51 protein-coding genes (2 of these 51 only partly in view) are annotated in these 55,949 nt (G+C 70.0%); 26 read left to right on the top strand and 25 right to left on the bottom strand.

What is annotated here, in order from left to right:
- From JUB13_RS08105 to JUB13_RS08065, 9 genes are all read left to right on the top strand, one after another.
- Positions 1-1,939, top strand: the 3' portion of a protein-coding gene (locus tag JUB13_RS08105) for a glycosyltransferase family 2 protein (protein WP_207478296.1). Its footprint begins 242 nt before the window's first position; the window shows 1,939 of its 2,181 coding nt (coding positions 243-2,181); its start codon lies beyond the left edge, outside the window; it ends in the stop codon at positions 1,937-1,939.
- Between the two features lie 8 nt (positions 1,940-1,947).
- Positions 1,948-3,270 carry a glycosyltransferase family 4 protein gene (locus JUB13_RS08100; RefSeq protein ID WP_207478295.1) on the top strand — a complete coding sequence of 441 codons (1,323 nt, stop codon included), beginning with the start codon at positions 1,948-1,950 and terminating at the stop codon, positions 3,268-3,270.
- Between the two features lie 182 nt (positions 3,271-3,452).
- A complete protein-coding gene (locus tag JUB13_RS08095; protein WP_207478294.1) occupies positions 3,453-4,640 on the top strand; it encodes a polysaccharide pyruvyl transferase family protein in 1,188 nt (395 codons plus the stop codon).
- A 58-nt stretch (positions 4,641-4,698) separates the two neighbouring features.
- Positions 4,699-5,433: a hypothetical protein gene (locus tag JUB13_RS08090; protein WP_207478293.1), complete on the top strand. Its 735-nt coding sequence runs from the start codon at positions 4,699-4,701 to the stop codon at positions 5,431-5,433.
- 110 nt (positions 5,434-5,543) lie between these two features.
- Positions 5,544-6,434 (top strand): DMT family transporter, encoded by an 891-nt coding sequence (locus JUB13_RS08085; protein WP_207478292.1) that lies wholly within the window; start codon positions 5,544-5,546, stop codon positions 6,432-6,434.
- Between the two features lie 75 nt (positions 6,435-6,509).
- Positions 6,510-7,265 (top strand): ligase-associated DNA damage response endonuclease PdeM, encoded by a 756-nt coding sequence (gene pdeM, locus JUB13_RS08080; protein WP_207478291.1) that lies wholly within the window; start codon positions 6,510-6,512, stop codon positions 7,263-7,265.
- Positions 7,266-7,319: 54 nt separating this feature from the next.
- A complete protein-coding gene (gene thiM / locus JUB13_RS08075; RefSeq protein ID WP_207478290.1) occupies positions 7,320-8,129 on the top strand; it encodes a hydroxyethylthiazole kinase in 810 nt (269 codons plus the stop codon).
- A 141-nt stretch (positions 8,130-8,270) separates the two neighbouring features.
- Entirely contained in the window at positions 8,271-10,280 is a 2,010-nt protein-coding gene (locus tag JUB13_RS08070) for a PhoX family protein (protein ID WP_236024819.1), read from the top strand.
- A 121-nt stretch (positions 10,281-10,401) separates the two neighbouring features.
- On the top strand, positions 10,402-11,556 hold the full coding sequence (locus tag JUB13_RS08065; RefSeq protein ID WP_207478289.1) for a CobW family GTP-binding protein: 1,155 nt from the start codon (positions 10,402-10,404) through the stop codon (positions 11,554-11,556).
- A 340-nt stretch (positions 11,557-11,896) separates the two neighbouring features.
- Here the strand turns inward: JUB13_RS08065 and JUB13_RS08060 are convergent, their stop codons facing one another.
- From JUB13_RS08060 to pdxH, 5 genes are all read right to left on the bottom strand, one after another.
- A complete protein-coding gene (locus JUB13_RS08060) occupies positions 11,897-12,724 on the bottom strand; it encodes an MBL fold metallo-hydrolase (protein WP_207478288.1) in 828 nt (275 codons plus the stop codon).
- Between the two features lie 151 nt (positions 12,725-12,875).
- Positions 12,876-14,258, bottom strand: coding sequence for a methyl-accepting chemotaxis protein (locus JUB13_RS08055; RefSeq protein ID WP_236024818.1), 1,383 nt, complete (start codon positions 14,256-14,258; stop codon positions 12,876-12,878).
- A 112-nt stretch (positions 14,259-14,370) separates the two neighbouring features.
- Positions 14,371-14,733: a hypothetical protein gene (locus tag JUB13_RS08050; RefSeq protein WP_207478286.1), complete on the bottom strand. Its 363-nt coding sequence runs from the start codon at positions 14,731-14,733 to the stop codon at positions 14,371-14,373.
- 34 nt (positions 14,734-14,767) lie between these two features.
- Positions 14,768-15,706 carry a cation diffusion facilitator family transporter gene (locus JUB13_RS08045; protein ID WP_207478285.1) on the bottom strand — a complete coding sequence of 313 codons (939 nt, stop codon included), beginning with the start codon at positions 15,704-15,706 and terminating at the stop codon, positions 14,768-14,770.
- Between the two features lie 60 nt (positions 15,707-15,766).
- The gene (gene pdxH / locus JUB13_RS08040) at positions 15,767-16,363 is read right to left on the bottom strand and encodes a pyridoxamine 5'-phosphate oxidase (protein ID WP_207478284.1); all 597 of its coding nucleotides are present in this window, start codon (positions 16,361-16,363) and stop codon (positions 15,767-15,769) included.
- 149 nt (positions 16,364-16,512) lie between these two features.
- Here pdxH and JUB13_RS08035 point away from each other — a divergent pair, with 149 nt between their 5' ends.
- Positions 16,513-17,004, top strand: coding sequence for an RT0821/Lpp0805 family surface protein (locus JUB13_RS08035; RefSeq protein ID WP_328702906.1), 492 nt, complete (start codon positions 16,513-16,515; stop codon positions 17,002-17,004).
- A 46-nt stretch (positions 17,005-17,050) separates the two neighbouring features.
- On the top strand, positions 17,051-17,959 hold the full coding sequence (locus JUB13_RS08030) for a DnaJ C-terminal domain-containing protein (protein WP_207478283.1): 909 nt from the start codon (positions 17,051-17,053) through the stop codon (positions 17,957-17,959).
- Between the two features lie 18 nt (positions 17,960-17,977).
- Here the strand turns inward: JUB13_RS08030 and JUB13_RS08025 are convergent, their stop codons facing one another.
- A complete protein-coding gene (locus tag JUB13_RS08025; RefSeq protein WP_207478282.1) occupies positions 17,978-19,306 on the bottom strand; it encodes a YihY family inner membrane protein in 1,329 nt (442 codons plus the stop codon).
- A gap of 101 nt (positions 19,307-19,407) precedes the next feature.
- Here JUB13_RS08025 and fabI point away from each other — a divergent pair, with 101 nt between their 5' ends.
- The 3 genes from fabI (at position 19,408) to JUB13_RS08010 (ending at position 22,931) form a co-directional block, all read left to right on the top strand.
- Positions 19,408-20,253 (top strand): enoyl-ACP reductase FabI, encoded by an 846-nt coding sequence (gene fabI, locus JUB13_RS08020; protein ID WP_207478281.1) that lies wholly within the window; start codon positions 19,408-19,410, stop codon positions 20,251-20,253.
- A 4-nt stretch (positions 20,254-20,257) separates the two neighbouring features.
- Entirely contained in the window at positions 20,258-21,331 is a 1,074-nt protein-coding gene (gene aroC, locus JUB13_RS08015) for a chorismate synthase (RefSeq protein ID WP_207478280.1), read from the top strand.
- Positions 21,332-21,416: 85 nt separating this feature from the next.
- Positions 21,417-22,931, top strand: coding sequence for a S10 family peptidase (locus JUB13_RS08010; protein WP_207478279.1), 1,515 nt, complete (start codon positions 21,417-21,419; stop codon positions 22,929-22,931).
- Positions 22,932-22,965: 34 nt separating this feature from the next.
- On the opposite strand, the gene JUB13_RS08005 is transcribed toward JUB13_RS08010, so the two are convergent.
- On the bottom strand, positions 22,966-23,625 hold the full coding sequence (locus JUB13_RS08005; protein ID WP_207478278.1) for an exopolysaccharide biosynthesis protein: 660 nt from the start codon (positions 23,623-23,625) through the stop codon (positions 22,966-22,968).
- A 224-nt stretch (positions 23,626-23,849) separates the two neighbouring features.
- Between JUB13_RS08005 and JUB13_RS08000 the strand changes: the two genes are divergently transcribed.
- The 3 genes from JUB13_RS08000 to sppA all read left to right on the top strand — a co-directional run bounded on the left by JUB13_RS08000 (position 23,850) and on the right by sppA (position 27,837).
- Positions 23,850-25,295: a PAS domain-containing sensor histidine kinase gene (locus JUB13_RS08000; protein WP_207478277.1), complete on the top strand. Its 1,446-nt coding sequence runs from the start codon at positions 23,850-23,852 to the stop codon at positions 25,293-25,295.
- A 39-nt stretch (positions 25,296-25,334) separates the two neighbouring features.
- On the top strand, positions 25,335-25,907 hold the full coding sequence (locus JUB13_RS07995; protein WP_207478276.1) for a peroxidase-related enzyme: 573 nt from the start codon (positions 25,335-25,337) through the stop codon (positions 25,905-25,907).
- A gap of 172 nt (positions 25,908-26,079) precedes the next feature.
- Positions 26,080-27,837, top strand: a complete 1,758-nt coding sequence (sppA, locus tag JUB13_RS07990; protein WP_207478275.1) for a signal peptide peptidase SppA — start codon at positions 26,080-26,082, stop codon at positions 27,835-27,837.
- Positions 27,838-27,867: 30 nt separating this feature from the next.
- Here the strand turns inward: sppA and JUB13_RS07985 are convergent, their stop codons facing one another.
- A complete protein-coding gene (locus JUB13_RS07985) occupies positions 27,868-28,584 on the bottom strand; it encodes a TlyA family RNA methyltransferase (RefSeq protein ID WP_207478274.1) in 717 nt (238 codons plus the stop codon).
- Positions 28,585-28,709: 125 nt separating this feature from the next.
- Between JUB13_RS07985 and JUB13_RS07980 the strand changes: the two genes are divergently transcribed.
- On the top strand, positions 28,710-29,231 hold the full coding sequence (locus tag JUB13_RS07980; RefSeq protein ID WP_207478273.1) for a metallophosphoesterase family protein: 522 nt from the start codon (positions 28,710-28,712) through the stop codon (positions 29,229-29,231).
- A gap of 33 nt (positions 29,232-29,264) precedes the next feature.
- On the opposite strand, the gene dxs is transcribed toward JUB13_RS07980, so the two are convergent.
- From dxs to JUB13_RS07950, 6 genes are all read right to left on the bottom strand, one after another.
- On the bottom strand, positions 29,265-31,193 hold the full coding sequence (gene dxs / locus JUB13_RS07975) for a 1-deoxy-D-xylulose-5-phosphate synthase (RefSeq protein WP_211115502.1): 1,929 nt from the start codon (positions 31,191-31,193) through the stop codon (positions 29,265-29,267).
- A 94-nt stretch (positions 31,194-31,287) separates the two neighbouring features.
- Complete coding sequence (locus JUB13_RS07970) at positions 31,288-32,175, bottom strand: polyprenyl synthetase family protein (RefSeq protein ID WP_207478272.1); 888 nt, start codon at positions 32,173-32,175, stop codon at positions 31,288-31,290.
- Positions 32,176-32,179: 4 nt separating this feature from the next.
- Positions 32,180-32,428 (bottom strand): exodeoxyribonuclease VII small subunit, encoded by a 249-nt coding sequence (locus tag JUB13_RS07965; protein ID WP_207478271.1) that lies wholly within the window; start codon positions 32,426-32,428, stop codon positions 32,180-32,182.
- Positions 32,429-32,611: 183 nt separating this feature from the next.
- Positions 32,612-33,541, bottom strand: a complete 930-nt coding sequence (locus JUB13_RS07960) for a histone deacetylase family protein (RefSeq protein ID WP_207478270.1) — start codon at positions 33,539-33,541, stop codon at positions 32,612-32,614.
- Positions 33,542-33,689: 148 nt separating this feature from the next.
- Positions 33,690-33,917 carry a sulfurtransferase TusA family protein gene (locus JUB13_RS07955; RefSeq protein WP_207478269.1) on the bottom strand — a complete coding sequence of 76 codons (228 nt, stop codon included), beginning with the start codon at positions 33,915-33,917 and terminating at the stop codon, positions 33,690-33,692.
- Between the two features lie 112 nt (positions 33,918-34,029).
- Positions 34,030-34,938, bottom strand: coding sequence for a PhzF family phenazine biosynthesis protein (locus JUB13_RS07950; protein WP_207478268.1), 909 nt, complete (start codon positions 34,936-34,938; stop codon positions 34,030-34,032).
- Between the two features lie 101 nt (positions 34,939-35,039).
- Here JUB13_RS07950 and gcvA point away from each other — a divergent pair, with 101 nt between their 5' ends.
- The gene (gene gcvA, locus JUB13_RS07945; RefSeq protein WP_328702889.1) at positions 35,040-35,942 is read left to right on the top strand and encodes a transcriptional regulator GcvA; all 903 of its coding nucleotides are present in this window, start codon (positions 35,040-35,042) and stop codon (positions 35,940-35,942) included.
- Between the two features lie 7 nt (positions 35,943-35,949).
- Here the strand turns inward: gcvA and JUB13_RS07940 are convergent, their stop codons facing one another.
- Genes JUB13_RS07940 through wrbA form a run of 3 tightly spaced genes read right to left on the bottom strand, consistent with a single transcriptional unit; the run spans position 35,950 to position 37,953 of the window.
- Positions 35,950-36,321 carry a DUF423 domain-containing protein gene (locus tag JUB13_RS07940; RefSeq protein WP_207478266.1) on the bottom strand — a complete coding sequence of 124 codons (372 nt, stop codon included), beginning with the start codon at positions 36,319-36,321 and terminating at the stop codon, positions 35,950-35,952.
- A 2-nt stretch (positions 36,322-36,323) separates the two neighbouring features.
- The gene (locus JUB13_RS07935) at positions 36,324-37,295 is read right to left on the bottom strand and encodes a glutathione S-transferase family protein (RefSeq protein WP_207478265.1); all 972 of its coding nucleotides are present in this window, start codon (positions 37,293-37,295) and stop codon (positions 36,324-36,326) included.
- 55 nt (positions 37,296-37,350) lie between these two features.
- Entirely contained in the window at positions 37,351-37,953 is a 603-nt protein-coding gene (gene wrbA / locus JUB13_RS07930; RefSeq protein ID WP_207478264.1) for an NAD(P)H:quinone oxidoreductase, read from the bottom strand.
- A 98-nt stretch (positions 37,954-38,051) separates the two neighbouring features.
- Here wrbA and JUB13_RS07925 point away from each other — a divergent pair, with 98 nt between their 5' ends.
- A complete protein-coding gene (locus tag JUB13_RS07925) occupies positions 38,052-38,975 on the top strand; it encodes a LysR family transcriptional regulator (protein ID WP_207478263.1) in 924 nt (307 codons plus the stop codon).
- Between the two features lie 39 nt (positions 38,976-39,014).
- Here the strand turns inward: JUB13_RS07925 and JUB13_RS07920 are convergent, their stop codons facing one another.
- The 8 genes from JUB13_RS07920 to tssK all read right to left on the bottom strand — a co-directional run bounded on the left by JUB13_RS07920 (position 39,015) and on the right by tssK (position 51,143).
- Entirely contained in the window at positions 39,015-40,391 is a 1,377-nt protein-coding gene (locus JUB13_RS07920; RefSeq protein ID WP_207478262.1) for a serine/threonine-protein kinase, read from the bottom strand.
- 66 nt (positions 40,392-40,457) lie between these two features.
- On the bottom strand, positions 40,458-41,330 hold the full coding sequence (locus tag JUB13_RS07915) for a c-type heme family protein (RefSeq protein WP_207478261.1): 873 nt from the start codon (positions 41,328-41,330) through the stop codon (positions 40,458-40,460).
- Between the two features lie 94 nt (positions 41,331-41,424).
- Positions 41,425-42,597: a PP2C family protein-serine/threonine phosphatase gene (locus tag JUB13_RS07910; protein WP_207478260.1), complete on the bottom strand. Its 1,173-nt coding sequence runs from the start codon at positions 42,595-42,597 to the stop codon at positions 41,425-41,427.
- Entirely contained in the window at positions 42,594-43,367 is a 774-nt protein-coding gene (tagF, locus tag JUB13_RS07905; protein WP_207478259.1) for a type VI secretion system-associated protein TagF, read from the bottom strand. Before tagF ends, JUB13_RS07910 begins: the two co-directional genes overlap by 4 nt.
- A gap of 16 nt (positions 43,368-43,383) precedes the next feature.
- Positions 43,384-46,998, bottom strand: a complete 3,615-nt coding sequence (gene tssM / locus JUB13_RS07900) for a type VI secretion system membrane subunit TssM (RefSeq protein ID WP_207478258.1) — start codon at positions 46,996-46,998, stop codon at positions 43,384-43,386.
- An 11-nt stretch (positions 46,999-47,009) separates the two neighbouring features.
- Positions 47,010-48,308 (bottom strand): type IVB secretion system protein IcmH/DotU, encoded by a 1,299-nt coding sequence (gene icmH / locus JUB13_RS07895; RefSeq protein ID WP_207478257.1) that lies wholly within the window; start codon positions 48,306-48,308, stop codon positions 47,010-47,012.
- A complete protein-coding gene (gene tagH / locus JUB13_RS07890; protein ID WP_207478256.1) occupies positions 48,298-49,761 on the bottom strand; it encodes a type VI secretion system-associated FHA domain protein TagH in 1,464 nt (487 codons plus the stop codon). Before tagH ends, icmH begins: the two co-directional genes overlap by 11 nt.
- Before the next feature lie 35 nt (positions 49,762-49,796).
- Positions 49,797-51,143, bottom strand: coding sequence for a type VI secretion system baseplate subunit TssK (tssK, locus tag JUB13_RS07885; protein ID WP_207478255.1), 1,347 nt, complete (start codon positions 51,141-51,143; stop codon positions 49,797-49,799).
- A 299-nt stretch (positions 51,144-51,442) separates the two neighbouring features.
- On the opposite strand from tssK, the gene tssA reads away from it, so the two are divergent.
- The 6 genes from tssA to tssF all read left to right on the top strand — a co-directional run.
- Positions 51,443-52,459: a type VI secretion system protein TssA gene (gene tssA / locus JUB13_RS07880; RefSeq protein ID WP_207478254.1), complete on the top strand. Its 1,017-nt coding sequence runs from the start codon at positions 51,443-51,445 to the stop codon at positions 52,457-52,459.
- A 68-nt stretch (positions 52,460-52,527) separates the two neighbouring features.
- A complete protein-coding gene (tssB, locus tag JUB13_RS07875) occupies positions 52,528-53,064 on the top strand; it encodes a type VI secretion system contractile sheath small subunit (protein WP_207478253.1) in 537 nt (178 codons plus the stop codon).
- Positions 53,061-54,560 (top strand): type VI secretion system contractile sheath large subunit, encoded by a 1,500-nt coding sequence (gene tssC, locus JUB13_RS07870; RefSeq protein WP_236024817.1) that lies wholly within the window; start codon positions 53,061-53,063, stop codon positions 54,558-54,560. The genes tssB and tssC overlap by 4 nt, the downstream gene beginning before the upstream one ends.
- Positions 54,561-54,594: 34 nt before the next feature.
- Positions 54,595-55,125: an Hcp family type VI secretion system effector gene (locus tag JUB13_RS07865; RefSeq protein WP_207478252.1), complete on the top strand. Its 531-nt coding sequence runs from the start codon at positions 54,595-54,597 to the stop codon at positions 55,123-55,125.
- Positions 55,126-55,276: 151 nt separating this feature from the next.
- A complete protein-coding gene (tssE, locus tag JUB13_RS07860) occupies positions 55,277-55,771 on the top strand; it encodes a type VI secretion system baseplate subunit TssE (protein WP_207478251.1) in 495 nt (164 codons plus the stop codon).
- Positions 55,772-55,949 carry the start of a type VI secretion system baseplate subunit TssF gene (gene tssF / locus JUB13_RS07855; protein WP_207478250.1) on the top strand. 1,697 nt of this gene lie beyond the right edge of the window, so the window shows 178 of its 1,875 coding nt (coding positions 1-178); it begins with the start codon at positions 55,772-55,774; its stop codon lies off the right edge, out of view.

The raw sequence follows: 55,949 nt of genomic DNA, 5'->3' as shown, positions 1-55,949 counted from the left end.
CCGGGTCGAGATCGCCGGCGATGACGGCAGCCGGATGGTGATACCGCGCCTGACCAACGTGCGCACCAACCCCGCTCCCCTGGTCGCGGCACTGTGCGAGGAGCAGGCCGGCGCCTCCGGGATCGTGCTCGACTTCCTGTGCGCGCTGCTGGCGCCGACGGCCGGCACCTCGGAGCGTGCATCGCGCCTCCTCCTCGGGCTGCTCCAGGATCTCGCGCGGCCTGACGGCTACGCCGAGATCTTCGGCCGGTTCCGCGGCGGCACGGGGCTGATGATCCAGGGCTGGTCGGTCTCCATGCGCAGCGGCATGCACGACCTGATGCTGGAGGGCGAGGACTGCCGGCTGCACGGCGCCGTGGCGGCGGACTTCCCGCGCGCGGACCTGCCGCCTACCGCGGACGGCTTCGTCGCGGTGCTGCCCGACGCCGACGTCGACCCCGCCACGATCCGTCGGGTCTTCTGCCGCACCGCCGACGGCTGGTGCCATCTGCAGGTCTTCGAGAACCGCACGCTGCTTCCGGATGGGATCGCCGTTGCCCATCTCCGCGACATGCTGTCGGGGCTGCGGGGCGATGCGAGAACGCTGCAGTCCCTGCGCGAGATCGCGGCCTCCCAGTACGAGGGCCACGAGACCGTCTCCCGGATCGAGGGGCCGCTGCGCGCCGCGCTCGACACGGCCGTGCGCGTGCCTGGCTCCGGCGTCTTCCTCGGCGGATGGCTGCTCGACCCCACGGGAATGGTCGAGGCGGTGACCCTCCGGGGACCCGGCCTCGCCGTCAGGCTCGACGCCGACTGGGCGCGCACGGCGCGCCGCGACGTCAGCGAGGCCTTCTCGGCCGATCCCGCCTTCGCCGGCCGGATCCTGCCCGGGCTCGACGATCACGGCTTCCTGGCCTTCGTGCCGGAGCCCGCGGATCTCGACCAGGCGCCCGAGTTCCACCTGCAGATCGACCTGAACACCGGCGGCCGCGCCTTCCTCCCGGTGGCTCCGCAGCCGCCCTCGCCGGACCAGCTCCGCCGGCTGCTCTCCGCGATCGACCTCAACGACCCCGCCGCCGAGTCAGTGGTTGCGCGCCATATCGGGCCGACCGTGCAGGCCATGGCGGCAGGACGCGGACCGGCGCCCGCCGCCGCGGTCTTCCCGCTCGGCCCCACGCTCGGCGCGCCACGGCTCTCCGTAGTGATCCCCGTGACGGACGCGCGCGAGGATCTGGACCTCACCCTCGCCCGGCTCGCCTGCGATCCCGACTTCCTCGGGGTCGAGATCCTGGTGGCGGCGGGCTGCGGGAGCCATCCGCGCCTGGCCGCCAACCTCCGGTGCGGCGCCGAGTTCTACCGCCTGCCTCTACGCCTGGTCTCGGCGCCGGGCGCCCGCGACGCCTTCGAGGCTGCCGATGCCGCCCTGGCCCATGCCCGGGCCGAGCAGGTCCTGCTGCTCTCCCCCTCGGTGCTGCCGACGGAGCGCGGCTGGCTCTCGGCCCTGGAGCGGGCGGCCCGCCGCGCCGGCCGTCCTGCCGTCCTCAGCCCGACGCTGGCCTACGAGGACCATTCCGTGCGCTATGCAGGCATCCTTGCCGACGAGACGGCCAGCGGGGGCTACGTGGCGCGCTACGCGGGCTATCCGCTGTCCTGGCTGAAGGAGACGGAGCCCATGGCGGTGGACGCCGCCACGCTGGACTGCGCGCTGCTGCCCCGCGCCGTCGTCCGGGCCGCCGGCGGCCTCGCCGGCAGCTATCTCGGCCCCGAGTACAAGGGCCTCGACTTCTGCCTGCGCCTGCGCGGCGCAGGGCATTCCTGCCTGTGGGTGCCGGCCGTGCGCCTGGTCGCCCTGGACGAAGCCGCCACGGGCGAGCCCGACTATTGGCAGCAGACCGGCGCCCTCGTCGACCGCTGGCGCTTCGAGAGCGCCTGGACCGCCCGCACCTCCGACGCCGCATGAGAGCGAAGATGACCCAGACCAAGCGAGCCCTGATCGTCAGCCACGGGCATCCCGCCTTCTCCCTCGGCGGGGCCGAGGTGGCCTCCTACAACCTTTTCCAGGGCCTGGACGAGCTGCCGGGCTGGGAGGCCCACTATCTTGCCCGGACGGCGCCCCCGGTGGCGCCACACCGCGGCTCGGCCCTGATGACCCTGCGCCAGAAGGAGCGCGAGGTCCTCTATTACGCCAACGACTATGACCATTTCCGCTGCTCGAACCGGAACCTGCCCGGGATCGAGCGCGACTTCGTACGCTACGTCCGCGACCTGCAGCCCGACGTCATCAACTTCCACCATTTCCTGGGCCTCGGGGTCGAGACGATCCACGCGCTCAAGCGCGAGCTTCCGCGCGTGCCTATCGTCGTGACCTTCCACGAATACCTGTCGATCTGCCATCACCACGGGCAGATGGTGAAGACCACCCGGAACACGCTGTGCTACCGGGCCACGCCGGCGGACTGCGCCGGCTGCTTCCCGCAGCTCGGACAGTCCCAGTTCTTCCGTCGCGAGCTGTTCCTGAAGACCTTCCTGGAGCAGGCGGACTTCTACCTGAGCCCGAGCCAGTTCCTGATCGACCGCTACGTCGACTGGGGCCTGCCACGGGAGAAGTTCCTCATGATCGAGAACGGCCTGACCGTCGAGGACATTGCCCCTCCCCGGCCGCTGCCGCGTGGTGGAAAGCGCAACCGCTTCGCCTTCTTCGGCCAACTCACCGAGTTCAAGGGCGCCCACCTGCTCGTGGAGGCGGTCTCCCGCGTCTCGGAAAAGGCCTGGGGCGAGGACGGCGCGCTGATGATCTTCGGCGGCAATCTCGAGCGCCAGCCGGAAGCCTATCAGAAGCGCTTCCTGGAGATCACCGAGAAGGCCGGCGATCGCGTTCGGTTCTACGGCAGCTATCGCTCGGCCGAGCTGCCGGGCCTCATGAAGGACGCGGACTGGGTGGTGATCCCCTCGATCTGGTGGGAGAATTCCCCCGTGGTGATCCAGGAGGCGTTCCTGCACGGGCGCCCGGTGATCTCCAGCAACATCGGGGGCATGGCCGAGAAGGTCACCCACGGTGTCGACGGGCTGAACTTCCGCAATGCCAGCGTCGAGGACCTGGTCGACCGCCTGACAGAGGCGCTGACCACCCCCGACCTGTGGGACCGTCTCCGCGCGCGCATCCGGCGCCCCATCGATCGCGCCGAATGCGCGCGCCGCCACGTCGCGGTCTTCGATCGCCTTCTGGCCGGCGAGGCCCGGCGCGAGGGCGCCGCGATCGCGCCGGCCCGCGCCGTCGCCCAGCGGTCGTAACAAAGGCGGTCGTAACAAAGGCGGCCGTGACAAAGGCGGCCGTGACAAAGGCGGGCGGACCGGTCCGGCGCCCCCGCGCCGGGCCGCAAAGCCCTACAACTGCGCAGCACCGCCGGCGTCGCCATACGAACGCCGGGGAAAACCCCACTCGGAACCGTACCGCCACAGCTCTGGAGGCACCCTTGGCTAACATCCTGGTCATGATCCCGTCGGGCGAGGTCTACGACCACGACTGCGTGCGCTGGTACCGGCATACCGACATCCAGCGCAGCATCGACCACTATCACAACATCGGCGACGCCTTCGTCTACGACTCCTCCCTCAAGCTGCTGGCCTTCGACCGCCTCGACGTCCTCGAGGTCCGGGAATTCCGGCAGGAGGTCGTCGACCGGGTGAACGCGGAGTTCGACTACGTCTTCCTGCGCGGCTCCAACTACATCCACGCGCACATGCCCTGGCCCGAGGCCATCGAGCAGGTGCTCGCCAAGCTGAAGATCCCCGTGATCGCCTTCGGCGTCGGCGCCCAGGCGCCCGCCACCGGCAAGATCCAGCTCTCGGACGAGAGCCGGCGCATCTGGCAGGTCATCGCCGACAAGTCGACGACCCTCGGCGTGCGCGGCACCTACACGGCCGAGGTGCTCTGGGACCTCGGCATCAAGAACACGCGGATCGTCGGCTGCCCGACGGCCTTCCGCGCGCGCGACCCCGAGCTGCGCATCGACCTGCCGGACATCAACTCCGTGCGCAAGGTCGGCATCACGATGCGGCGCGAGGTCTCCAAGGCCTATTCGCCCGACGTGCAGACCTATCTCAGCGTCCACCGCGACTTCGTGAAGGACATGTCGCGGCGCTTCGAGACCGTGCTGATGATGCAGGGCGAGGTCGAGGAGAAGAAGCTGCTCTGGGGCACCGAGGAGCAGAAGGCCGAGGCGTGGGAGGCCCTGAATGGCCATGACTGGCTGAAGCAGTGGTTCTTCGACGACGAGATGCGCGCGCTGTACCGCGAGCGGCTCTGGTACTCGGACGTCGTCGCCGAATGGGAGGCGCTGGTGCGCTCCAAGGACCTGGTCCTCGGCTACCGGCTGCACGGCAACCTGATGGCGCTCTCCAACGGCGTTCCGTCGGTCTACTTCAGCTACGACAGCCGCACCAAGGAGTTCGCGGAGACGTTCCAGATCCCCTGCTACGACGTCTACAGCGGGAGGCCCTTCTCCCTCGAGGAGTATTGGGACCAGTCCCTGTTCGAGCGGTTCAACCGCACCTACTACATGCGCTACCGCGACATGCGGGAGTTCCTGGACGAGAACTACATCCCGCACCGCATGCCGCATCCGTCCGCGCGGCGCCCGGCCGAACGGCAGGTGGCCTGATCGGCCGAAGGGGGCGCCGGCTTCGGCGCCCCCGCCCTTCCACAGCACCGGGACCGTCATGTCAGCTCTTGCGAAACCGCCCGAGGCTCAGCCCGAGATCGAGGGCCGCGTGGACGCCGTCGCCAACGGCCGTGTCTACGGTTGGGCCTGGGACCGCTCAGTTCCAGGGACGCGCCTCGAGATCCAGGTGCGCCTGCCCGGGCCGGACGGAGGCCGCCTGCTCGCCTCGGGCCTTGCCGACCTCGCGCGCGAGGATCTCGGCGCCAACGGCGTCGGCGACGGGCGCCATGCCTTCGAACTCGCCCTGCTCGCTGAGGCACCCGCGGATCCCGCGGCGCTGCTGGTGGTGGCGCGCGATGCCGGCACGGGCGCGGAGCTCGTCCTGCAGCACCCCAGCGAGCCCGAGCGGCTGCTGGAGCAGGCTGTATCGCCGCATCTGCTGCGCCTGACCGCGGCGCTGGAGGCCTCCCGCGCCGAGCAGCAGCGCCTGGCAGCTCGCCAGCAAGGCCTGGCCCGCGGCATCGCGGAGATCCAGGAGCGCATGCGCGCGGGTTCTGGCAGCGACGCGCGGCTGGATCGCATGGCCACTGACCTCGGCGAGCTGCGCGAGCGCGTCGCCGGGCTCGACATCGTTCTGGTGCGCATGGACCAGACGCTCCGCGAGCTCGCGGAGCTCGGCCGCAAGGAAGGGTCCGAGGGGCGCGCCATGCGCGGCGTCGCGCTGGCGGCCCTCGGCGTTGGCCTTGCCGTCGGGCTCGTAGGGCTGGTGATCCTGCGCGCCAGCCTCGGCTGAGCCCCTCCGACCGCCCGCCGACCCGCGGAAATGGCGGGGCTGCCCTTCCCGTGCTTGAGGGAGGAAGCGTCGCAGACGTATCTAGAGCTCCCGTCATTCCACGAGACCCGATGTCCCGGACCACTGCGAATCTCCTGCTGCTTCTGGCAGCGGCCATCTGGGGCACGGCCTTCGTCGCCCAGAAGCTCGGCGCCGAGCATCTCGGCCCCATGCTGTTCACGGGGCTGCGCTTTCTCGTGGGCGCCCTGGTCGTGCTGCCACTCGCCCTTCGCGAGGCGCGCCGAGCGCGCTGGAGCCGCGCCGACTGGGGCGGAATGGCGGCCACAGGCGGCGCGCTGTTCTGCGGCGCCGCCTGCCAGCAGATCGGCATCGGCATGACGACGGCCACCAATGCCGGCTTCCTGACCGCGCTGTACGTCCCGCTGGTTCCGCTGATCGGGCTCCTTGCGCTCAGGATGCCGCCGCATCCCGTTGTCTGGCCGGCGGCAGCCGGCAGCCTCGTGGGCACCTGGATGCTCGGCGGTGGCGGCACCGTCGCGCTGGCCGCCGGGGATCTCTGGGTCATGGTCTCCGCCGTCTTCTGGGCGCTGCACGTGATCCTGGTCGGCAGCATGGCCGCCCGCACCGGCGCCCCGGTCCTGGTCGCGGCGGTGCAGTTCCTGGTCTGCGGTGCTCTAAGCACCGCCGTCGGCCTGGCGACCGAGGCCGCCGACCTTGCCGCCGTGCAGGCGGCGGGAGGCGCCATCCTTTACGTCGGGGTCCTTTCGGTGGGCATCGCCTTCACCCTGCAGGTAGTCGGACAGCACCACGCTCCTGCCTCGGACGCGGCCGTGATCATCAGCTCGGAATCCGTTTTCGCCGCGGCGGCGGGCGCGCTCGTCCTGGGTGAGCGGCTGACCTCCCTGCAGCTCGCCGGCTGCGCATTGATCATGACCTGCATCCTGGCGGTCCAGCTCCTGCCCGGGCGACGCGGCGCCGAACGGGCGGCCGAAGCCGGCTGAGCCACGCGCCGGGGCTTGCCTGCACGGGCTCGCCAGGGCATGGTGCGCACCCGGAACGAAACGTGATCACCAGGCATGTCGCAGCAGGTCCTGACCATCAACGGCGCGGCGCTCGTGGCCGACCTGTCGGGGGCTTTATCATGGCCGGAACGGCGCCTGGTGGCCGTCGCCGACCTCCATCTCGAGAAAGGGTCGGGCTTCGCCGGGCGCGGCCAGCTCCTTCCGCCTTACGACACGGCGGCCACGCTGGACCGGCTCGAGGAGGTCCTCGGCCGCCTGCGGCCCGAGACCGTCGTCTGTCTCGGCGACAGCTTCCATGACCGCGGGGCGGCGGCCCGAATGGGCCGCGACGACCGGCGGCGGCTCGCAGCGCTGTGCAGCGGCCACGACTGGATCTGGATCGCCGGCAACCATGACCCCGATGCGCCGGACGATCTCGACGGGCGCGCGACGGCCGAGCTGGTGCTTGGCCCGCTCGTCTTCCGCCACGAGGGACGCGCTGGCGCCGTGGGCGAGATCTCCGGCCATCTGCACCCGGTAGCCGCCGTGCGGGTCCGGGGGCGGCGCATTCGGCTGCGCTGCTTCGCCGAGGACGGATTGCGCGCGGTCCTGCCGGCCTTCGGCGCCTATACGGGCGGGCTGAACGTCCTGGACGGCGCCTATGCTCCCCTGCTGGGGGCGCGGTTCACGGCGCACCTGCTGGGACGCGAACGTGTCTTCGCCCTTCCATCGGCGCGGCTGGAAGGGGATTCGGCAGGGCTCCCCAGGCAGGGGACCTCGCCGCCGGAGTCCCGGTGCACGAAGGGATCTGGCACAAACGGGTTTGATTGATCTCCGGCAGACGTTACCAAGTGGCCATTGGGGAACCGACGGGGGGATCGCGCCATGGACGCCGCCAAGGCCGCCGAGCTGCTGGACCGCATGTGCCGGCGCAGACCGCTGATCCAGAACATCACGAACTACGTCTCCATGGACATTGCAGCCAACGTCCTGCTGGCGGCCGGGGCCTCGCCGGCAATGGTCCATGCCGCCGAGGAGGCTGGCGACTTCGTGGCGCTCGCGGACTCCCTCGTCGTGAACATCGGGACCCTGTCTCCGGCCTGGGTCGAGGGCATGCGCGTCGCCGCGGACCGCGCCTCGGCGCTGGGCAAGCCCTGGGTCCTCGACCCGGTCGGCGTCGGAGCGACGCGCCTGCGCGACGTCGCTGCCGCAGACCTGCTGGGCCGCCGGCCTTCCGTGGTGCGCGGCAACGCCTCGGAGATCCTGTCCCTGGCCCAGGGTTTCGGAACGCCGCATGGCGTGGATTCGGCCCATGACTCCGCCGACGCCGTCGATGCCGCGCGGCGCCTGGCGGCCCATTCCGGCGCGGTGGTGGCGGTCACCGGGCGCGTCGACTACGTCACCGACGGGACACGGCTCGTCGCCGTGGAGGGCGGCTCCCCGCTGATGACGCTGGTGACCGCGGTCGGCTGCTCCGTCTCGGCCCTGGTTGCCGCCTTCCTGCCCGTGGCCGAGGACCCGCTCGAGGGTTCCGCCGCCGCACTGGCCTTCGCCGCCGTGACAGGCGAGTCCGCAGCGGCCGGGGAGCCCGGACCGGGCACCTTCCGGGTGCGCTGGATCGATGCACTGCACGCTCTTGGCCCGGATGATCTCGGAACTCGGGCACGGATCCGGCGCCTGCCAGACCTCGTTTGAGACGGCACCCGATGCGACGGCCCGATTTCATCGGGCCGTCACACGGCCGCAACCGAAGCGTCACATCGCCTGCCTATGGTCCCGCCGTGCGCGGCCGGGCTCGCCTGTCCGCGCGGACGGCAAGACGGGAGGCTCCGGGACATGGACCGCGATATCGAGAACATGACGCGCTCGATGGCGTTCGAAGCGGATGAGGACAACGGCAGGAACGAATCGCCGAACGACACCCTGGGCGACATCATCACCCGCCGCTTCGGCCGGCGCGATGCGCTGAAGGGTTCGCTGGCGGTCGCCGCCATCGCGGCGACCTTCGGCCCGCTCTCTGCACTGGTGGGCTCCCGTCCGGCGGCAGCCCAGGCCGGTAAGTCCGCCTTCAGCTTCCCCGAAGTAGCGCGCGGCGTCGGCCGCGACCATGCGGTCGCCGAGGGCTACAGCGCCGATGTCCTGATCCGCTGGGGTGATCCGGTCCTGCCGGGGGCGCCTGCCTTCGATCCCATGAAGCAGAGCGCCGAGGCCCAGAAGAAGCAGTTCGGCTACAACAACGACTTCGTCGGCTACGCGCCGCTGCCCGCCGGCTCGACCAGCGCCGAGAACGGGCTCCTCTGCGTGAACCACGAGTACACCGACGAGGAGGTGATGTTCCCCGGCGTCGGCGTGGACCAGCAGTCCAAGGAAGCGAACTTCAAGGCCATGACCCGCGAGCTCGTGGACATCGAGCTGGCGGCCCATGGCGGCTCGGTCGTCGAGATCCGCAAGAGCGGCGGCAAGTGGCAGGTGGTGGCCGACAGCCGCTACAACCGCCGCATCACCGGCAGCGACACCGAGTTTGAGATCACCGGGCCCGCGGCCGGCCACGACCGCCTGAAGACCAAGGCCGATCCTGCCGGCCGCAAGGTCGTCGGCATGCTGAACAACTGCGCCGGCGGCATGACCCCCTGGGGAACCTGGCTCTCGGCCGAGGAGAACATCAACGGCTATTTCTGGGGCAAGCTCGAGGACGGGCATCCCGAGACGGCCAACCACAAGCGCATGGGCGTGCCGGGCGCCTGGTACAACTGGGGCGCCTATTACGACCGCTTCGACGTCAGCAAGGAGCCGAACGAGGCGAACCGCTTCGGCTGGATCGTCGAGATCGATCCCTACGACCCGACCTCGACGCCCAAGAAGCGCACCGCCCTGGGCCGCTTCAAGCACGAGGGAGCGGACAACGTCGTCAACAAGGACGGCCGCGTCGTCATCTATACCGGCGACGATGAGCGCTTCGAGTACGCCTACAAGTTCGTGACCGAAGGGCGCTTCAACCCCAGCGACCGCCGCGCGAACATGGACCTGCTGGACCGCGGCACGCTCTACGTCGCCCGGTTCGATGCCGACGGCACGGGCACCTGGCTGCCTCTGGTCCATGGCCAGGGACCGCTGACGGCGGCCAACGGCTTCAACAGCCAGGCCGACGTCCTGATCGAGGCCCGCCGCGCCTCCGACCTGCTCGGCGCCACCAAGATGGACCGGCCCGAGGACATCGGGCCCAACGCGCGGACCGGCAAGGTCTATGTGATGCTGACCAACAACACGCGCCGCAAGGCCGACCAGGTGGACGCCGTCAATCCCCGCCCCGACAACGCCTTCGGCCACGTGGTCGAGATCGCTGAGGAGGGCGGCGACTTCGCCGCCACCCGGTTCGCTTGGAACGTGCTCGTGCAGGCGGGCGACCCGGGCGTCGCGGCGGTCGGCGCGACCTTCAATCCCGCGACCACCCAGAACGGATGGTTCGGAATGCCCGACAACTGCGCCATCGACGGCCAGGGGCGGCTCTGGATCACCACGGACGGCATGGGCTTCAAGGACACCAAGTGCACCGACGGCGTCTGGGCCATGGAGACCGACGGGGCGCTGCGCGGCACCTCGAAGCTGTTCTACCGGGTGCCCGTAGGCGCCGAGATGTGCGGTCCCTGCTTCGTGCCGGACGACCGCACGCTCTTCGTCGCGGTCCAGCATCCCGCGACGGACAACGTCAAGGACTGGCCCGAATTCGGCAAGCTGTCCTCCTTCGAGGATCCGGCGACCCGCTGGCCGGACTTCAAGGACGGCATGCCGCCGCGTCCCGCCGTCGTGGCGATCACGAAGAAGGACGGCGGCATCATCGGCTCATGAATGCGAGCCCTGGCTTCGGTCGGGGCAGCACCGCACGGCAGGCAGGGCGGCCCCGCAGGGCCGCCCTTCTCGTTCCGGGCCGACGGTGCCATCTTGAGCGGGAACGACACCGGAGTCCCAAGTGAGCACCGATACCTTCGGCACGGGCGGGCGGCTGCCCGTCACGGTCCTGACCGGCTTTCTCGGCGCCGGCAAGACGACTCTGCTGGACCGGCTCGTCCGCCATCCCGCCCTTTCGCGGGCGGCCGTGGTGATCAACGAGTTCGGCGAGACCGGGCTCGATCATCTTCTGGTCGCCACGAGCTCGGAGAACACGATCCTCCTCAACAGCGGCTGCCTGTGCTGCACCGTGCGCGGCGATCTCGTCGACACGCTGCGCGACCTCTTCATGAAGCGCGTCCGCGGCCAAGTCCCGGAATTCGACCGCGTTGTGATCGAGACGACGGGGCTGGCCGATCCCGCGCCGGTCCTGCATACGCTGATGAGCGATCCCCTGATCTCCGCCCGCTTCCGCCTGGACGGGGTCGTCACGCTGGTAGATGCGGTGCATGGGGCGGGCCAGCTCGACCGCCATTCCGAGAGCCTCAAGCAGGCAGCGGTCGCCGACCGCATCGTGCTCAGCAAGACCGATCTTGCGGAACCCGCGGAGGTCGCGTCGCTGGAGGCGCGCCTGCGGGCGATCAACCCCGCGGCGCCGATCCTGCGGGCCGTGCGCGGCGAGATCGATCCGGAGCTGCTCCTGAACGCGGGGCTCTTCGATCCCGCCAGCAAGACGCTGGACGTCCGGCGCTGGCTGGCGGCCGAGGCCTATGAAGGAGACGGCCACGGGCATCACGAACATGAGCATCACGGACATGGAGCGGATGGGCACGAGGCTGGCCACGCCCATCACGATCACCTCGAACGTCATGGACGTGAGCATGGGCACGGGCATGGCCATGACGTGAACCGGCACGATGCGCATATCCGCGCCTTCTGCCTGAGCTACGAGGAGCCCTTCTCCTGGGACGAGTTCGCGGGTTGGATCGATGCCCTGACCACGCTGCGCGGCGACGACGTGCTGCGCATCAAGGGTGTCCTGAACCTCCGCGAGACCGATCGCCCCGTGGTCGTGCACGGTGTCCAGCACGTCTTCCATCCGCCGGTCAGGCTGGCTGCCTGGCCCGACGAGGACAGGCGCTCGCGGATCGTCTTCATCGTCCGCGATCTCGGCGAGGAGACGATCGAGGCGCTGCGCCGGGCGCATATGTCCGGGGACCCCGCAGGGGCACGCTGATCCCGAGCGCATGAAAAAAGCGGCGGCCCCTTCAGAGGCCGCCGCAGTTCCTTCTCCCCTCCTCGAAATCGCCCGAACCGGTGCGCGGAACCGCGCTCCGGCGAAAGCGGCGGCGCTGGCGCCAGGGTACCGGCGGGCCGCTGAAGCGGTCGGAACCCCGACATCGACGCAGTTTTTAAGATAGCAACCGAATCATCGAAAAGGAAGATCGCTGAAGTAGACATGCACTGCATGCCAGTCGACATATCACCTTTATCAAGTCCTTGCTGACTGCTTTGATGAATTAGGAGGTAATCCGAGTTCCTTCGCGACCGCGGCACGAAAGCAACGGTGGCGCCGCTCAGTCCCGGAGGCGGATGCGCATTCCCTCGCGCGCGGCGAAGGCGGCCGGCCAGGCCGCGGTGGCCGCCCGCTCCAGCGCGGCCATCCCGGCATCGTCGCGATCAGGGTCGTGATGGAACAGCGCGAGCCGCCGCGCCCCCGCCAGCCGGCACAGCCGGACCCCTTCCTCCCAGGTGGAATGGCCCCAGCCCACGCGTTCCGACCATTCAGCCTCGGTATAGGTGCAGTCGTAGATCACCAGGTCGGCGCCTTCGATCAGGGACAGGACGTTGCCGTCGTCCTGGCCGGGCACGTGCTCGGTGTCAGTGACATAGGCGAGCGACGCGCCGTCGTAGTCGATCCGGAACCCGGTCGCGCCGTCGGGATGGTTGAGGGGGGCCGTCGCGATGCGCACCCCCTCCTCCGTGTCGAGCTGCGATCCCGGCACGAAGTCCTCGAAGCTCAGTTCCGCCTGCATCTCGCGCAGGGGTACCGGGAACAGCGGCGCCTCCATCTGCCCCGCCATGACACGGCGCAGCGGGGGCCCACCGTCGGGCCTGCCGCAGAGAACGCGGAAGCTGAAGTCGCTGGAATAGGCCGGCGCGAAGAACGGGAAGCCCGCGATGTGGTCGAGATGCAGATGGCTCAGCAGGATCAGGCCACGCCGCGGCCCGCCTTCCATCAGCGCCTTGCCGAGCCCCCTCAGCCCGGTCCCGCAGTCGAGCACGATCAGCCGGTCATCGAGCATCACCTCGACGCAGGGCGTATTGCCGCCATAGCCCATGTGATCGGGCGTGGGGCTCGGGACGGTTCCCCTCACACCCCAGAAGGTGACGTCAAAAGCCATCCAGGCCGGCCTGCATCCAGGTTCGGCTGGCAGCCTATCACTTCGGGGCAAGAACGGTTGTGACGAGGGTCACTGACCAGGCGGCGGCGCCCGACCCGGCATCCACGCCCCCCTGCCACGCCCCCTGGCCACGGCCGGGTCGCCCGCCCCGCTACGCCTTGTAGGCGAGCCGGAGGCCGCCCCAGTGCCGCCCGCCGATGATGATCGGCGCCGAGACGTCCTTCATCAGCGCGAACTGGCCGCCGCCCATGTCCCGGCGATAGGTCTGGAGCAGGAAAGGCTGCTGGTTGCGGCCGGCGGCAAGGCCGACGCGGTCTGCGAAGATGCGGCGGTTGCGGCAGTTGGCGGTGTTCCAGGCGCTGTCGCCGGGACGCTGCGGCTGCGAGAAGCGCCGGTTGTGCGTCGGAATATAGCCGTTCCGATCGATCGGCGCGCAGAATACGATCCGCGGATCCTCGGCGGCGACGCGCTCGATGATGTCGGGAACGACGCGGTCGCAGACCGACGTGAAGCGCGTCGTCACCTGCTGGGGATCGCTGCCGGGGACCGGCTGGTAGCTGGTATCGAACAGGTCGGACAGCGTCACCGTGCCTGTGTCCACGGCCTTCTGCAGCTCCGCCGAGACCTCGGCGGCAGCGGTCTTGACCAGCCGGATGAACAGAGAGTCAACCGTCTCCACGTCGAGCCCCGCCGTCACGCCGATCAGCCGCTCGCCGACGCCGAGCAGCTTGGCGATCCGGTCGCGGGCTGCCGCCAGGTCCTGCGAGGACAGGGAGACGTCGCTCGCCATCTCCTCGATCCGGGTCTGCACCTCGCGGGAGGTGTCGCCCATCTCGGCGGCCACGACGTCGATCCGGGTCGTCTCGCGATCGACCTCGTTCATGGCGCCGCCCACGGCATCCATCACGCCGCTGATGGTGACGGTCCCGTCGCTCACCGAGCGCGCCTTCTCCATGCTGGCCGCGCTTTCGCGGATCAGCACCTGGGCCTGCTCGGTCAGGTGGCGCAGCGTCGCGTCGATCTGCGACGTCGCTTCGCTGGTCTTGGACGCCAGGGCCTTCACCTCGCCCGCGACCACGGCGAAGCCGCGGCCCGCCTCGCCGGCGCGCGCGGCCTCGATCGTCGCGTTCAGCGCCAGCAGGTTCGTCTGCTTCGCGATCGCGGCGATCTCGGCGGCAACCTTGCCGATCCCGGTCAGGGCCTGCATCAGCCCGGCGATCTTGCCCTCCATCCCGGCGACGCCGTCCACGAGCCCACGGATCTCGTCGAGCGTCGTTCGGACCCGTTCGCGCGAGCCGTCGACCTCGGTCCGCGCGGTCGCGGCGACCGAGCGCACGGCCTTGGCGGCGCTGCCGATATCGGCGCTGCGCGAGGACATGACCGACGCGGCCTTCCGGATATCCGCGAAGATCTCGGCCTCGCGGCTCACGCGGGCGCTGACGTCCTCGACGTTCCCGCTGATGTCCACGAGTTCCATGCCAAGGGTGCCGGCCTCACGCGCGATCTGCTCGATCAGGAGGGCGCGGTCGTTCATCAGGGTATCCATGGCAGCACCGATCGCGTTCCGGGTTTGCTTAGCAAACAAATTCAACACAACCCCGGTTGGGAGTCCATTACACATAAAATGATAGCTATCGACGGGCGTCCTACTGCTTTTCGAGGATGCGCCAGGTCGACCCGTTGCGGCCGAGCTTCAGGCGCGCCTTTGCCGCCCGCTGGGAGAGCGTGCGCGCGCCACGGACCTCCACCATCACATCGAACTGGACCGAGACGACATAGACATCCGCGCTGTCGTGCACGCCTCCGAGCGTCTTCAGGTTCGCGATCCTGACGGCATCCGGCACGCCGGCCGTGCCGACGCGCATGCGATGCGCGCTGAGCTCCTGATTCGCCGCGCCTTCCAGGAGGCCGGCGATCATGGAATCAGGCGGCCGCTCCTCGGCACAGGCGCCGAGCAAGGAGGTTGCGGCAAGGGCAAGGACGAAGTCGCGGCGTCTCAGGACCGGCATCGCGCCAGCATGCCGCATTAAGCCTAATCCCGCGTTAACCAGCCGTCTTGCGCCCCCGCGCGATGCGCGCATCCAGCCGCTCGTCGTCGAGGCCGAAGGGCTCCTGGTGGACCATCACCTCCGCGCCCGGAAAGGCCGCCCGGATCAGCTCCTCGATCTCGTCGGTGACATGGTGCGCCTCGGCCACCGTGAGGTCCGGGTCGAGCTCGAGGTGCAGCTCGATGAAGGCATGGGTCCCGGTGTGGCGCGTGCGCAGGTCGTGCATACCCTGGGCGGCGGCGTGCCCCATAACGATCCGTCGCACCTCGCGGCGCTCGTCAGGGCCGAGCTCGCGGTCCATCAGCACATCCAGGGAGCCGCGCGCGATGCGCCAGGCGCCGGCCATCAGGTAAAGCGCGATCCCGATGCCGAAGAGCGGGTCGAAATAGGCCCACCCGGTCTGCTGCGTCAGCAGCAGCGCGCCGATCACCGCGAGGTTCATCAGAAGGTCGCCGCGGTAATGCAGGCTGTCCGCTCCGACGGCCAGCGATCCCGTGCGGCGCACCACATGGGCCTGGAAGCCGACGAGCGCGGCCGTGACCACGATGGCGCCCGCCATCACGACGATTCCGATGGTCTCGTCCGCGACGGGACGCGGGTCTGTCAGCCGATAGGCCGCCTCATAGCTCAGAAACAGGGCCGACCCCGTCACGAAGGCCGCCTGGGCAAGCGCAGCCAGGGGCTCCGCCTTGCCATGGCCGAACCGATGGGACCGGTCGGGCGGACGCAGGGCATGGCGCACGCCGATCAGGGTGACGACGGAAGCGAGAAGATCGGTGCTGCTGTCGATCAGAGAGGACAGGAGGCTCACGGAACCCGTCGACAGATAGGCCCCCAGCTTCGCGACGATCAGCGTCAGGGCCACCGCGACGCTGGCGTAGGTCGCCCAGCTCCGCAGGCGCTCCACGCCTGCCGGTCCCTCGGCGTTCGTCATTCGCAGCACATCCTCCGCCGTCCCGGGCCCCGCCCCGCTTGGCGTCTGCCTGAGGCCTCCTCAGGGATAGAGCTTTTCGGTCCTCCACGCAGCGGCCGGATCGTCGCGGGAGTAGACGAGCCGGTCGTGCAGCCTGAAGGCCTGGTCCTGCCAGAACTCGATGCGCCGCGGCACGACGCGGAAGCCGGACCAGTGCGGCGGACGCGGAACCTCGCCAAGTCCGAAGCGCGCCGTGAACTCGGCGACGCGCTTCTCCAGCGCCCAGCGGCCCTCGAGCGGGCGCGACTGCTCGGACGCCCAGGCGCCGATGCGCGAGGCTCGCGGACGCGACGCGAAATAGGCGTCGGCCTCGGCCGCGTCCACCGGCACCGCCTCGCCCTCCACCCGCACCTGGCGGCGCAGGCTCTTCCAATGCAGGCACAGCGCGACCTGGGGATTCTCGGCGATCTGCCGGCCCTTGCGGCTTTCCAGGTTCGTGTAGAACACGAAGCCGCCGGCGTCGTAGCCCTTCAGCAGGACCATGCGCACCGACGGCCGTCCCGCGGCATCCACAGTCGCCAGGGCCATGGCGTTGGGATCTGCAGGCTCGCTGCGCCCGGCCTCCTCGAACCACCGGCCGAACAGTTCGAACGGATCCTCGGCCGTGATATCACTCATCTGTGACGCCGGTCATAGTTGCAACTCGGGAAGTGCGTACCTTAATCCTGACAGGGCGAAAGTCCATGCCCGCCGACCGGCGGGCCGTCATCCTGCGGCGGCGGTCCGCCGCGGCGTTCATTCTTCGAGGCCAGAGACCCGTGAAGACGATCGTGAAATCCCTCCTGGCATCCGTCCTGGCCGTCTCGCTGCTCGCGGGCTGCGCTAACCAGGGCATGGGCGGCGGTATGGACGGAATGGGCACCAAGCAGGGCTTCGGAACCGTTGGCGGCGCCGTGCTGGGCGGCCTTGCCGGGTCGCGCTTCGGCGGCGGCACGGGCAAGCTCGTCGCGGTCGGTGCCGGCACGCTGCTGGGCGCCTTCCTGGGCAGCGAGATGGGCAAGTCCCTCGACCGCGCCGACCAGACCGCGATGCAGAATGCGGCCTACAGGTCCTACGCGGCGCCGGTGGGCCAGACCGTCCAGTGGAACAACCCCAACACCGGCAACCAGGGGACGTTCACGACCCTGCGCGACGGCCGCGACTCCTCCGGCAGCTATTGCCGTGAGTACCAGCAGACGATTACTGTGGGCGGACGGATGGAGCAGGGCCACGGCATCGCCTGCCAGCAGCCCGACGGATCCTGGAAGATCGTCAGCTGACCGTGGCCCGGGCGGCCGTCCGCACCCTTTCAGGACCAAGCCGCCCGTGGCCTCTCCGCGTGATCCCTACCTCGTCCTCGGCCTGAGCCGCACCGCCAGCGCCGAGGAGATCAAGGCCGCCTACCGCCGCCTTGCCAAGCAGTACCACCCCGACATGAATCCCGGCCGCGCCGACATCGAGCAGCGGTTCAAGGAGATCTCGTCGGCCTACAACCTGCTGTCCGATCCCGACAAGCGCGCCCGCTACGACCGCGGGGAGATCGATGCCCAGGGCAACGAGCGCGGCGGATTCGGACGCAGCTACGGCAGCGCCGGCGGAAGCCGCTCAGGCGGCTTCTCCTTCGACGACGACGATTTCCTGGACGGGCTCTTCGGGCGCCGCAAAACATCCGGGGCCGGCGCGTCCGGCTTCGGCAGCAAGCCGCGTGGCGCCGACATCAACTATTCCGTGACCGTGCCCTTCGTCGAGGCCGCGCTCGGCACGAAGCGCCGGATCAATCTCTCGACCGGGCGCAGCCTGGACGTGAACATTCCACCGGGGACCTCGGACCAGCAGAAGCTGCGCCTGAAGGGCCAGGGCACCGAGGGGGCCGGCGGCGCGGGCGACGCCATCATCGAGGTCCATGTCGAGCCGCACCCGTTCTTTACGCGCAAGGACCTGGACGTCCACCTGGAGATCCCGGTGAGCCTGCCCGAGGCGGTGCTGGGCGCTTCCATCAAGGTGCCGACCCTGGACGGGCAGGTGGCGGTGAAGGTGCCGCGCGGAGCCAACACCGGGACCCTGCTGCGACTCAAGGGAAAGGGCATCCGCAACGCCAAAGGCGACCTGCAGGGCGACCAGTACGTCAAGCTCAAGGTCGTGCTCCCCGACCCGCCCGACGCGGACCTGACCAAGTTCCTGGAATCCTGGGCCAAGGACCGCAGCTACGACGTCCGCAAGAAGGTCTTCGGCTGAGGGCGCCGCGGCCGGGCCTCAGCGCCGGCCGATGCGCGCCGCCAGGTCGTGTCGCACCTCGAGCTCGCGCGCGTCGGGCCCGCAGAGCAGTTCCTTGAGCGGGACGCCCAACGCGTCCCGGCCGAGATCGTCGGCCTGCTCCAGCAGCCGGGTCGCGCGCTCCAGCCAGGGGGCCTGCAGGGTCCGGAAGCTGCCGAGATTGCCGCGCATGCCGATGCCGAGCGAGCGCAGCAGGTCGTACAGCGTGCACTCCGACAGATCGCGGGTGTAGACCCAGGCGCCCTGGCGCGTGCGCGCGACCCAGTGCACCTGCTGGAGCTGCTCCAGGATGCCGTCCACCACCGCCGCGCCCACGGGAACGCGCCCGACCAGGGTCCGCCGCCGCATGCCGACACCGAGCTGGCTCGCCTCCAGGAGCTCCCTCAGGATCGCCAGGGCGACCACGACCCGATGCGCGGACAGCAGCCCCTCGGGGCCGATCTGGCTGCGGATCCCCGCCCTCCATTCCGGCAGCGCCGCGGCCACCTCGGCGCCGACCAGCACCGTCGACCAAGCGATGTAGAGCCACAGCAGGAAGATCGGGACGACGGACAGGGCGCCATAGATCGTCTGGTATGTCGGGAAGGCGGCCACGTACCAGCCGAACAGGGCCTTCGACGTCTCCAGCAGGACGGAGGCGGTGACGGCGCCGTAGAGGGCGTCCTGCCAGCGAATCTCGCGGCTCGGGATCAGCAGGTACAGCAGGAAGAAGCCGAAGGTCTCGAAAAGGCCAGGCAGGATGACGGCCCAGCCGAACCAGCGGCTGCCCACCACGCTGTCCAGGTGCAGCGTGGCATACAGCGTGCTGGAAAGGCTGAGGCTGGCGCCGAACAGCAGCGGCGTCAGGGTCAGGATCGTCCAGAACGCCAGGAGCCGGACGACGATCGAGCGCGGATCGGTGACGCGCCAGATCATCCGGAACGAGCCTTCGATGGTGTTGAACAGCAGCACTGCGGTCACTGCCAGGCCGATCACGCCGAAGCCGGTGAGCTGGCCCGCATTGGCCGTGAAGGTATTGAGATAGTCCAGGATGGCCTCGCCGACCTCGGGGACGAGGCTGCTCACCAGCAGCTTCTGGGCGTGCTCGCGCAGCGTCCCGTAGGCCGGAAAGGCCTGGAACACCGCGAAGAAGATCGTCATCAGCGGCACGATCGCCAGCAGCGCCGTGTAGGTCAGCGCCGAGGCGGTGGTCAGGCAGTCGTCCGCGATGAAGCGGCGCGTCAGATAGCTCAGGAAGCTCCAGATCACCCGGGGGGCCCGCTCGATCCGCGAGAGTCCCTCGGGAAGCATGTCGACGCCAAGCCTCATCTCGTCCTCCGGGACCTTCCCCGCGTTTGACCGGTCGGGCCTTTCGTGTAGGATGCCGGCCGCTTTCCGGTCCCATTCCGCACAGTCATCACGAGGCGTTGATGTCCAGTTCCACTCCGCTCATGGCAGGCAAGCGCGGCCTGATCATGGGCGTGGCCAATGATCGTTCCATTGCCTGGGGCATCGCCTCGACGCTCGCCGCCCACGGGGCCGAACTCGCCTTCACCTACCAGGGCGAGGCGCTGGAGAAGCGCGTACGCCCGCTGGCCGCCTCGGTGAACTCGCCCCTCGTGGTGCCCTGCGACGTGACCGACGAGTCGAGCCTCGACGCCACCTTCGAGGCCGTCCGGAACCTCTGGGGCGGCCTGGACTTCCTGGTTCATGCCATCGCCTTTTCCGACAAGAACGAACTCGACGGCCGGTACCTCAACACGAGCCGGACCAATTTTGCCAGAACCCTCGACATTTCCTGCTATTCCTTCACTGCCTGCGCGCAGCGCGCCGTGCCGCTGATGCGCGAGGGCGGCAGCCTGCTGACGCTCACATACTATGGCGCGGAGCGGGTGATGCCCCATTACAACGTGATGGGCGTCGCGAAGGCCGCACTCGAGGCTTCGGTCCGGTACCTCGCCGCCGATCTGGGGGCTGAGGGGATCCGCGTCAATGCGATCTCGGCAGGTCCCATCAAGACCCTGGCAGCCAGCGGCATCGGCGACTTCCGCTACATCCTGAAGTGGAACGAGCTGAACGCCCCGCTTCAGCGCAACGTCACCACCCAGGAAGTCGGCGGTTCCGCACTCTATCTGCTGAGCGATCTCGGCACCGGCGTCACCGGCGAGGTCCTGCACGTCGACGCGGGTTACCATGTCGTCGGCATGGTAGCCGTCGACAATGCGGCCGCCACCGCCCAGCTCCTGTCGGGCCTGGGGTCCGGCGAGAAGGCCTGAGCCCATGGCCGGCAACAGCTTCGGGACGCTGTTCCGCTTCACCACCTGGGGCGAGAGCCACGGGCCGGCGATCGGCGTCGTGGTGGACGGGATGCCCTCCCGCCTGCCGCTGTCCGAAGCGTACGTCCAGGAATTCCTGGACAAGCGCAAGCCCGGCCAGTCCCGCTTCACGACCCAGCGGCGCGAGCCCGATGCCGTGCGCATCCTGTCCGGCACCTTCGAAGGCCAGACGACGGGAACGCCGGTCTCGCTGCTGATCGAGAATACCGACCAGCGCTCCAAGGACTACAGCGAGATCGCGGGCAAGTTCCGTCCCGGGCACGCGGACTATACCTACTGGGCCAAGTACGGGATCCGCGACTACCGGGGCGGCGGCAGGGCTTCGGCCCGCGAGACCGCCTGCCGCGTCGCCGCCGGCGCGCTGGCGCGTCTGGTGCTCGGCGACAGCGTCTCGGTGCGCGGCGCCCTGGTGCAGGTCGGGCCGCATGCCATCGACCGGTCCCGCTGGGACTGGGACGAGGTCGGCCGGAACCCGTTCTTCTGCCCCGATGCGACAACAGCCGCCCAATGGTCGGACTACCTGGACGGCGTTCGCAAGGCCGGATCGTCGGTGGGCGCGGTGATCGAGGTGACCGCGACCGGCGTTCCCGCGGGCTGGGGCGAGCCGCTCTACGACAAGCTCGACGGGGACCTCGCGCGCGCAATGATGACGATCAACGCCGTCAAGGGCGTGGAGATCGGCAACGGCTTCGCGAGCGCCGCCCTGACGGGCGAGGAGAACGCGGACGAAATGCGCGGCACCGCGGAAGGCGGCGTCTCGTTCCTGTCCAACAACGCTGGCGGCATCCTGGGGGGCATCTCGACCGGCCAGGAGATCGTCGTACGCTTCGCGGTCAAACCGACGAGCTCGATCCTGACGCCGCGGCGCACCGTCACGACAGACGGCGCCGACACGGAGATCCTGACCAAGGGCCGGCACGACCCCTGCGTGGGCATCCGCGCCGTCCCCGTCGGCGAGGCCATGATGGCCTGCGTGCTGGCGGACCACCTGCTGCGCCACCGCGCACTCGCGGGGTGACGCGCGGGATGTCGGGCGGGGCGCGAACCGCCCGCTCCCGACCGGCCCGTCCGAACCGGCCCATTCCGCCCGGAGGAGGTCCGCCTTGCGCCTGCTCGTCCTGCTGCTTGCGCTGCTGCTGCCGGCCGTGCCACCTGCCCTTGCGCAGGAGCGCCCCTCCGAAGGCGCGGGGCCGCGCGACAATCCCCAGGCCGCCGCGATCGGCCCCGTCGAGATCCGCGGCGCGATCGACGCCGGCGGCCAGCGCATCGCCTACAGGGCGGTCGCCGAGAGCCTGCCGGTGACCAACGGGCGCGGCGAGGTTGCGGCGCGGATCTTCACGACCTCCTACACGGCCGAGGACGTCGGCGGCGCGCCCCGCCCCGTCACCTTCGTCTTCAACGGCGGGCCGGGCGCCGCCTCGGCCTTCCTGCACATGGGCGCCATGGGCCCCGTCGTGCTTGCGACGACGGAAGAGGGCCGGCTTGCGCCGCCGCCCGCACGGCTGCAGGACAACCCCGCCACCTGGCTCGCCTTCACCGACCTGGTCTTCGTCGATCCCGTCGGCACGGGCTACAGCCGCGCCGCACGCACTGGCGACGAGGCGGAGAGGCCGTTCTGGAGCGTCAGCGGCGACATCCGCAGCCTGAACGAGGTCCTGCGCCTTTGGCTGACGCGCGAAGGCCGGTGGTCCTCGCCGGTCTTCCTGGCCGGCGAGAGCTACGGTGGCTTCCGCGTCGCAAGGCTGGCCCGCAGCCTGGCCGAAGGCCCCGGGATCGCCGTCGCCGGCGTGATCATGATCTCTCCCGTCATCGAGTTCTCGACCATCGCGGGCAATCCCTACGATGTCATGTCCTGGGCGCTCGCGCTGCCGTCCATGGCCGCATCCGCGCGGGCGCTGGGTCGCGGCGACACCGCCATGGACCAGGCGGCCGTGGAGCGCTTCGCCCTTGGAGAATACCTGACGGGGATCGCCGCCATCGCGCCTCCCGGCGCGGGGCCGGACGAGGCGCTGGTGCGCCGCCTGTCGGCACTCCTCGGTCTGGAGCCTGACGTCGTGCGGCGTCACCATGGCCGGATTCCGATCCAGGTCTTCTCGGATCGCGTGCTCGGCGAGCCGGGTCGCGCGGTGAGCCTCTACGACGGGGCATATGCCGGTCCCGATCCCTACCCCGCCGGCGGACGTGGCCCCGACGTGCTGCTCGACGCGTCGATCGCGCCGGTCACCTCGGCCTTCGTCCAGCTCATGCGGGACCGGATGGGGCTGCGCACGGACGTGCCGTTCCTGCTGCTCGACCGGCGCCCGTCGAGAAACTGGGACTGGGAAGGCTCGCGCAACGAGGCCGGCGCCCTGGACCAGCTGGCGGAGGCGCTCGCGACCACGCCGGACCTGTCGGCCCTGGTGGTCCACGGCGAGACGGACCTCGTGACGCCATACATGGCCTCACGCTGGCTGATCGACAGGCTGGCCCTGCCCGAGGAGGTCCGAAGCCGCGTCCGTGTGGCCGTGCTGCAGGGCGGGCACATGATGTACTTCCGCCCCGCCGACCGCACTGCCCTGACCGAGGCGGCCCGGAGCTTCTACGCGGAGCGCCTGCCGCGTCCTGACGGCGCGCCCTGAGGGCGGCACCGCGCCGTCGGACCGCCCCTTCCGCTCAGGGTCCGATGAACGGCAGGCTCAGTCCCGCAGGGCTCGCGAGCGCCTGGCCCGCGGCGCTGATGCCGGCGAGAAAGACCGCGGTCGCGACGGCGGTCAGCACGCTCAGCGCCAGCCCGGCTATCATCATCACGCCGTCCCGCTCGACGAGGCCAAGCGCCAGGGCGACCAGCGCGAACGCCGGAAACCATCCCAGCAGCGGCACCGGGACGACGAGGATGATCCCGAGAACGACGCAGAGCGCGCCGATCAGCCGCTCCGCGAGGGCGCCGGTCAGAGGCAGCAGGCGCGGGCGGACCCAGCGCTCTGTCCGCTGAAGCATGCCGATGCAGCGCTGCAGCAGCCGGTCCGCCTTGTCGCGGCTCAGCCCCACGCGCAGCGCGAAGGCCGGCAGCCAGAGCCGTCGGCGACCCATGGCCATCTGCACCGCGATAAGCAGAAGCGGGATCTCCAGCACAGTCGCGACGCCGACGGGCACCGGAAGGATGTTGGGCAGCGAGACGATCAGCAGAAAGGCGCCGAAGGCGCGGTCGCCCAGCCGCTCCACGAGGGCGCCGAGCGTCACCCGGGCCGGTGGGAGGTCGTCGCGGAAATTTTCGAGGATGGCCGTTACCCGCCCTCCGGAGGATTCGGGGTCCACGGTCTCTTGCATGGTCATCGGAAGCGCTTCCACATCGCGGCGCAATCTAGTGTCTCCGTCCACGCCCCGCCATCCCCACCCGCGACGAAAGTCGCACAACTCGGCCGGATGTCTGCCTTGCGTTCATGATCCGGCACCAACATGATCTGCCGAACCAGCAAACACCTGCGGAACGGCATGGCCCCGGGACAATCCTGCGAGAACCGCCGTTTCCTGCGCCGGCGCCTGGCCGCGCACGACGCATGAGCCCGCTCACACTCCTTTCGGCGGCCGCAGCGCCGGCCGAGACAGAATGGTGCCTGTCCGCCGTCCGCGGCCCGGACGGCGCCATCGCACTCGAATTCCCGGAGCCGCGCCGCAGGCTGGCGCCGATGCTGCGCATCCTCGCCCAGGATGTGGCGGGGCGGGCCCTGGACCTTGGCGCGGGGGCGGAGATGGAGGCCGAGACGGGCTTGCATCCCCCGGCGCGCTGGCGGGCGACCGCCCTGCCCGACCCAGCCGCGCCCCGGCGGCGCGCGCTGGTCCGTCTCCAGGACGCGACGGCCCGCCAGGCGCGGACACTGGCCGGGGAAGGTCCGGACCCCTTCCGCTTGGCGCTGGAGGCGACGCGGGACGGCATCATCGACTGGGATCTCGCGACCGGCCGCGTCTGGTACTCGCCGCGCTGGAAGGCGCTGCTGGGCTACCAGGACTATGAGCTCGCGAATTCCGCCGCGACCTGGAAGGCGCTGATCCTACCCCAGGACCAGCATCTCGGCCTGCGGCTCGTGCGCGAGCACTATGCCGGCAACCGGGACTTCGGCACGACGATCCGGTTCCGGCACAAGGACGGCTCCGTCCGGCACCTGATGGTCCGCGGGATCTCGGTGCGCGGCCCGGACGGGCGGCCGGGACGCTTGGTCGCGGCCTATACGGACGTGACGCCGCTGCTCGAGGCGCAGGCGGCGCTGCACGCCGCGAAGGAGGAGGCCGAGCGCGCCAGCCGAGCGAAGTCCGTCTTCCTCGGCGCCATGAGCCACGAGCTGCGGACTCCGCTGAACGCGATCATCGGCTTCTCCGAGCTGATCGCCTCCGAGGCGTTGGGCCCCGTGGGGAACGGCGCCTACGCCGACTACGCCCGGGACATCCTGGCCGGCGGCCAGCGCTTGCTGGCCGTCGTGAACGACATCCTGGACCTGACGCGCCTGGAGGCCGCCGAGTGCATCGAGCGCCAGCGTGTCGACGCACCGGCGCTGGTGCGCGCGGCGGTCCAGGGCGCGCAGGCCTCCGCGCAGGCGCGCGGCCTGCACCTCGACCTGCGCCCGGCGGCCGGGCTGCCACCCATCGAGGCCGATCCACACGCCCTGGCCCGGGCCCTCGCCCGGCTGGTCTCCAATGCCATCCAGTTCACGCCCGAGGGCGGCCGCGTCACGCTCGGAGCTCGCACCGAGGACGGCGCCGTGCTGATCGAGATCGCCGATACCGGCATTGGGATGGCGCCCGAGGAGGTGCCCCGCGCCCTGGAAGCCTTCACGCAGCTCGAGCACGTGCTGGCACGCCGGCACCAGGGCATCGGGCTCGGCCTCGCTGCGGTCCGCCGCACGGTGGAACTGCACGGGGCGGCCATGGAGATCGACACCGCCCCCGGCAGGGGCACCCGCGTCACGCTTCGCTTTCCCGCCCTGGGACCGGCGGCGCAGGCCGGATAGAATGCCTCCCGGCGCAAGGCACGCGACGGGAGGAAGACCATGCCGCAGCCCGACAAGGTGATGTCCCTGCCGGTTCCGGATCCCGGCACGCAGGACGAGGATATCCAGGCCTATTTCGAGAAGTGCCGCGAGAAGCTGGGGCTGGAGCCGAATGTCCTGAAGGCCTACAGCCTGCGCCCTGGCAAGTTCCGCGCCTTCACAGCGATGTACAGCGAGCTGATGCTGGGGCCGAGCGGGCTGAGCAAACTCGAGCGCGAGATGATCGCGGTCGTCGTCTCCTCGGCCAACCGCTGCTATTACTGCCTGGTGGCGCACGGCCAGGCCGTCCGCAGGCTCTCCGGCGACCCGCAGCTCGGGGAGATGCTGGTGATGAACTACCGCGTCGCCGAATTGCCGCCGCGCCAGCGCTCCATGCTCGACTTCGCCTGGAAGCTGACGACGACACCCCACCTCGTGGACGAGGCGGACCGCGATGTCCTGCGCGCCGAGGGCTTCTCCGAGGAGGACATCTTCGACATCGCCGACGTCGCGGGGTTCTTCAACATGTCGAACCGGGTCGCCAGCGGCGTCGACATGATCCCCAATCCCGAATACCACCGCATGGACCGCTGAGCGGGTCTCCGCGCCGGCTGGCCGCCTCGCCAAGACCGCGAGGCGCCGCGCGTGGCGGCAGCGGGTCCGCCCGACGCCGGACACGCTGGCGGTCCCCGCGCCCAGGCGCTAGGGTTCCGCGGTCCGGGATTGGCGCAGCCCCCCTGCGCTACCGAAACCGCCGGGAACCCTCATGATCCGCTTCATCGTCCGACTGTTCGCGCTGATCGGGCTGCTGGTCGTCCTCGCCATCGTCGGCGGCGGATACTGGATCTACCAGCGGCTGGAGGACAGGCCGGACCTGCCGGAATCCATCGTCCTGCAGCTCGACCTCGACAAGGCCCTGGCCGAGCGCGCGCCGGACGATCCCTTCGGTCTGCTGCGGCGCGAGACCAGCCTGCGCGACGTGGTCGAAGCGCTGGACCGCGCCGCACGCGACCCGCGGGTCAAGGGCGTTGCGGCACGGATCGGCGGCGACCAGTTCGGCCTGGCGGAGGCGCAGGAGCTGCGTGCCGCGGTGGGGCGCTTCCGCGCCGCCGGCCGCTTCGCCATCGCCTATTCGGAGACCTTCGGCGAGTTCGGACCCGGCAACGTCTCCTACTATCTCGCCAGTGCCTTCGACGAGATCTGGCTCCAGCCCGTCGGCATGGTGGGCCTGACCGGCATGGTCGCGCAGGTGCCGCTGGCCCGCGGCGCGCTCGACAAGCTGGCGGTGGTCCCCGAGCTCGGCAAGCGCGCCGAGTACAAGACCTTCGCCAACACCTTCACCGAGACCGGGCTGACCCCGGCGCACCGCCAGATGATGGAGGAGCTGGTCGGGGATCTGACCGGGCAGCTCGTCAGCGGGATCGCCGACGGCCGCCGCATGGGCGCCGACGCGCTGCGCGTGCTGCTGGACAGGGGCCCGTTCCTTGACCGCGAGGCCGTCGAGGCGCGGCTCGTCGACCGGCTGGGCTATCCGGACGAGGCGCTGGCCGCTGCGCGCGAGCGTGCGGGCTCGGGCACAGGTCTGGTCGGGGCGCCGGCCTATCTGGATGTGGCCGGCCGCCCGAACGTCGAGGGTCCGAAGCTCGCTCTGGTGGTCGGCACCGGCACCATCGTGCGCGGGGAGTCCGAGCCCAGCCCCTTCGGCGGCGGCAGCGCGATCGCTGCCGACACGATCTCCGATGCGCTGGACAAGGCTTCGCGCGACCCCGCGGTCCGCGCGATCCTGCTGCGGATCGATTCCGGCGGCGGATCGGCCGTGGCCTCCGAGACGATCCGTCGCGCCGTGGTACGTGCGCGCCAGGCCGGAAAGCCGGTCGTGGTCTCCATGGGCGGCATGGCCGCGTCGGGCGGCTACTGGATCGCGCTCGGCGCCGACCGCATCGTGGCCCTTCCCGCGACGCTGACGGGATCCATAGGCGTGGTGGCCGGAAAGATGGCGACCGAGGGTTTCTGGGAGCAGCTCGGTATCACCTGGGGCGTGATCGGGCGCGGCCAGAATGCGACCATGTGGTCGCAGATCCCGCGCTACACGCCGAGCGAGCTCCAGCGCCGCGACGCCATGCTCGACGACATCTACGGCACCTTCACCGGGCATGTGGCCGAGGCCAGGAAGCTGAGCCTGGACAGCGTGCGCGAGATCGCCAAGGGACGCGTCTGGACCGGCGCACAGGCCCAGGCCCTGGGCCTCGTGGACGTGCTCGGCGGCTATGAGGTGGCCCTGGCGGAGGCCCGGCAGCTCGGCGGGATTCCCGCAGGGTCGCCGGTGACGGTCGAGCTCTTCCCCCGTCCCCGCAACCCGCTGCGGCAGGCCATGGATCTGCTGGCCGGTAGGGCGGAGGCCGCCGCCGGGCTCGCCGAGGCCCTGGCGCCACTGGCGCGGGCCGCCGCGATTCTGGAGAGCCCGGCGACCGGGCCCGCCACCGCACCCGAGACCGGGCTCTGGCAGAGCCGGACGCTGCGCTGATCCCGATACCCTGATCCCGACTGGCCGGGATCAGGCCTCGCGGACGGCGCCGATCAGGAACTCCTTGTTGCCCTCGGGGCCGAGGATCGGGCTTTCGGCTAGACCGAGCACGCGCCAACCAGGCTGCGCGCCGAGCCAGGCGGCGATGCGCGCGCAGACCTCCTCGTGCAGCGCCGGATCGCGCACGACCCCGCCCTTGCCCACCCGGCCCTTGCCGACCTCGAACTGCGGCTTCACGAGAGCGACCAGCCGGGCTCCGGGGCGCGTCAGCCCCAGTGGCGCCGGCAGGACTGTCTCCAGCCCGATGAAGCTGGCGTCGCACACGACGAGGTCGACGGCCTCCGGAATCCGGTCGGCGGTCAGGTGGCGGGCATTGGTGCGCTCCAGCACGACGACGCGCGGATCCTGGCGGAGCTTCCAGGCGAGCTGCCCGTGCCCGACATCCACCGCGTAGACGCGGGCCGCCCCGCGCGAGAGCAGGACGTCGGTGAAGCCTCCAGTCGACGCCCCGACATCCAGGCAGATCAGCCCGGCAGCATCCACGCCGAACCGGTCGAGCCCCTCCACGAGCTTCAGCCCGCCGCGCGATACCCAGGGATGGTCCAGGCCACGCACCGAGAGCGGCGCCTCGACCGGGAGGAGCTGCCCGGCCTTGTCGATGCGAAGCGTCCCGGAATGGACCGCCCCGGCGAGGATCAGCGCCTGGGCCTTGGCGCGGCTTTCGACGAGGCCGCGCGCGACCAGCATCGTGTCAACGCGGTCCTTGCGAGGGGCGTCTGGTTTCGGCATGGCCCCGGCATAGCGCAGGATGAACCCCGCGCCAATGGCGGTGTTGCCCCAAGGTCGCCGCGCGGGCTGGCACGGGGAGGCCAATGACCGTCTACTTCACCTCGGACACCCATTTCGGCCATGGCTGGGCGCTGCGCTTCCGCGCCCGGCCCTTCCCGTCGCTCGCCGCAATGGACGAGGCGATGGTGGAGCGCTGGAACGAGACCGTTGGTCACGACGACACGGTCTGGCATCTCGGCGACTTCGCGGTCGGCCGCGGCCCGGGCTTCGCGGCCGGGTTCCTCGCCCGGCTTCAGGGACGCAAGCACCTGATCCTCGGCAACAACGACGATGCCGCGACGGCCTCGCTGCCGGGCTGGGGCAGCGTCGGCCACTACGCCGAGATCGAGGTCGATGGCACTTGGCTGGTGCTCTGCCACTATCCGTTCAGGACCTGGAACGGGATGTACAAGGGCGCCCTGAACCTGCACGGCCACAGCCACGGCAAGCTTGCCCCGATGCCGAAGCAGGCCGATGTCGGCGTGGATGTCTGGGACTTTCGCCCGGTCACCGTGGCGGAAATCCTCGCGGGCATGAAGGCGCGCCGCCGCGCCGCCCGGGCCTGAGCCCCGGGCGCGACGCCCTCGCGCGCCTCGGCCTCAGGCGCGCGCCGGTGCAGGAAGTTTGGCGTCGACGCCCAGCGCCGCAAGGGCGGTGGCCACGATCTGGCTCGCGGCAAGGCCCGCCTCCTCGTACTGACGGGCCGGGGTGTCATGGTCCTGGTAGCGGTCGGGAAGGACCATCGGCCGGATCTTCAGCCCGCCGTCCAGCAGCCCTGCCGTCGCGAGATGGTGCAACACGAAGCTTCCGAAGCCGCCGACCGAGCCTTCCTCGACGGTGATCAGCACCGCGTGCTCCGTTGCCAGGCGTCGCACCAGATCCTCGTCGAGGGGCTTCGCGAAACGGGCGTCGGCCACGGTCGTGGACAGGCCCCGGGCGCCGAGGTCGTGTGCGGCGGCGAGGCATTCCTGCAGACGGCCGCCGTAGCTCAGCAGCGCGATCTTGTCGCCCTCCTGCAGGATACGTCCCTTGCCGATGGCGAGCGGCGTCCCGCGCTCGGGAAGGTCGAGGCCGATTCCCTCGCCGCGGGGATAGCGGAAGGCCGAGGGCCGGTCGTCGATCGACGCCGCGGTCGCCACCATGTGCATCAGCTCGGCCTCGTCGGCCGCCGCCATCAGGACCATGTTGGGCAGGCAGCCGAGATAGGCGACGTCGAAAGCGCCGGCATGGGTCGCGCCGTCCGCTCCGACCAAGCCGGCCCGGTCTATGGCGAAGCGCACGGGCAGCTTCTGGATCGCCACGTCGTGGACGACCTGGTCGTAGGCGCGCTGCAGGAAGGTCGAGTAGATCGCGGCGAAGGGCTTATAGCCCTCGCAGGCCATGCCGGCCGCGAAGGTCACCGCGTGCTGCTCGGCGATGCCGACGTCGAAGCATCGGTCGGGGAACCTCTTGGCGAAGAGATCCAGCCCCGTGCCCGCGGGCATCGCGGCGTTTACCGCGACGATCCGGGCATCGGCCTCGGCCTCCTTGATGAGGCTGTCCGCGAAGACGCGGGTATAGGTCGGCGCGTTGCTCTTGGCCTTGGCCTGCGTGCCGGTGACGACGTCGAAGCGGGCGACGGCGTGCAGCTTGTCGGCCGACGCCTCGGCCGGCGGATAGCCATGGCCCTTGCGCGTGACGACGTGCACGAGGACCGGCACCTCCTCTTCCATGTCGCGCAGGTTCTGGAGAACCGGCAGCAGATGGTCGAGATTGTGCCCGTCCACCGGGCCGACGTAGTAGAAGCCGAGCTCCTCGAAGAGCGTGCCGCCCGTCACCATGCCGCGGGCATACTCCTCGGCCCGGGCCGCCGCGCGCTGCAGCGGTCCGGGGAAGTGTCTCGCGACGTCCTTCGCGAGATGGCGCAGGGTCAGGAACTTCTTGGAGGAGATCAGGCGCGACAGGTATGCGCTCATGGCGCCCACCGGCGGCGCGATGGACATGTCGTTGTCGTTCAGGATCACGAAGAGCCGCGCATCCTGGGATCCCGCATTGTTCATGGCCTCGTAGGCCATGCCGGCGCTCATGGCGCCGTCGCCGATCACCGCGACCACGTTCCTGCGCACGCCCTCGAGCCGGCTCGCCACCGCCATGCCGAGTCCCGCCGAGATCGAGGTGGAGCTATGGCCGGCGCCGAAGGGGTCGTACTCGCTTTCCGAGCGTTTGGTGAAGCCCGAGAGCCCGCCGCCCTGGCGCAGCGTGCGGATGCGGTCGCGCCGCCCCGTGACGATCTTGTGGGGATAGGCCTGGTGCCCGACATCCCAGATCAGACGGTCATGGGGTGTGTCGAAGACGTAGTGCAGGGCGACGGTCAGCTCGACCACCCCCAAACCCGCGCCGAGATGCCCGCCGGTCACGGAGACCGCCGCGATCGTCTCCGAGCGCAGCTCGTCGGCGAGCTGCTTGAGCTGCTCGGGCCGCAGGCGCCGGATGTCGGCCGGGACCTCGACCGTGTCGAGGAGCGGAGTCGCGCTGGCCTGCTTCGTCAAAATGCGTCCTCCCTTGGAACCGGCCCTCGTCGCCGCTGCCGGCGGCCGGTTCTGAAACCCTGGTCCGCGGCGTCGCGCCGCAGGCGCGCCCGCCTCAGGCCCGTCTTTCGACCACGAACCCCGCGACCGCACGAAGCATGTCGGCGCGCCCGTCGAAAATGTCGAGATGGCTTGCGGCCTGACCGGCAAGAAGCCGCGCCTGGTCCCGCGCACGCTCGATGCCCAGGATGGAGACGAAGGTCGCCTTCCCGGCCGCGGCATCGGAGCCCGCCGGCTTGCCTGTCACCGCGGGGTCCCCCTCGGCATCCAGGAGATCGTCGGCAATCTGGAAGGCGAGCCCGAGGTCATGGGCGAAGTTGTGCAGCGCCTGGCGCTGCGGCGGCGACGCCCTGCCGAGGATTCCGCCGGCCTCGCACGAGAAGGCGATCATCTCGCCGGTCTTCATGCGCTGCAGCCGGGTGATCGCCCCGATGTCGAGCGTCTCGTGCTCGGCGATCAGATCGAGCATCTGGCCGCCGACCATGCCCCGGGGCCCCGCGGCCCGGGCCAGCGCGGTCACGAGCTGGCAGCGGACATGGGGATCCTCATGGGTCTCGGGATCCGCGAGGATCTCGAAGGCGTAGGTCAGCAGGCCGTCGCCCGCCAGGATCGCCGTCGCCTCGTCGAACTGCTTGTGCACCGTCGGCCGACCGCGTCTCAGGTCGCTGTCGTCCATGGCCGGCAGGTCATCGTGGATCAGCGAGTAGCAGTGCACGAACTCGACCGCGGCCGCGACCCGCAGCGCATGGTCGCCGCCGACGGCGAAAAGGCCCGAGCTCTGCATCACCAGAAAGGGCCTCAGCCGCTTGCCGCCGCCGAGGCACGCATAGCGCATGGCCTCATGGAGCTGCGCCTCGGCCAGATCCGAGGGCGGAAGCAGCCGTTCGATGCTGCGCCCGACCGCTTCGGCCGCTTCGGTCAGGGCCGTCTCGAGAGCACCCATGCGATCAATCCGCCCGGAACGGTTCGGTGCCGAGGCCGTCGGCGGTCACCATGATCCGCTCGACCTTCGCCTGCGCCTCGCGCAGCTTCGCCTCGCAGTGGCGCCGCAGCAGCGTGCCGCGCTCGTAGGACGAGATCGCGTCGTCGAGCTTGGCGCGGCCCTCCTCGAGCTGCCGGACGATGCGCTCGAGCTCGCCCAACGCGTCCTCGAAGCTCATTGCTGCGATCTCGGGAGGAATCGACGCTTCGGCCATGCTCTGCTTTCCTCGGGGCGCGGACGACGGGAGGCGGACTGTAGGAGGGATGCCGCCTCCTCCGCAAGGATGCCCCTCCCGCAGCATGGCTGCAGGGCGATCAGGCGCAACCCCTCCGGCCGTCCTATGTCGGATGGATTGCCCCGATCGCGCGCGTCGGCCCATGGCAAGTCCGGGCGGCGATCACGCCTGCATCAGCTCGTGGACATGCGCGGCGCAGCTTGCAGCCAGCGCACGCAGGTCGTACCCGCCCTCCAGCACCGAGACGACGCGGCCTTCGCAGCACGACCGTGCGAGATCGGCCAGCTTGCGCGTCACCCAGGCGTAGTCGGCCTCCACCAGGTGCAGCCCTGCCAGCGGATCGCGCGTGTGGGCGTCGAAACCCGCAGAGATCAGGATCAGCCCCGGCTGGAAGCGCTCCAGGGCCGGCAGGATATGCGTGGTGACGGCGTGGCGGAACTCGGCGCTACCGGACATGGCGGCGAGCGGCGCGTTGACGACATTGTCGTGAGCGCCCCGCTCCTGCGCGGCGCCGGTCGCCGGATAGAGCGGCCACTGATGGGTCGAGGCATAGAACATGCCTGCGTCGCCCTGCAGGATGTCCTGCGTCCCGTTGCCGTGATGGACATCGAAATCCACCACCGCCACGCGTTCGATGCCATGGACCGCCCGTGCATGGAGTGCACCGACCGCGACGTTGTTGAACAGGCAGAACCCCATGGCCGTCGCCGTTTCGGCATGATGCCCCGGGGGCCGCACCGCGCAAAAGGCATTCCGCGCCTCGCCTCTGCAGACGGCGTCCACCGCCGCGACGACTGCGCCGGCCGCGCGGAGGGCCGCCTCGCCACTGCCGGGCGAGAGCACGGTGTCGGAATCGATCTCGGCGTGCCCTTCGGCAGGAATCGCGGCCAGGATCTCCTCGACGTAGGATCCGGGATGGGCACGCGCGAGTTGCTCGCGCGTCGCGCGGGGCGCCTCGCACCGCTGCAGAAAGTGGAAGCGCTCGTCCTCCAGCGCTGCGAGCACGGCCTTTAGCCGAGCAGGATTTTCAGGATGGCCGAAGCCCGTGTCGTGATCGACGCAGGCCGGATGGCTGAACAGGACCGTGTTCATCGGTTCGCAGTTTCGGGTTTTTCCTCGCCTGCGGCCATTGTCCCAGAAGTATTGCGGCTTTTCACCGCTATTCTGGTGCCACTGCCGGTCCCTGCGACGCACCCCGGAGAGGCACCCCGAAGACGCCCCCCGAAGACGCAACGGGGCCTCAGCCTCCGCGCTCGATGCGGAACCGGAAGATTCCGCCGGTCTCCTCGGCCAGTAGCAGGCGGTTCCCCGAAGCCTCGCAGAAAGCGCGAAAATCCTTGGGCGCGCCGGGGTCGGTCGCCTCGACATCCAGGATCTCGCCCGGAGCTAGTGCCTTCAGCAGCTTGCGTGCCCGAAGCACGGGAAGCGGGCACGCAAGGCCCTTGGCGTCGAGAAGATGCGTGTTCATGGCGCCGATGCTAGTGCATCTCCAGCTTTGGCGGGAACCCGGAGATGCTTCCGCGCCGCGTCGTGCCCGACAGCGCGCCGGTGGGCCATCAGTCGGGCCGGTTCCCGCTGCCTCAGGGCGGATCCAGCTCCAGCGTCGCCTTCGCCACGGTGACGGCGCCGCCTCCCACCATGGCGGCTTCCAGGCGGCCGCCGGCGAAAACCGCGGAAATGGCGATCTCGCTGGGCCGGCCCATCTCCATCCCCTGAAGGACCCGCCAGCGCGCGACCCCGTCCGCGGATCGCCGAAGCGCCGCAAGGAACCCGACCAGCGCCGCGGCGGCCGCTCCCGTCGCCGGATCCTCGGGGATGCCCATGGCCGGGGCGAACATCCGAACATGAACGTCGCCGCCGCGCTCCCAGTCCTCCATCCACACGGGATAGATGTGGGGCGCGGGTCCCTCCGCCATCGATGCGCTCCAGGCGGCGGGGTCGAGGCGCGCGGCCGAGAGCGCCGATCGCTCGCGCAGGGGAATCACGGCAAAGCAAACTCCCGCGCTCCATGCGGCGGGCGCCGGACGGACGGCCAGCGCCGAGGCGGGCAGCCCGATTACCCGGGCCAGATCCTCCGGGCCGGGAAGGCCGGGCACCTCCGCGGGCAGGCGCGGGCTCGTCAGCGTGGCCCGGACCCGCCCGTCGGATCCGCGCTCAAGGCGCACGGGCACGGGACCAGCCCCTTCCTCGAAAACGATCTCGGACGCATCGCCGAACGCGCCGGCCTCGGCCAGCAGCACCGCGGTCCCGACCGTCGGGTGCCCCGCGAAGGGCAGCTCCATCGCAGGGGTGAAGATGCGCAGGCGCCGCGTTCCACCGGAGGTCTCCGGGGGCAGGACGAAGACCGTCTCGCTGAGGTTCAGCTCACGGGCGATGGACTGCATCAGCGCGCCGTCGAGCCCGGCCCCGTCGGGAAAGACCGCCAGCGGGTTGCCGCCGAAGCGGCGGTCGGTGAAGACGTCGGCGGTCACATAGCTCCGCACGTTCATGTTGCCCTCCATCGATCCCGGCGATCCTGCCCATCCCGCGACTTGCGCGCAAACGATGCTTTCTCGTCAAATGGGCAAGCTCAGCTTGCCTATGGGTCCCAATGCCACCGCCCGCGCAGATGCCCCCTCTGCCCATGCTCCGCGTCTTCGAGGCGGCGGCGCGCCACGAGAGCTTCCGCCGCGCCGCCGAGGAGCTGCATGTCACGCCGGCCGCGGTGAGCCTGCGCATGCGCGAGCTCGAGGCGCTGCTGGGCACCCGGCTCTTCGAGCGGCGCCCGCGCGGCCTGCGGCTGACCGCGGCCGGCCGAGACTACCGGGCCGAAGTCGCGGCAGCCATGGCGCGGATCGCCGACGCCACGGCCCGGCTGACTGCCCCCGGCCGTGACGGGCCGCTGCGCGTCGGCGTCGGGCGTTCCTTCGCGCTCCTTTGGCTCCTGCCACGGCTGGCAGGGTTCCGGCTTGCCCATCCCGGGATCGACCTGAGGCTCGATGCCGACGACCGGCTGGCGGACCCCGGTCCCGCCGGACCGGATCTCGCGGTGCGCTTCGGCCCCGGCCGCTATGCCGGCCTCCGGTCCGAACTGCTGATGGCCGATTCCGTCGTCCCCGTCTGCGCGCCCGCCCTTCTTGGCGGCGGCGCCCCGCCGAGAAGGCCGGCGGACCTCCTCGCCTTTCCGCTGCTGCACGACGATGGCCTGCACGCCGAGGAAACCGCGACCGGCTGGCCGGGCTGGCTCGCCGATGCGGGCCTCGGGATGCCGGGCGCCGGCATCCACCTGCCCGACGCCGCGCTGGTGCTGCAGGCGGCGCTTCTGGGCCAGGGTGTCGCGCTCGTGCGGAGATCCCTGGCCGAGGCGCACCTGGCCGCGGGCCGCCTCGTCCGGGTGCTCGGCCACGAGATTCCGACGGCTTTCGCCTATTGGATCGTGCTTCCCGGCGGAGGTCCACCAGATGCCCGAGCCGCTGCGTTCCGGGACTGGATCCGCCGCGAGGCCGGCGCCTGAGCTGCCGTCAGCGCCGGCCCGCGCCGACGAGCGCGCCTGCCGCGACCAGCAGCCATCCAAGGATCATCGTCAGGCCGCCCAGCGGCGCCAGGGCGGCGGTGCCACGTGGCGCGCCGAGCGCCAGCGCGTACAGCGATCCGCAGAAGAGGGCGATCCCCGCCAGGAACGCCCACCGCGCCGCCGCCGCGGCACGGCCTGCGATCCAGCCCGATGCGATCGGCAGGAGCGCGAGGGCATGCCACATCTGGTACTGGCTCGCCGTCCGCGCCCAGTCGGAGGCCTGGCCGGCGAGGCCGTGGCTCGCATAGGCGCCGAAGGCGACCGCCATCGCGGCGTTCAGCGCGGCGACGGCGACCCACGCCGCGGCAGCAGGCGCCATGGTCAGGCGGCCTCGCCGAGCCGGTTGCGGTCATGCGGCCGCGTGTAGTCCAGGGCGGGGCCCTTGGGCACGATGCGCGTCGGGTTGATCATCTGATGGCTTGCGTAATAGTGGCGCTTGATTTGCTCGAAATTCACCGTGTCGGCGATTCCCGGCACTTGGTACAGGTCGCGCAGGTAGTTCGAGAGGTTCGGGTAGTCCTCGATACGGCGCAGGTTGCACTTGAAGTGACCGTAATACACGGCATCGAAGCGCACCAGCGTGGTGAAGAGGCGCCAGTCCGCCTCGGTTCGCCGCGGACCGGTCAGGAAGCGCCGCTCCGAGAGGATCCCCTCGATCCGGTCCAGCGCCGCGAAGAGCCGGTCGAATGCCTCCTCGTAGGCCTCCTGCGTCGTCGCGAAGCCGGCCCGGTAGACGCCGTTGTTCACATCGTCGTAGATCCAGGCGTTCACGGCGTCGATCTCGCCGCGGAGATTCTCGGGATAGAGATCCGCCGAAGGGTCGCCCCACGCATCGAAGGCCGCGTTCAGGATGCGGACGATCTCGGCGGATTCGTTGTTCACGATGGTCCGGCGCTGCTTGTCCCAGAGAACGGGCACCGTGACCCGGCCCGAATAAGCGGGGTCTGCCAGCGTATAGACCTCGTGCAGCCAGCGCTTGCCGTTCACGGCGTCCGGCACGGCGCCCGCCGCATCGGAGAAGCCCCAGCCCTGCTCGCCCATGAAGGGATCGACGATCGATACCGATATCACGTCGTCCAGGCGCTTCAGGCGCCGTGCGATCAGGGTCCTGTGCGCCCAGGGGCAGGCCAGCGAGACGTAGAGGTGATAGCGCCCGGCGGCGGCGGGGAATAAGCCGGTCCCGTCGGCCGAGACCTGATTCCTGAAGCGGGTCGGCGGGCGCACGAAGGCGCCACCGGACTTGCCCGTGTCGTACCAGCGGTCCTGCCAGACCCCCTCGACCAGAAGTCCCATGACGCCCCCGTCCCGGCCCCGCGAAACGGCCCGGCGCCGGGGCCGGGCCGTGCAGTCACCCGTGCAGCTTCTTCGTGATCTCCGCGACGTGCTTGCCCTGGAAGCGCGCGCCGTCGAGCTCGCTGGCCGAGGGCTGGCGCGATCCGTCGCCGCCGGCGATGGTGGTGGCACCGTAGGGCGAGCCGCCGGTGATCTCGTCCAGTCGCATCTGGCCCGCGAAGGAATAGGGCAGCCCCACGATCACCATGCCCTGGTGCAGCAGTGTCGTGTGGAAGGAGAGGATCGTGCTCTCCTGCCCGCCGTGCTGGGTGGCCGTGGATGCGAAGACCGATCCGACCTTGCCGATCAGGGCCCCCTTCGCCCAGAGGCCGCCGGTCTGGTCCAGGAAGTTCCGCATCTGGGACGCCATGTTGCCGAAGCGGGTGGGCGTGCCGAAGATGATGGCATCGTAGGTCGGAAGCTCGTCCACCGTGGCGATCGGCGCCGCCTGGTCCAGCTTGATGTGCGACTTCTTCGCGATCTCCTCGGGCACCAGCTCGGGCACGCGCTTGACGGTCACCTCCGTGCCGGCGACGGATCGCGCGCCTTCCGCGGCCGCGTTCGCCATGGCCTCGGTGTGGCCGTAGCTGCTGTAGTAGAGGACGAGGATCTTCGCCATGTCTGCTTTCCCTTCGGTGGATTGATCGACAGATCGCACGTTGCTTTGGTTCCGTTAATCGCCGAGGATCGGGAAAAATTGTTTCCCGGATGGCAACGATGGACCGGCTCGACGACATGGCAGTCTTCGTGAAGGTAGTCGACTGCCGCAGCTTCACGCTCGCTGCGGAACGGCTTGGGCTGTCCAAGTCGGTCGTGAGCCGCCGGCTCACCGAGCTTGAGAACAGGCTGGGCGTCCGCCTCCTGAACCGTACGACCCGCCGGCTCAGCCTAACCGAGGTGGGCCAGGCTTTCTACGAGCGTGCCACCCGGATCCTGGCGGATGTGGACGAGGCCGAGCAGGCCGCGGGCGACCTGCATGCCGCCCCCCGGGGGACCCTGCGGGTCAACGCCCCGGTCTCGTTCGGCGTGAAGCACCTGGCCCCGGCCATCGCGGACCTGATGGAGCACCATCCCGAGATGGAGATCGAGATGGACCTCAATGACCGCTACGTGGACCTCGTGGACGAGGGATACGACGTCGCGGTCCGGATCGGCCGGCTGCGCGACAGCAGTCTGATCGCCCGCCGCCTCGCGCCCGTCCGCCGGGCCCTCATCGGCAGCCCGGCCTATTTCGCGCGCCGTGGCCGGCCAAGCCATCCCGACGAGCTGACGCGCCACAACTGTCTCGTCTACACGAACAGTCCGGTGGCCGACCAATGGTCGTTCCGCATCGACGGCGAGATCCGGCCGGTCAGGGTGGCGGGAAGCCTGCGCGTGAACAACGGCGAGATCCTCCTGGAGGCCGTGCGCCAGGGGATCGGCCTTGCCATCCTTCCGACCTTCATCGCCAGCGAGGCACTGAAGGACGGCTCGGCCGAGTGCATTCTTCGGGAGTTCACGGTATCGGAGATCGCGGTGCACGCGGTCTATCCCCATGGCCGTCACCTCTCGCCGAAGGTCCGCGCCTTCGTGGATTTCCTGGCCAGCCGCTTCGGCCCCTCTCCGTACTGGGACGAGGCGCAATCCGTCGCCTCCGGCTGAGACCCGCCGCATCGGGCGACGCGGACACACCCGAGGGCCTCATCCGATCCGCGGGGCGATGTCCCTGGCGAATCTCCGTCGGAACTCGTCCCTGTCCTTCTCACGCGTGATGTGACCGGCGAGGTCGCGGTAGAACTGCTGCGTGGACGTCGCCTGGGCGCAGCTCTGCGTCACGATGATCCTGGCGAGGGGACCGACGAAGCTCGCAAGCAGGACCTGCGCCGCCTCCAGGATCTCCGGAGGAATGGCCAGCCGCGGCGGGCCGGCGGCGGGCAGCATGGCACCCGAACGCCCGCCGCCCCCTTCCGTCCGCGCGAAGGGCTTCAGGAACTGCGTGCGGTTCCGTTCCTCGGGCAGTCGGGAGGCCAGCCCGGCGAGAAGCTGCTGTTCGGTCGCGGCATGTTTGGCGACCTCGCGGACCAGGATGCGGGCGATCGGGCCGACCACCTGGGTCAGCTCCCTTTCGACGCGCTGCAGGAAGCGCTGGTCGAGGCCGCCGGATGCCGACGCGGGCGGAACGGCCGCTCCGGCCGCCGCGGCCAGGTCTGGCAGGGACGTCCCCGGCCCCGCAGCCGGCCAGAGCCCGGCCCCGCGGGAGCGCTCCATCGCGTCGGAAAGCTGCCGGGCGAAGCCTGCCGCGGAGTCGAAGCGGGCGTCCGGGTCCTTCGCCAGGGCGCGCTCGATCACCGGCACGAGCTGGGGATCCACGGTCTCGACCGCACGGAGGTCGAAGGCTTCGTCCGAAGCAAGCTCGAGGACGATCTCGGCCAGCGCGCTCCCCTTGTAGGGCGAACGGCCAGTGACGAGATGCAGAAGCACCATGCCGGCGGCGAAGAGATCGGCCCGTCCGTCGAGATCCCTTCCCTTCGCCTGTTCCGGCGCCATGAAGGCCGGCGTCCCGAGCACCAGGCCGTTCATGGTCGCGTTGCCGCCGCCGAGCCGGGAGATCCCGAAGTCCGTCACCTTCAGATGGCCGTCCGGGCCTAGGATCAGGTTGGCCGGCTTGATGTCGCGGTGGATGACGCCGCGGCCATGGGCATGGTCGAGCGCCGCCAGCAACTGCTGCAGGATGGCGACCGACGCCGGCACCGGGAGGCGTCGCTGCTGGTCCAGGACCCGCTGCAGCGTCGTCCCGGCGGCGAACTCCATGACGATGTAGGGCGCCCCGTCCTGCTCCACGCAGTCGTATATCGCGACGATGTTGGGATGGAGGCAGCGGCCGGCCGACCTGGCCTCGACCTGGAAGCGCTCGAAGTGGAACGCGCGGTCGGCTGGATCCACGAGGTCGGTGCGGATCGCCTTGACCGCCACGGTCCTTCCGATCACCGGATCCTCGCCCCGGAACACGGCGCCCATGGCGCCAGAGCCGATGCGCTCCAGGAGGCGATAGCGGCCGATCTCGCAGGGCAGTTCCATGGTTTCACCGGCTCCCGTTGCGGAAGAGGCGGCCAGCGGCCGGAATTCCTGCGGCCCGTCCCGGCATCATGCCTTCTCGAGGAGCCGCATCGCGCTGTCGAGGCTGCGTCGCATCCGATTGAAGGATTGGCTGAGGATCGCGATTTCGTCGCTGCCGCCGCGTTCGTATTCGGGCGTCTCGAGCTTGCCCAGGCTGACCTCGTTGGCGACGCGCGCCATGTTGCGGATCGGCCGGACGACGAGGATGTAGAGAAGGGCGTTCAGGACCAGGAGGACGGCAACGAAGACCGCGCCGAAGGTTCCGACCAGATGGACGACAGCCTCCTCGGCCTGCGCGAGGGGCAGGCTGAGCGGAACCGAGACGATCTGCGCGCCCACCGTCTCGTTCGGCTGCCATCCGAAGCCGTTGGAAGGCCCGTAGGTCGCGACCATGCCGCTCGGCGCATTGGCGGGGACGCTGTGGCAGATCAGGCATTCCGGCCGTGCGACGACGGGGCGCGACAGGCTGAGGATCGGGCCCGTCGGCGTCGTCCGCTCGGTCACCAGCTCGCCGATATCGGGACGCGAGCGGAATCGATGGACGATGTCGGCCTCGGATTCCGTGGGACGGTCCCGCGGGTTTGTAGGGTTGAGCGCGACGTTGCGCAGCGAATAGTCCGGGTAGCGCTGGTGCAGGTTCTCGAAGATCGAGGCGCTCGCATAGAACGGCACCGTAGCCCGGATGAATTCCTCCTGCCCGAAGGCCTGGCGCAGCGGCGTGACCTCCTCGCCCGTGAAATGCATGATGGAATCGCTGGCCTGCAGCATGATCCGGGCCGAGGCCAGGACGCCGACGCGCGCATCGGCGATGAACCTCTCCCGCATCAGCAGCGCCGAAAGCGCGAGGCCGAAGACGAAGGCCAGCGTGATCACGAGGTTGAAGCGAACGATCAGTCCCATGCTGCCTGCAACTCCACCCTTTCCCTTGCGCGCCGCGGCCGGGAGCGGACCTGCGCGGTCCGGGCCCGATCGGTCGTCCTTCCCTGCCTGCCGATCATCCGAGGACACGCTGCCGCAGGACGCTCCATGCGCCGCTGAAGAGGGTCCCGACATTCTCGTGCGCCGCCACGGCGAAGCTGCAGGCGGCGATGGCGAGGATCACGCCGGCCACCGCCGTCCAGCGCACCCGATGGATGGCGGCCGCGGCCAGCAGGCCGGCGGCGAAGCACAGGGCGGCGCGCGGCGCTTCCCCCAGCGGCGGGTCCCACAGATTCGGCCCCCATAGCCCCTGCCCCACGAGCGCAAGGACGCAGCAAAGGCCGAGCGCAGCCAGAAGGCGCGCGGGACCGGCCTTTGGCGGCGCGGCGCGGGGTGCCGGCGCGGTCGCCGAACCGGCCTCGGGCGGGGCGGCCGCAACGATGGTTGCGGCGGATTTCCCGGCGACGGGAGCGTCCGTCGCCTTGCCGTCCGCCGGTTGGCCCACGCTCGGCACCTCCGCGATGATCACGCTCACATTGTCCGGCGCTCCGGCCGCAAGCGTCGCTTCGATCAGGCGGTGCGGAAGCAGGCCGACATCCCCGTCGCCGAGCAGAGCGGCGATCGCTTCGTCGCCGACCACCTTGGTCAGCCCGTCGCTGCAGAGCAGGAAGCGGTCTCCGGGCTCGACGGGTCCGCTGACGGCGTCGAGGACGAGCGTGGCATGGGCCCCGACCGCCCGGCTGACGAGATTGGCCAGCGCATCTCGCCTGTTTCCGTCCCGCACGACGATGCCGGCATCGATCAGCGACTGCAGCGGCGAGTGGTCGGCGGTCAGGCGCTCCAGTCGGCCGGCGCGCCAGCGATAGGCACGGCTGTCACCGGCCCAGAGGCAGGTGAACCGTGTCCCCCACAGCCCCATGACCACGACGGTGCTGCCCATGCCGCGATGACCCGGCGCCTGGCTGCGCCCATGGAGCGCTCCGTTGACCGCCGACAGCACCCCGCGAACGGCTTCATCGAAACGCTCCGGCGGCATCTCGCAGAGGGCCGCCAGAGCCTCGATCACCGAACGCGCCGCCTCGGCGCCGGCCTCGTGCCCGCCCATGCCGTCGGCGACGGCCAGCATCCCCGATTCCGGCCGGGCGAGCACCGCATCCTCGTTGCCGACGCGGACATGGCCCTTGTGGCTGGCCGCCGCGACCGCCGGTCCGCGGGCGGCCGGCACGAGCGTGGTTCCGGCCAGGGTCATGCGGGCCGGTCCCAGTCCGCCGCGTCCCATCCGGCCGGGGAGCCGCCGGTCTGCGCGTCGCGCCGCGGATCCGCGACCTCCCATCCCGACCGCTCCCACGATCCGTCCACCATGGCCGCGAAGCCGGCGGGAGTGACGAGTCCGCCGGTCAGGGCCACGCCCGGCGCAACGCCCCCCACCTCGCCCGGGACCCCGCCGGTCCACCAGATGGAAGCAGGAGGCGGTCCGAGCTGCTGCCGCCGCAGAAACTGCGGGACATCGAGAGTGGCGGGGAGTTCGCACCAGAGACCGACGGCGGCTGCCCCGATCCGGGGCCATGCGCCTTCCGCCGGGATCCGGGGGGCGGGCAGCGGCGGAAGCGGCACGTCGAGGCGTTCAAGGTTGAACTCCGGAAGGATGCTTGCGGCGGCCAGCTGCTCCAGGCTGCGAAGCCAATGATTGCCGCTGTCCGCCAGCGCGGCTGCATCCCATCCGTGGGGCAGCTCCGCTGCCAGGAGGAACGGGAAGCAGCGGCCCACGGCGTCCTGGCTCGGCCGCAGGACGCCCATCCAGCCGCTCGTGCCGCAGACCCCCGGCGGCATGAGGAAGCGCCATCCCGGAGACGACAGGAAGCGGCGGCGCCAGGTCCCGCCGATGGCCAGCTCCGCCGAGGCGAGGGCAGCCTGCAGCCATTCGTCCCAGCGCGCGAGGAAGGCGTCGGGAAGTCGGCGGCCGACGAAGTCCGCGCGGGCCGGGAGCTTTCCGTAATAGCCAATGCGGGGCATGGACATGGTTCGCCTCCCCCTTTCAGATCGTTGTGGGGCAGCGGGCATTGCTGAGCAGGCCCGGTGCAAACGGATTGCCGAGCGTGCTCCCCTGCAGCAGCAGATCAGCCCAGCGTCCACCTCCGCCGACCCTGACGACGATGGCATCGGACGCGCCCGAGGGGCGCATCACCCCCCGGTCGAGAAGCCGGAACAGGCCCCAGACCCCGTCCGCCGCGACGTCCCCTGGGGCATTTGAGCCGGGAGCACTGAGGCTGGGAGCATTGCCCCCGGAAGCACCGGCCACGGGAGTATTGGATGGCACTGCCGGCCTGAAGCTGACGGTCATGCCGACCTCCGCGGCGCTCCCCGGCCAGTTCAGGGTCGCGGGGCGCCCCTCGCCCGGCGCCAGGACGGCGGTCTGGCCGCCGATCCCGATCTCGACACCGCTCGATCCCGGATCGGTCTGGAGGAGGGAGACGCGAAAGGCGAATTCCGGCTTCGCTCCGCCGGGAAGGAACAGGCTGTCCCTGATCCGGGCGGCACGTTCGAACTGTGCAAGCGCCTCGCTCGACAGCTTCAGATCGACCGACCCCACCTTGCGCCACCGCCACGGCTCGGACGAGCGGTCCACGAAGGGCAGCAGGTTCCGCTCGAAGAAGCTGTCGAACAGGCCGCCGGTGGCGAAGACGCGCGCGAAATCCTCCAGCGGGATGTCGCTGCCGCTGCTCCTGTCGAAGGGATAGCGGCCGGCGATCGCCTTGGCGCAGAGCTGGCCTCCATGGCCCATCCAGGCGTTCATCAGGCGCCGACGGACGTCCTGCGTGGACATGTCGGAGCTGACCTTGCTGATGCCGGCGATCCATTGCCGCACCGGCGACGGAAGGCGCGCCGCCTGGATCTCGATCTCCGCCAGCGCGGCGGCGCCGTCGACGCTGCCCTGCAGGGCGCCGCCCTGCCCGCCCGACAGGCCCGCCTGGCTAAGGGACCGGTACAGGGCGCCGAGGCTTGCGATCACATCGTCGATCGGCGGCTGGGCATTGGCGGCGCTTCCCGGCGGGACGGCGCTGAGGGCATGCAGCTCGCGGAAGTGCTCCGCGGTGAAGCGCTCGGCAAGCGCGGTGATGCTGTCGGGGTTCTTCTGCTGCCCCAGCAGGGAGGCGAGCCTCTCCTGGCCCGCACCGTCGGGCTCCGCCTCGCGCGGCGGCGCAAGCTTCGTCTCCCGGCTGGCCGCGACCACGAGCAGGCGCGCCGGCGAGGTCGGCGAGGCCAGCACGCTGAGCGTCCGCAACGCCGATTCCTGGCTGTTGACGGGACTGACGACGACGTCGTTCAGCAGGCGGTCCCAATGAAGGGCGAAGGCCTGCAGGTACAGCCCGACGACGTCGCGCTCGATCGTGTCCCCCGCCTCCGCGTCGACCCTGGCGATTTCCTCGCCGAGAACCCAGCTCTCCTCCCGCAGGAGCGCGACCTGCCGGGGCAGCAGCGGCAGGAACATCTTGAAGAAGCCGTCGCGGGTGTAGAGGCCGGGAATGCCCTGGGCGAGCGGCTGACCGCTGACGCGCCGGAACACCCAGCTTCCCGCCGGTCCCGCATGATCGGCCACTGTCCAGCTCGGCAGGCTTTCGGCTTCGGGGCTGGCGACGATCGCATCAAGCGTCCGTTTCGCGGGCGAGGTCCGGCTCAGAACCTCGCGCAGGTCTTGGATCAGCTCGCCGTCGAGCGCGATCGAAGGCAGAGGCCGCTCCAGCAGGGCCTGGACGTGGCCGGCGATGTCTTTGCGCAGCGGGGCGTCGCCCTGGTCCGGGAACGCGGCCTTAGTGTCGAGCTCGAACCACCGGGCGGCGAAGGCACGGTCCATCGGCCCCTGGTTCCCCAGCATCAGGTACATCTTGAGCGCCTGATAGAGGAACTCGGGATTGTCGCGCTGGGCGCGAAGCTGCTCCTCCAGACGCAGGACCAGGCCCGGCAGGAGGACCGATCCGAGAATGCGCCGGTAGGCGTCGACGGCCTGGGCATTGAGTTTGCCGCTCTGGTCGAGGCCGAAGCTGGCGTACCAGGGACGGGGAAGGTCGCGGCCGCCGTAACCGGTCGGCAGATCGCGCAGCTCGTTCAGGACCGGTACCGCGCGCCTGATGTCCGAACCCGAGGCCCGCTCCGGCGCCACCGCCTTCGCCTTCTCCGTATAGGAGGCGGCCGCGGCCTCGACCGTCTCGATCAGGTTCCGGTTGACCAGGTAGCTAACGCCCCACAGGCCCGGGACCGTCAGGCAGACGGTGGCTGCGATGCCGTAGACGAGCCAGGCGAGGCGCCGCCGGCGGCGATCCAGCCGCGGGTCGGCATCGACGAGGCCGGCCTCTCCGAAGACGACCTCGCGCAGCAGCCGGTTCAGGAAGTAGCTGCGCTTCGGGTGACTGGGCGCGATGCTGCCCGGCCGGCCGATCCCGAAGGTCCTGGTCATGGCAGCGACGACCCGGTCGATGGGCGTCCCAGCCTGCGTGCCGCTCACGAAATAGGCGCCGCGCAGCATGATCGCGGGCTCGAAGGAGTTCCCGTGGAACGCCTCCTGCACGAACCGCTCGAAGGGATCCCTGAGGCTGGCGACCTGCTGCGGGAAGCCGTAGAGAATGGCGCGCCGCTCGATGTCGCCCTCCTGCTGAAGGCGCTCGGTCAGCCGCTCGTCCAGGCGGCCGAGCAGGGTGTCGAATTCGATGCCGAAGCGGTCGGCAGGAGGGATCTCGGCATCGGCGGCCCGGTCGAAGGTGAATCCCCACACCGCCTGCCGCCCCTCGCGCCCGAGATCGTCGAAGAACTCCACGAAGCCCGAGATCAGGTCGGCCTTGGTCAGCAGCAGGTAGACCGGCAGCGTGATCTGCAGCTCGGTCTGGATCTCCTGGATGCGCTGGCGGATCCGCTGCGCATGCTCCACCCGTGCCGCCTCCCCTCCTTCGGTCAACGCGTCGATGGCGATGGCCACCAGGAGCCCGTTCAGAGGTTGGCGGCGCCGATGCCTGCGCAGGAGGCGCAGGAAGCCGAGCCAAGTGGCCTTGTCCTTCTCGGGGTCGCTGTCCTGGGTCGTATAGCGCCCGGCCGTGTCGATCAGCACCGCCTCGTCGGTGAACCACCAGTCGCAGCCGCGGGTCCCGCCCACGCCGCGCACCGCGTTCCTGCCGAAGCGGTCGGACAGCGGGAAGTTGATGCCGGAGTTGACCAGCGCCGTCGTCTTTCCCGCGCCGGGCGGCCCGATGATGAGGTACCAGGGGAGCTGGTAGAGCCAGCGCCGCCCCGACGAGCCGCTGAAGCGGCGCTTCTTGAGTACCGCGAGGGCTTCCTTCATCCGCTCGGCAAGGACCGCGGCTTCCTGGTCGGCGCTCGCCTGGCCCGTCGGCGCGATTGCACCGCGGCCGCCGGTGATGGCGGCGTCGAGCGTCTCGGCGTTGCGCCGGAACTCGAGCCACCGGTCGAGGAGCCTCATGACGACGTAGACACCCGGCAGGAAGCCCGCGACCAGGATCTGGCCGGGCCATCCCGCGAAGGGCTCCATGCCGCCGACCGAGACCAGCGGCGCCAGGGTGCCGGCGACCACGGCAAGGACGGCAAGGCCCCCCAGCACGGCGAGCGAGCGCAGGGAAAAGAGGCGCTTGAGCGTTCCGGACATGACGGTCTTCCCTACGGCGCCTTGGTGATCGCGAGCTCGATGCGCCGGTTCTGCTGACGGCCCTGGGGCGTGTCGTTCGATGCGAGGGGCTCGCTCGCGGCCTTGCCCTCGGCCCGCAGCCGGCCCGCGTCCGCCATGGTCGCCCCGATGATCGCGGCGGCCGCCCTCGCCCGGGCAAAGGACAGTTCCCAGTTCGACGGGAACTTCAGCGAGCGGATCGGCCGGTCGTCGGTGTGGCCGGTGACCAGCACGTCTCCAGGCTGGTCGTTCAGCGCCTGCCCGATCCGCCGCAGCACCGACGTGAAGCGTTCGAGGACTTCGGCGCGTCCGGAATCGAACATGCCATCGCCCACGATCCGGACCGCGATGGACCGCGCGTCCTCCGTCACCGTGACGAGGCCTTCGCGGATCTCGGGCTCCAGGAAGCTCCGCAGCGCGGCGGCCTGCGCGACCACGACCGGCGGTGGCGGCGGCGGAACGACCGGTGCCGGCCGGCTGATGGTCACCGGCCCGGTCGGAGGCAGGCCCGCAAGGGCGGTGAAGGCCTGGTCGGAGCGGGCATTGATCGCCAGCAGCAGGGCAGTGAAGACCGCGAGCAGAAGCCCTGCCGAGGCCGCGACGACGGTCCAGGGCGGGATCGCTGTGGCGGGCTGATGATGCGCGGCCGCGACGCCGCGCCAGTTGGGGGAGATGTCCCGCTCCAGGGCGCCGCGCGCGGTCCGGATCAGCCGGAAGAGATCGTCGCGCACCTGCGAGAGCTCGGAGGTGCCGCGCGGGGCGATCCGGTACCGGCCCTCGAATCCGAGGCTGAGGCAGTAGTAGAGCAGCTCCAGCAGGTCGAGGTTGGCGCTCGGCTCCCGCTTGAGCTGGGCCAGGAGGTCAAAGAAGCGGTCGCCGCCCCATGTCTCGCTGAACAGCGTCCCGACCATGCTGCGGGTCGTCCAAACGCTGCGGCTGCCCCACGGCGTGTTCAGGACGAGGTCGTCGATGGTGGCGCACAGCGCGTACTTCCCGGCCCGCACCGACCGAGCGGCCAGGCCAAGCGGGGCGATCCGCTGCTCGAAGCGCTCCACCTCGCTCAGGACCTGCATGCGCAGGGCCTCCGCATCCGGATGGGAGGCCAGGTTCCTGATGCGGACGCATAGGTTCAGCAGCGGCGCTGCCGCCGTGACCAGCGGGCTGGTCCGACCGAGGCTGATGCGGTCCCAGATGTCGACCGGCTCGTCCGAGACCGCCACGGGCACCACGCCACCGCCGCGCGCCAGGCCGAGGAAGACGTCGCTCGGGGCGATGACGGTTCTATCGACCATGCGGCGGTGCCTCCTCATTGGTCCCGTCCGACCCCTTGTCGTGCTCCGGCGTGACCCGGCCCGGGACGGAAAAGGCGTAGGCGAGGACCTCCGCCGGAATGCTGAGGTCGCCGCTGGCGAGATCGCCGGAGAGGCGCCCATGCAGCGCGACGTAGCGGTCCCAGGCTCGAGCCCTGGCCAGCAGCGGCACGGCGCGTTCCAGCCAGCCCGGCGGCTCCTGGGCGCCGACCGCCTCCGGGGCCAAGCGCCGCAGCATGGTCTCGAGCGTCTCCTGCGTCGCGGCGACGAGGCTGAGCTGGTGAGCCTTGAGATCGTCGAAGGCCTGCTCGATCGCGCGATCGGCCGACAGAAAGCCCGCGGCATCCTCCATGAGCAGGAGGCGCATCGCCGCTTCCGGCCCCACCCCGAACTTGAGGATGTTGTTGTCCGACCGGCCGATCATGGTGCGCTCGACACCAAGCTCCCGCTTGGTCATGGACCGGGCGGCCAGGACCTCCTCGAGATTTGCGACGGTGATCCGCAGGATGCGGGCCATGCTGCCCAGGATCGCGGCCAGGCGCGCATCCGGGACCTCCTCGGCCGTCAGGCCGCAGCTTTGGAGCAGCGCCGCGATCGCGCTCCTGACAGCCTCGTCCCCGCCCCCTGTGCGCGGTGCCGCAGGGGGCTCGGGCGCCGTCGCCGGCGCCGCCGCTTCCGCGGGCGCCGCTGGCGACGGCTGCGGATCCCTTTCCCCGCGTTCGGCGGACGGGCTGCCGACCTCCGCCAGCAGATCCCAGTCGTCGGGGATCCTCGCGACGCCTTTCGCCGGCTGGACGAACACGGCGGCTTCCGGCGGGACATGGTCCGGCGCTGCAGCGCGGCCACCGAATTGAGACCCGTTGACCGGCGTCCCCGCCGAGAATCCCGGAAAGAGCGTCTGCTCCTCGTCGGCCTCGATCGGCCAGAGCGGAGCAGGCGCCGGTCGGACGGACGCGCGGCCGTTCCTCTCCGTCGCATTCCGAAGGACGGGTGGGCGCCTGGGAGGTCGGACCGGTCCCGCGTGCAGGAGATCCTCGGCCTCGCCGTCAGGCTCGGCGTTGCACGTGGCCGCGGGCTCGGCAGAGGGTTCAGCAGCGGGTTCGGCAGCCTCGATAGTCGTGACGCGGAGCGTGAAGCCGCCGATATGGATCTCGTCGCCGGCCTCGAGCGCCGCCGGGATGTTGCGCTCGACTGCCAGGCTGGCCTGGTTGATGAAGGTGCCGTTGCGGCTGTGGTCGATCAGGGCGTAGCCCTGCTCCGTCCGCTCGATCCGGCAGTGTCTCGACGAGATCATCATGCGCTCGTCCGCGAGGACAAGGTCGTTCTGCTCGTCGCGGCCGATCGTCAGCCGGTCGTGGACCATGATCTGACCGGCGGCGTCCGATCCGCGAAGGCTGATCGCTCCCGGGCCCTCGGCGTGCAGAAGGAGGGACATGGCTGAAGCCTCCGGAACCAGGAACCGACCGGGGATCACGAGCGCTCGTCGCCGCGGATCGCCCACAGGGCCATTTCGAGGTTGGGAAAGTCGCCGGCGACATGGAGCGCGAGCCCCCCCGATGTCGGCATCTCCTTCCAATAGGCGCTGTTCCGGTCGATCTCGAAGTAGGTGACGCCGGCATGGAAGGGGATCTGGCGAGGCGCGACGGGCAGCGCATCGAGCACCATGCCCGGCAGCGCTACGTTGACGAGATCCTTGATCCGCTCGGCGGGCCCGATCTTGACCTGGGTCGGGAATGCGCGTCGCAGGCGCTCCGCCTCCACATCCGCGCGCACCGCGAGGACGAAGGCGGCCGTGCGGAACAGGCTGCGGTCCATGACCTCGGCCAGATGGACCCCGTATCTGGTCTCGCGCAGAGGAATGGCGATTGCCGTCTGCTCCAGCACCGTGTTCAGCGACTGGCGGATCGACTGCATCAGCGGCCGGAAACTCGTCGCCAGGTCCTCATGCCGGTAAGGGCCGAAAGAGGGCGGCCGCTTGCCGGTGCCCGAGAAGGTTGCCAGTTCCCCGGCGAGCTGCAGCATGTGGCCGAACAGGGTCTCCGGATGCACCGTCGAGGCCTGGCCGAGATGGGCGAACAGCGGCTCGTGGCGGTTCACGACCTGAAGCAGCAGGAAGTCCGCGATCTCCGCGACGCCCTTGGTGCCGGACTGCGAGACCCGTCCGGCCAGCGCTTCGCCCCGATGGTGCAGGAGCCCTTCGATCTCGGTCGCATAGCCCGCGATCACCGGCGCCGCTGCAATGTCCAGCGCGGGGGGAACGAAGCTCTCGTCGAGAACGACCTGACGGTTCGCACGGACCTCCACCAGGCGCGCGACCGGCATGCACAGGAAGCCCGAGCGCTCCATCCCCTCCGCGACGAGCCGGAACCGCAGGCGCCCCACTTCGATCGCGACGGGATCGCGCTCGCCCGCGTTGCCGCCGACGACCTCCTGCTCGGCGAGCGCGAACCGGGCAACGGCATCGCTGCTGCCGGCCGATTCCGTCTCCACGGCGCCGGGCTGGCTGGCCGGCAGCGCCAGATGGATCGTCACGTTGCGCAGGCTCTCCGGAACCTCCAGCGGGGCCGGCTGGTCGGCCTCGTCGGGAATGGCGAATGGCGTTCCATCCTCCAGCACGCCCGCCGCATGTTCGATGGCGACCTTTCCCAGCGTCAGCAGAGAGCGGTTGAGGCGAAGGTCGGTGAAGCCCCAGCCATAGCCGCGCAGGGCCGCCGTGCGGCCCCGCACGAAGCCCTCCATGTAGCGATCGGCCTGCTGGAGATGCTGGGGCCGCAGGAACAGGCCTTCCGACCAGACCACCTTGTTGTTCCACGACATCCGCTCGGCCCTGCTGCGCTGGACGGGACTTCTCCGGCGCCGCGACCCCGGAGGATGCCGCCGGAAGCACCGCCCCCGATGGATGCCACTATGATCTCCCGCGGAACCCGCGGATCATGCGCATCGGATATCGCGCCATTCGCCACGAGTATTCCCGGGCAAACGCCCAAGATGCATGGCGCCATATGAACCGTGCATGCGGCGCCCCGTCAGAAATGGCCTAGTCATTCCCGTCACGGCGGCGGTTCCTGGTCACGGCTCGACCTGGTCATCGCTGCGAGCATTCGGGAAATCGATACATGTCGCGTGCGGAAGACGCGAATCTGCTGGCCGCGGTCGACGGCGCCGACCCGTGCGGCGAGGCTCTGGACTACGATCTCGACTACCTCGAATTCGAAATCGCTGCGCGCGGGAAGCCGGACCGCCAGCTCGGCGACGCGACGGCTGCCGGCGACGCCACGGACTGGATCCAGGTCGCGGCCCTCGGGCTGGAGCTTGCCCGGCGCAGCAAGGACCTCCGCATCGGCGCCACCCTGACCCGGGCCTGGCTGCACACGGACGGGTTCCGCGGCCTTGCGGACGGGCTGGCGCTGCTGGCGGACTATCTGGAGCGCTATTGGGACGGCGTGCACCCGAGACCGGACGCGGACGATGCGGACGATCCGACCGTGCGCGTGAACGCGCTGGCCAATCTGTGCGATCCCGCCGGGCTTCTCGCCGACATACGCCACGCGCCGCTCGCGGACTCCCGGGCCTTCGGGCGCTTCAGCCTCGAGCAGTGGCAGGCGGCCCGGAACGACGAGCCCGGGAGCGGGGCCCCGGACCTGGCCCAGATCGAGGGGGCGTTCGGCGCGACCGACAGGGAGCTGCTGTCCGGAACCAGCGAGGCGCTGGGCGACTGCCTCGGAGGTATCGGCCGCCTCGAGGCCAGCCTTCGGGCACAGATCGCACCGGAAGCCATGCTCCGCCTCGACGCGCTGAAGGACCTTCTCGGCCAGGTCAGGGCGGTCATCGACGCGTATCGGCCGATGCCGTCCGTCGGCGCGGACGAAGCGGCCGAGGAGGTGTCCCCCGTCGCGACCGGCGGCAGCGGGGAGATCTCCAGCCGTGCCGACGTCATCGGCCAGCTCGAGCGCATCTGCGTGTGGTACCGCGCCAACGAGCCGTCGAGCCCGGTCCCGATGCTGCTCGAACGGACCAAGCGGCTCGTCGCGAAGGACTTCCTTTCGCTGCTCGTCGAACTCGCGCCGGAGGGCGCGGAGCAGTTCCGCCACCTCGCAGGAATTTCGGACGCCATCACACAGGACGCGGACTGACGGGCCGGCGAAGGGCCGGGACGAACGCAACGGATCGCTGCCGCGGGCGGCATTGAGGAGGATCGAGGATGGTGAAATCCAGCAGCCAGAAATTCATCGGCCGCAACCGGACGCCGCGGGTCCAGATCGAATACGACGTGGAGCTCTACGGTTCCGAGCGGAAGGTCCAGCTTCCGTTCGTCACCGGGGTCCTTGCGGATCTCGCAGGCAAGCCCGCCGAGCCGCTGCCGGACATCGCGGAACGGAAGATGGCCGAGATCGACATCGACAATTTCGACGCCCGGCTCCGGGCGATGAAGCCGCGCGTGGCCTTCGTTGTCGAGAATACGCTCACGGGTGAGGGGCGGCTTCCCGTCGAGCTCACCTTCGAGCGGATGGACGACTTCTCCCCGGCGGCGGTCGCCCGGCGGGTCGAGGCGCTCCGCAAGCTGCTCGAAGCACGGACGGAGCTCGCGAACCTTCTCACGTACATGGACGGCAAGAGCGGCGCGGAACAGCTGCTCGGCAAGCTCCTGTCCGATCCGGAGCTGCTCAAGGCGATCTCGGGCAAGGCCCGGGTCCCGGGCGGTAATGCCGATGCCGCCGACGAGGAGAAGCGTTCATGACCGCGAACCGCATGGAGGAGGTGCAGCCGGCTGCCGCTGGCGCGACGCTGACCAGCAATGCCTTCGCCGAGCTTCTGCAACGGGAGTTCAAGCCCCGGACCGACCAGTACCGGAGCGCCATCGAGCGGGCCGTCGGGACCCTTGCCGAGCAGGCGCTGGCCGAAACCAGCCTGATCGGAGAGGACGCGGTCGCGACGATCCAGGCGATCGTCGCCGAGCTCGACCGCAAGCTCACCGAGCAGCTCAATCTCATCATGCACCATCCGGAATTCCAGAGCCTGGAGAGTTCCTGGCGGGGGCTGCACCAGCTCGTCCACAACACCGAGACGGACGAGAACCTGAAGATCCGGGTGCTGAACGTCACGAAGGCGGAGCTTGCCCGGTCGGCCCGCAAGTACAAGGGTGTCGCCTGGGACCAGAGCCCGCTCTTCAAGAAGATCTACGAGGAGGAGTTCGGTCAGATCGGCGGGCAGCCCTATGGGTGCCTGATCGCCGACTACTATTTCGACCACACGCCTCCGGACGTCGAGCTGCTGGGCGCGCTGGGCCAGATCGCCGCGGCCGCGCATGCGCCCCTGATCTCGGCCGCCGCCCCGCAGCTCCTGAACATGGAATCCTGGCAGGAGCTGGCGAACCCGCGCGACCTCACGAAGATCTTCCAGACACCGGAATACGCCGCCTGGCGCTCGCTGCGCGAGTCCGAGGATTCCCGCTATGTCGCGCTGACGCTGCCGCGCACGCTGGGGCGCCTGCCCTACGGAATAAAGACCGATCCCGTCGAGGAGTTCGCCTTCGAGGAGGACGTCGACGGCAGCGACAGCAGCAAGTATCTCTGGTGCAACGCAGCCTACGCCATGGGCATCAACGTCGCCCGGTCCTTCAAGCTGCACGGATGGATGTCGCGGATCCGCGGCGTGGAGTCCGGCGGGCTGGTCGAGGGGCTGCCTGCGCACACCTTCCCGAGCGATGACGGCGGCGTCGACCTGAAATGCCCGACGGAAATCGCGATCAGCGACCGACGCGAGGCCGAGCTGTCGAAGAACGGTTTCCTTCCGCTGCTGCACCGCAAGAACACCGACATGGCCGTGTTCATCGGCGCGCAGACCCTGAACAAGCCCGCGAAGTACGACGAGGCCGAGGCCTCCACGAACGCGGAGCTGAGCGCCCGGCTGCCCTACATCTTCGCGACCTCCCGCTTCGCGCATTACCTGAAATGCCTGGTCCGGGACAAGATCGGGTCGTTCAAGGAACGCTCCGACGTCGAAGCCTGGCTGAACCAGTGGATACAGAACTACGTCCACCCCTCGCCCAACCTCGCGAGCGAGGAAGCCAAGGCGGAGAAGCCGCTGGCCGCGGCGGAGGTCATCGTCCAGGAAATCCCGGACAACCCGGGCTACTACCAGGCGCGCTTCTTCCTGCGCCCGCACTACCAGCTCGAGGGCCTCACCGTTTCGCTGCGCCTTGTCTCGCGGCTTCCGTCCGCGAGGAAAGCCTGAACCCTTCCGTCACAGCAACCGCTAGGGGATTCCCATGGCCTTCGATGCCTACCTGCTGTTCACCCAGCCCTCGGGCAGAATCCACCCCAAGGGCGAATCCAAGCTGAAGAAAGATGCGATCACCTTGGCCGACGAGTGGAGCTTCTCGCTCGAGAACAAGCTGAACATCTCCTCGCACACCGCGGGCGCGGGCGCGGGCAAGGCGGAGTTCGAGGCCTTCACGATCAAGAAGCAGGTGGATACCGCCTCGCCGGACCTCTTCATCGCCTGCGGCAGCGGCGCGCATTTCGACAAGGTCGAGCTGGTGCTGCTGAAGTCGTCAGGCGACGCGGGTCAGGGCAGCCAGGCCCAATCGAACATTTTCCTCACCTGGACCTTCTCGATGCTGGCCGTCGAGAAGGTCGAGTGGAGCTACGGTGACCCGGCCCCCGAGGAGACCGTCACCTTCCGTTTCGGGGCCTGCAAGGTCAATTACAAGAAGCAGGACGCGGCGGGCAAGCTGAGCGACGGTGGCGAGGGCGCTTGGAGCCAAGTCCAGAACAGCGCGACCGATCGGGTCGCCTGACCTCGTCCGGCCGATCCGGACCAGGACGGCGCGCGGCGCCCGATCAGCCCAGCTTCTCCCCCGATCGGGCCACCGCGCGCAATGCGGCGACGGGAAGGGGGAGCCCGCCTTCGGCGCATGGCGCGCCATCAGCTCCCGAGGCCACGCTGCCATGTCCCAGTCGAGCTATCGCGACCTGGTCCAGCCGTCGCTGCTGGATCGCCTGACGGACGAGGGCGGATCGCCGGGCGACGGCGGCCGCGTCTTCTCGCTGCCGCGCCTGCGCGAGGTCATTCTCCGGGACATGACCTGGCTCCTGAACACCACCCCGATCGGCACGACCGTCGATCTCGAAGCCTTCCCGGAGGTCGCGACCAGCGTCCTGAACTATGGCGTGCGATCGCTCACCGGCCTGGGTGGCGAGACCGTCGACCGTGCCGACTTCGAACGGTCGATGGAGGAGACGCTGGCCATCTTCGAGCCGCGCCTCGTGCATGGCATCACGGTCAGGCTCCTGTCCTCCGGCCGCTCGGACATGTCCCTCAGCTTCACGATCGAGGCCGATCTCTGGGCTCAGCCCGTCCCGCTGCGCCTGCGGATGCGCACGGAAGTCGACCGGGACCTCAACATCATCAGGATCGTCGAGAACCGCACGGAAGTCCTCTAGATGAACGACCGCTTTCTGCGCTTCTACAACGACGAGCTCCGCTACATCCGGGAGATGGGCCAGGAGTTCGGCCGCGCCTTTCCCAAGATTGCCGGCCGTCTCGGGCTCGACACCGCAGAAGTCTCCGACCCTTATGTGGAGCGCCTGCTCGAAGGCTTCGCGTTCCTCGCGGCACGCA

The organism is Arenibaculum pallidiluteum, assembly GCF_017355985.1.
Lineage (GTDB): Bacteria > Pseudomonadota > Alphaproteobacteria > Azospirillales > Azospirillaceae > Arenibaculum > Arenibaculum pallidiluteum.
Note: the sequence above shows the minus strand (reverse complement) of the source record. Positions and strands in the feature narration are given on the sequence as shown.

What these genes read in the sequence shown, in the direction of transcription:
- JUB13_RS07910 (WP_207478260.1), bottom strand. Translation starts at nt 42,597, where the DNA reads ATGACCCTGGCCGGAACCACGCTCGTGCCGGCCGCCCGCGGACCGGCG.
- sppA (WP_207478275.1), top strand. Translation starts at nt 26,080, where the DNA reads ATGATCCGCTTCATCGTCCGACTGTTCGCGCTGATCGGGCTGCTGGTC.
- JUB13_RS07980 (WP_207478273.1), top strand. Translation starts at nt 28,710, where the DNA reads ATGACCGTCTACTTCACCTCGGACACCCATTTCGGCCATGGCTGGGCG.
- tssE (WP_207478251.1), top strand. Translation starts at nt 55,277, where the DNA reads ATGTCCCAGTCGAGCTATCGCGACCTGGTCCAGCCGTCGCTGCTGGAT.
- JUB13_RS07950 (WP_207478268.1), bottom strand. Translation starts at nt 34,938, where the DNA reads ATGAACGTGCGGAGCTATGTGACCGCCGACGTCTTCACCGACCGCCGC.
- JUB13_RS07985 (WP_207478274.1), bottom strand. Translation starts at nt 28,584, where the DNA reads ATGCTGGTCGCGCGCGGCCTCGTCGAAAGCCGCGCCAAGGCCCAGGCG.
- JUB13_RS08025 (WP_207478282.1), bottom strand. Translation starts at nt 19,306, where the DNA reads ATGAGGCTTGGCGTCGACATGCTTCCCGAGGGACTCTCGCGGATCGAG.
- pdxH (WP_207478284.1), bottom strand. Translation starts at nt 16,363, where the DNA reads ATGAGTGATATCACGGCCGAGGATCCGTTCGAACTGTTCGGCCGGTGG.
- JUB13_RS07965 (WP_207478271.1), bottom strand. Translation starts at nt 32,428, where the DNA reads ATGGCCGAAGCGTCGATTCCTCCCGAGATCGCAGCAATGAGCTTCGAG.
- JUB13_RS08000 (WP_207478277.1), top strand. Translation starts at nt 23,850, where the DNA reads ATGAGCCCGCTCACACTCCTTTCGGCGGCCGCAGCGCCGGCCGAGACA.
- JUB13_RS07955 (WP_207478269.1), bottom strand. Translation starts at nt 33,917, where the DNA reads ATGAACACGCATCTTCTCGACGCCAAGGGCCTTGCGTGCCCGCTTCCC.
- pdeM (WP_207478291.1), top strand. Translation starts at nt 6,510, where the DNA reads ATGTCGCAGCAGGTCCTGACCATCAACGGCGCGGCGCTCGTGGCCGAC.
- JUB13_RS07970 (WP_207478272.1), bottom strand. Translation starts at nt 32,175, where the DNA reads ATGGGTGCTCTCGAGACGGCCCTGACCGAAGCGGCCGAAGCGGTCGGG.
- JUB13_RS08055 (WP_236024818.1), bottom strand. Translation starts at nt 14,258, where the DNA reads ATGAACGACCGCGCCCTCCTGATCGAGCAGATCGCGCGTGAGGCCGGC.
- gcvA (WP_328702889.1), top strand. Translation starts at nt 35,040, where the DNA reads ATGCCACCGCCCGCGCAGATGCCCCCTCTGCCCATGCTCCGCGTCTTC.
- JUB13_RS08050 (WP_207478286.1), bottom strand. Translation starts at nt 14,733, where the DNA reads ATGCCGGTCCTGAGACGCCGCGACTTCGTCCTTGCCCTTGCCGCAACC.
- JUB13_RS07920 (WP_207478262.1), bottom strand. Translation starts at nt 40,391, where the DNA reads ATGGAACTGCCCTGCGAGATCGGCCGCTATCGCCTCCTGGAGCGCATC.
- JUB13_RS07925 (WP_207478263.1), top strand. Translation starts at nt 38,052, where the DNA reads ATGGACCGGCTCGACGACATGGCAGTCTTCGTGAAGGTAGTCGACTGC.
- JUB13_RS08090 (WP_207478293.1), top strand. Translation starts at nt 4,699, where the DNA reads ATGTCAGCTCTTGCGAAACCGCCCGAGGCTCAGCCCGAGATCGAGGGC.
- wrbA (WP_207478264.1), bottom strand. Translation starts at nt 37,953, where the DNA reads ATGGCGAAGATCCTCGTCCTCTACTACAGCAGCTACGGCCACACCGAG.
- icmH (WP_207478257.1), bottom strand. Translation starts at nt 48,308, where the DNA reads ATGGTCGATAGAACCGTCATCGCCCCGAGCGACGTCTTCCTCGGCCTG.
- JUB13_RS07960 (WP_207478270.1), bottom strand. Translation starts at nt 33,541, where the DNA reads ATGAACACGGTCCTGTTCAGCCATCCGGCCTGCGTCGATCACGACACG.
- JUB13_RS07940 (WP_207478266.1), bottom strand. Translation starts at nt 36,321, where the DNA reads ATGGCGCCTGCTGCCGCGGCGTGGGTCGCCGTCGCCGCGCTGAACGCC.
- tssM (WP_207478258.1), bottom strand. Translation starts at nt 46,998, where the DNA reads ATGTCCGGAACGCTCAAGCGCCTCTTTTCCCTGCGCTCGCTCGCCGTG.
- JUB13_RS07865 (WP_207478252.1), top strand. Translation starts at nt 54,595, where the DNA reads ATGGCCTTCGATGCCTACCTGCTGTTCACCCAGCCCTCGGGCAGAATC.
- JUB13_RS07935 (WP_207478265.1), bottom strand. Translation starts at nt 37,295, where the DNA reads ATGGGACTTCTGGTCGAGGGGGTCTGGCAGGACCGCTGGTACGACACG.
- tssA (WP_207478254.1), top strand. Translation starts at nt 51,443, where the DNA reads ATGTCGCGTGCGGAAGACGCGAATCTGCTGGCCGCGGTCGACGGCGCC.
- tagF (WP_207478259.1), bottom strand. Translation starts at nt 43,367, where the DNA reads ATGTCCATGCCCCGCATTGGCTATTACGGAAAGCTCCCGGCCCGCGCG.
- JUB13_RS08005 (WP_207478278.1), bottom strand. Translation starts at nt 23,625, where the DNA reads ATGACCATGCAAGAGACCGTGGACCCCGAATCCTCCGGAGGGCGGGTA.
- tagH (WP_207478256.1), bottom strand. Translation starts at nt 49,761, where the DNA reads ATGTCCCTCCTTCTGCACGCCGAGGGCCCGGGAGCGATCAGCCTTCGC.
- tssK (WP_207478255.1), bottom strand. Translation starts at nt 51,143, where the DNA reads ATGTCGTGGAACAACAAGGTGGTCTGGTCGGAAGGCCTGTTCCTGCGG.
- JUB13_RS08045 (WP_207478285.1), bottom strand. Translation starts at nt 15,706, where the DNA reads ATGACGAACGCCGAGGGACCGGCAGGCGTGGAGCGCCTGCGGAGCTGG.
- JUB13_RS08100 (WP_207478295.1), top strand. Translation starts at nt 1,948, where the DNA reads ATGACCCAGACCAAGCGAGCCCTGATCGTCAGCCACGGGCATCCCGCC.
- thiM (WP_207478290.1), top strand. Translation starts at nt 7,320, where the DNA reads ATGGACGCCGCCAAGGCCGCCGAGCTGCTGGACCGCATGTGCCGGCGC.
- tssB (WP_207478253.1), top strand. Translation starts at nt 52,528, where the DNA reads ATGGTGAAATCCAGCAGCCAGAAATTCATCGGCCGCAACCGGACGCCG.
- JUB13_RS07915 (WP_207478261.1), bottom strand. Translation starts at nt 41,330, where the DNA reads ATGGGACTGATCGTTCGCTTCAACCTCGTGATCACGCTGGCCTTCGTC.
- JUB13_RS08085 (WP_207478292.1), top strand. Translation starts at nt 5,544, where the DNA reads ATGTCCCGGACCACTGCGAATCTCCTGCTGCTTCTGGCAGCGGCCATC.
- fabI (WP_207478281.1), top strand. Translation starts at nt 19,408, where the DNA reads ATGTCCAGTTCCACTCCGCTCATGGCAGGCAAGCGCGGCCTGATCATG.
- JUB13_RS08060 (WP_207478288.1), bottom strand. Translation starts at nt 12,724, where the DNA reads ATGGCTTTTGACGTCACCTTCTGGGGTGTGAGGGGAACCGTCCCGAGC.
- aroC (WP_207478280.1), top strand. Translation starts at nt 20,258, where the DNA reads ATGGCCGGCAACAGCTTCGGGACGCTGTTCCGCTTCACCACCTGGGGC.
- JUB13_RS08070 (WP_236024819.1), top strand. Translation starts at nt 8,271, where the DNA reads ATGGACCGCGATATCGAGAACATGACGCGCTCGATGGCGTTCGAAGCG.
- JUB13_RS07995 (WP_207478276.1), top strand. Translation starts at nt 25,335, where the DNA reads ATGCCGCAGCCCGACAAGGTGATGTCCCTGCCGGTTCCGGATCCCGGC.
- tssC (WP_236024817.1), top strand. Translation starts at nt 53,061, where the DNA reads ATGACCGCGAACCGCATGGAGGAGGTGCAGCCGGCTGCCGCTGGCGCG.